At 73.0% G+C, this 55,442-nt stretch carries 54 protein-coding genes and 3 pseudogenes; 31 read left to right on the top strand and 26 right to left on the bottom strand.

Annotation, left to right across the window (positions count from 1 at the left end):
- Nucleotides 1-41 precede the first annotated feature (41 nt).
- A complete protein-coding gene (locus tag E6R18_RS25630; protein ID WP_240799851.1) occupies nt 42-1,133 on the top strand; it encodes a hypothetical protein in 1,092 nt (363 codons plus the stop codon).
- 12 nt (nt 1,134-1,145) lie between these two features.
- Here the strand turns inward: E6R18_RS25630 and E6R18_RS25625 are convergent, their stop codons facing one another.
- Nucleotides 1,146-3,272, bottom strand: a complete 2,127-nt coding sequence (locus E6R18_RS25625; RefSeq protein WP_168712432.1) for a prolyl oligopeptidase family serine peptidase — start codon at nt 3,270-3,272, stop codon at nt 1,146-1,148.
- Nucleotides 3,273-3,435: 163 nt separating this feature from the next.
- Here E6R18_RS25625 and E6R18_RS25620 point away from each other — a divergent pair, with 163 nt between their 5' ends.
- The 8 genes from E6R18_RS25620 to E6R18_RS25585 all read left to right on the top strand — a co-directional run bounded on the left by E6R18_RS25620 (nt 3,436) and on the right by E6R18_RS25585 (nt 11,000).
- Nucleotides 3,436-3,630, top strand: coding sequence for a hypothetical protein (locus E6R18_RS25620; protein ID WP_018100847.1), 195 nt, complete (start codon nt 3,436-3,438; stop codon nt 3,628-3,630).
- Nucleotides 3,631-3,693: 63 nt separating this feature from the next.
- Nucleotides 3,694-4,599, top strand: a complete 906-nt coding sequence (gene mshB / locus E6R18_RS25615; RefSeq protein ID WP_136319270.1) for an N-acetyl-1-D-myo-inositol-2-amino-2-deoxy-alpha-D-glucopyranoside deacetylase — start codon at nt 3,694-3,696, stop codon at nt 4,597-4,599.
- A complete protein-coding gene (locus E6R18_RS25610) occupies nt 4,596-5,015 on the top strand; it encodes a DUF6113 family protein (RefSeq protein WP_136319269.1) in 420 nt (139 codons plus the stop codon). Before mshB ends, E6R18_RS25610 begins: the two co-directional genes overlap by 4 nt.
- A gap of 437 nt (nt 5,016-5,452) precedes the next feature.
- A complete protein-coding gene (locus E6R18_RS25605) occupies nt 5,453-7,339 on the top strand; it encodes a hypothetical protein (RefSeq protein WP_136319268.1) in 1,887 nt (628 codons plus the stop codon).
- Nucleotides 7,340-7,529: 190 nt separating this feature from the next.
- Complete coding sequence (locus E6R18_RS25600; RefSeq protein ID WP_136319267.1) at nt 7,530-8,468, top strand: ABC transporter ATP-binding protein; 939 nt, start codon at nt 7,530-7,532, stop codon at nt 8,466-8,468.
- Nucleotides 8,462-9,217, top strand: coding sequence for an ABC transporter permease (locus tag E6R18_RS25595; protein ID WP_136319266.1), 756 nt, complete (start codon nt 8,462-8,464; stop codon nt 9,215-9,217). Before E6R18_RS25600 ends, E6R18_RS25595 begins: the two co-directional genes overlap by 7 nt.
- On the top strand, nt 9,214-10,392 hold the full coding sequence (locus tag E6R18_RS25590; RefSeq protein WP_136319265.1) for a histidine kinase: 1,179 nt from the start codon (nt 9,214-9,216) through the stop codon (nt 10,390-10,392). Before E6R18_RS25595 ends, E6R18_RS25590 begins: the two co-directional genes overlap by 4 nt.
- Nucleotides 10,389-11,000 (top strand): response regulator transcription factor, encoded by a 612-nt coding sequence (locus E6R18_RS25585; RefSeq protein ID WP_136319264.1) that lies wholly within the window; start codon nt 10,389-10,391, stop codon nt 10,998-11,000. Before E6R18_RS25590 ends, E6R18_RS25585 begins: the two co-directional genes overlap by 4 nt.
- A 24-nt stretch (nt 11,001-11,024) precedes the next feature.
- Here the strand turns inward: E6R18_RS25585 and E6R18_RS25580 are convergent, their stop codons facing one another.
- Nucleotides 11,025-11,714 (bottom strand): response regulator transcription factor, encoded by a 690-nt coding sequence (locus tag E6R18_RS25580; protein WP_136319263.1) that lies wholly within the window; start codon nt 11,712-11,714, stop codon nt 11,025-11,027.
- The gene (locus tag E6R18_RS25575) at nt 11,711-12,928 is read right to left on the bottom strand and encodes a sensor histidine kinase (protein WP_136319262.1); all 1,218 of its coding nucleotides are present in this window, start codon (nt 12,926-12,928) and stop codon (nt 11,711-11,713) included. The genes E6R18_RS25580 and E6R18_RS25575 overlap by 4 nt, the downstream gene beginning before the upstream one ends.
- A gap of 133 nt (nt 12,929-13,061) precedes the next feature.
- Here E6R18_RS25575 and E6R18_RS25570 point away from each other — a divergent pair, with 133 nt between their 5' ends.
- From E6R18_RS25570 to E6R18_RS25560, 3 genes are all read left to right on the top strand, one after another.
- Complete coding sequence (locus E6R18_RS25570; protein WP_136319261.1) at nt 13,062-13,970, top strand: ATP-binding cassette domain-containing protein; 909 nt, start codon at nt 13,062-13,064, stop codon at nt 13,968-13,970.
- Nucleotides 13,967-14,827: an ABC transporter permease gene (locus tag E6R18_RS25565; protein ID WP_136319260.1), complete on the top strand. Its 861-nt coding sequence runs from the start codon at nt 13,967-13,969 to the stop codon at nt 14,825-14,827. The genes E6R18_RS25570 and E6R18_RS25565 overlap by 4 nt, the downstream gene beginning before the upstream one ends.
- Nucleotides 14,828-15,031: 204 nt before the next feature.
- On the top strand, nt 15,032-16,408 hold the full coding sequence (locus tag E6R18_RS25560) for an alpha-amylase family protein (protein WP_136319259.1): 1,377 nt from the start codon (nt 15,032-15,034) through the stop codon (nt 16,406-16,408).
- A gap of 50 nt (nt 16,409-16,458) precedes the next feature.
- On the opposite strand, the pseudogene E6R18_RS25555 reads toward E6R18_RS25560, so the two are convergent.
- The 4 genes and pseudogenes from E6R18_RS25555 to E6R18_RS25535 all read right to left on the bottom strand — a co-directional run.
- Nucleotides 16,459-16,949, bottom strand: a pseudogene (locus tag E6R18_RS25555) (3-beta hydroxysteroid dehydrogenase); the annotation flags it as partial.
- Nucleotides 16,950-17,165: 216 nt separating this feature from the next.
- Nucleotides 17,166-18,977 (bottom strand): coagulation factor 5/8 type domain-containing protein, encoded by a 1,812-nt coding sequence (locus E6R18_RS25545; protein WP_136319258.1) that lies wholly within the window; start codon nt 18,975-18,977, stop codon nt 17,166-17,168.
- A gap of 384 nt (nt 18,978-19,361) precedes the next feature.
- Nucleotides 19,362-19,904 (bottom strand): TetR family transcriptional regulator, encoded by a 543-nt coding sequence (locus tag E6R18_RS25540; protein ID WP_136319257.1) that lies wholly within the window; start codon nt 19,902-19,904, stop codon nt 19,362-19,364.
- Nucleotides 19,905-19,927: 23 nt separating this feature from the next.
- Nucleotides 19,928-20,506, bottom strand: a complete 579-nt coding sequence (locus E6R18_RS25535) for a sugar O-acetyltransferase (protein WP_136319256.1) — start codon at nt 20,504-20,506, stop codon at nt 19,928-19,930.
- An 84-nt stretch (nt 20,507-20,590) separates the two neighbouring features.
- Here E6R18_RS25535 and E6R18_RS25530 point away from each other — a divergent pair, with 84 nt between their 5' ends.
- The gene (locus tag E6R18_RS25530) at nt 20,591-21,802 is read left to right on the top strand and encodes an MFS transporter (RefSeq protein ID WP_136319255.1); all 1,212 of its coding nucleotides are present in this window, start codon (nt 20,591-20,593) and stop codon (nt 21,800-21,802) included.
- On the opposite strand, the gene thrS is transcribed toward E6R18_RS25530, so the two are convergent.
- The 5 genes from thrS to E6R18_RS25505 form a co-directional block, all read right to left on the bottom strand.
- Entirely contained in the window at nt 21,792-23,075 is a 1,284-nt protein-coding gene (thrS, locus tag E6R18_RS25525) for a threonine--tRNA ligase (RefSeq protein WP_276607269.1), read from the bottom strand. The two genes, E6R18_RS25530 and thrS, sit on opposite strands and share 11 nt — an antisense overlap.
- A 168-nt stretch (nt 23,076-23,243) precedes the next feature.
- Nucleotides 23,244-23,951 (bottom strand): class F sortase, encoded by a 708-nt coding sequence (locus E6R18_RS25520; protein ID WP_136319253.1) that lies wholly within the window; start codon nt 23,949-23,951, stop codon nt 23,244-23,246.
- Nucleotides 23,952-24,075: 124 nt separating this feature from the next.
- Nucleotides 24,076-24,705 carry a hypothetical protein gene (locus tag E6R18_RS25515; protein ID WP_136319252.1) on the bottom strand — a complete coding sequence of 210 codons (630 nt, stop codon included), beginning with the start codon at nt 24,703-24,705 and terminating at the stop codon, nt 24,076-24,078.
- 237 nt (nt 24,706-24,942) lie between these two features.
- The gene (locus tag E6R18_RS25510) at nt 24,943-25,782 is read right to left on the bottom strand and encodes a transglutaminase-like domain-containing protein (protein ID WP_136319251.1); all 840 of its coding nucleotides are present in this window, start codon (nt 25,780-25,782) and stop codon (nt 24,943-24,945) included.
- Nucleotides 25,783-25,785: 3 nt separating this feature from the next.
- Complete coding sequence (locus E6R18_RS25505) at nt 25,786-26,787, bottom strand: GNAT family N-acetyltransferase (RefSeq protein ID WP_136319250.1); 1,002 nt, start codon at nt 26,785-26,787, stop codon at nt 25,786-25,788.
- A 117-nt stretch (nt 26,788-26,904) separates the two neighbouring features.
- Between E6R18_RS25505 and fdxA the strand changes: the two genes are divergently transcribed.
- Both fdxA and dapC read left to right on the top strand, forming a co-directional pair.
- Nucleotides 26,905-27,225 (top strand): ferredoxin, encoded by a 321-nt coding sequence (gene fdxA / locus E6R18_RS25500; protein WP_136319249.1) that lies wholly within the window; start codon nt 26,905-26,907, stop codon nt 27,223-27,225.
- Between the two features lie 121 nt (nt 27,226-27,346).
- Nucleotides 27,347-28,441: a succinyldiaminopimelate transaminase gene (gene dapC, locus E6R18_RS25495; protein WP_136319248.1), complete on the top strand. Its 1,095-nt coding sequence runs from the start codon at nt 27,347-27,349 to the stop codon at nt 28,439-28,441.
- A gap of 81 nt (nt 28,442-28,522) precedes the next feature.
- Here the strand turns inward: dapC and E6R18_RS25490 are convergent, their stop codons facing one another.
- Together E6R18_RS25490 and E6R18_RS25485 are read right to left on the bottom strand one after the other, a co-directional pair.
- On the bottom strand, nt 28,523-28,933 hold the full coding sequence (locus E6R18_RS25490) for an ATP-binding protein (protein WP_136319247.1): 411 nt from the start codon (nt 28,931-28,933) through the stop codon (nt 28,523-28,525).
- 334 nt (nt 28,934-29,267) lie between these two features.
- Complete coding sequence (locus E6R18_RS25485) at nt 29,268-30,140, bottom strand: hypothetical protein (protein WP_276607270.1); 873 nt, start codon at nt 30,138-30,140, stop codon at nt 29,268-29,270.
- Between the two features lie 86 nt (nt 30,141-30,226).
- Here E6R18_RS25485 and dapE point away from each other — a divergent pair, with 86 nt between their 5' ends.
- Together dapE and E6R18_RS25475 are read left to right on the top strand one after the other, a co-directional pair.
- A complete protein-coding gene (dapE, locus tag E6R18_RS25480; RefSeq protein ID WP_136319246.1) occupies nt 30,227-31,306 on the top strand; it encodes a succinyl-diaminopimelate desuccinylase in 1,080 nt (359 codons plus the stop codon).
- A 109-nt stretch (nt 31,307-31,415) separates the two neighbouring features.
- The gene (locus E6R18_RS25475; protein WP_136319245.1) at nt 31,416-32,201 is read left to right on the top strand and encodes a TIGR00730 family Rossman fold protein; all 786 of its coding nucleotides are present in this window, start codon (nt 31,416-31,418) and stop codon (nt 32,199-32,201) included.
- 404 nt (nt 32,202-32,605) lie between these two features.
- Here E6R18_RS25475 and folP read toward each other — a convergent pair whose 3' ends face one another.
- The gene (gene folP / locus E6R18_RS25465) at nt 32,606-33,478 is read right to left on the bottom strand and encodes a dihydropteroate synthase (RefSeq protein WP_136319243.1); all 873 of its coding nucleotides are present in this window, start codon (nt 33,476-33,478) and stop codon (nt 32,606-32,608) included.
- Nucleotides 33,479-33,599: 121 nt separating this feature from the next.
- Here folP and E6R18_RS25460 point away from each other — a divergent pair.
- Together E6R18_RS25460 and E6R18_RS25450 are read left to right on the top strand one after the other, a co-directional pair.
- A pseudogene (locus E6R18_RS25460) lies at nt 33,600-33,902 on the top strand (DivIVA domain-containing protein); the annotation flags it as partial.
- 272 nt (nt 33,903-34,174) lie between these two features.
- Nucleotides 34,175-34,762, top strand: coding sequence for a DNA-3-methyladenine glycosylase I (locus E6R18_RS25450; protein ID WP_136319242.1), 588 nt, complete (start codon nt 34,175-34,177; stop codon nt 34,760-34,762).
- A gap of 21 nt (nt 34,763-34,783) precedes the next feature.
- Here E6R18_RS25450 and E6R18_RS25445 read toward each other — a convergent pair whose 3' ends face one another.
- Nucleotides 34,784-35,596 (bottom strand): enoyl-CoA hydratase-related protein, encoded by an 813-nt coding sequence (locus E6R18_RS25445; protein ID WP_136319241.1) that lies wholly within the window; start codon nt 35,594-35,596, stop codon nt 34,784-34,786.
- Nucleotides 35,597-35,909: 313 nt separating this feature from the next.
- Between E6R18_RS25445 and E6R18_RS25440 the strand changes: the two genes are divergently transcribed.
- Nucleotides 35,910-36,077, top strand: coding sequence for a DUF3117 domain-containing protein (locus E6R18_RS25440; protein ID WP_003966491.1), 168 nt, complete (start codon nt 35,910-35,912; stop codon nt 36,075-36,077).
- Between the two features lie 98 nt (nt 36,078-36,175).
- Here the strand turns inward: E6R18_RS25440 and E6R18_RS25435 are convergent, their stop codons facing one another.
- Nucleotides 36,176-36,841 carry an O-methyltransferase gene (locus E6R18_RS25435; protein ID WP_136206802.1) on the bottom strand — a complete coding sequence of 222 codons (666 nt, stop codon included), beginning with the start codon at nt 36,839-36,841 and terminating at the stop codon, nt 36,176-36,178.
- Nucleotides 36,842-37,018: 177 nt separating this feature from the next.
- On the opposite strand from E6R18_RS25435, the gene sigE reads away from it, so the two are divergent.
- The 5 genes from sigE to E6R18_RS25410 all read left to right on the top strand — a co-directional run bounded on the left by sigE (nt 37,019) and on the right by E6R18_RS25410 (nt 42,122).
- Nucleotides 37,019-37,780, top strand: a complete 762-nt coding sequence (sigE, locus tag E6R18_RS25430) for an RNA polymerase sigma factor SigE (RefSeq protein ID WP_202453307.1) — start codon at nt 37,019-37,021, stop codon at nt 37,778-37,780.
- A complete protein-coding gene (locus tag E6R18_RS25425) occupies nt 37,777-38,781 on the top strand; it encodes a zf-HC2 domain-containing protein (RefSeq protein ID WP_136319240.1) in 1,005 nt (334 codons plus the stop codon). The genes sigE and E6R18_RS25425 overlap by 4 nt, the downstream gene beginning before the upstream one ends.
- A 122-nt stretch (nt 38,782-38,903) precedes the next feature.
- Nucleotides 38,904-40,769 carry a trypsin-like peptidase domain-containing protein gene (locus tag E6R18_RS25420; RefSeq protein ID WP_206308426.1) on the top strand — a complete coding sequence of 622 codons (1,866 nt, stop codon included), beginning with the start codon at nt 38,904-38,906 and terminating at the stop codon, nt 40,767-40,769.
- A gap of 98 nt (nt 40,770-40,867) precedes the next feature.
- Entirely contained in the window at nt 40,868-41,344 is a 477-nt protein-coding gene (locus E6R18_RS25415; RefSeq protein WP_136319239.1) for a sec-independent translocase, read from the top strand.
- A gap of 118 nt (nt 41,345-41,462) precedes the next feature.
- Complete coding sequence (locus tag E6R18_RS25410; RefSeq protein WP_136319238.1) at nt 41,463-42,122, top strand: hypothetical protein; 660 nt, start codon at nt 41,463-41,465, stop codon at nt 42,120-42,122.
- A 64-nt stretch (nt 42,123-42,186) separates the two neighbouring features.
- Here the strand turns inward: E6R18_RS25410 and E6R18_RS25405 are convergent, their stop codons facing one another.
- The 3 genes from E6R18_RS25405 to E6R18_RS25395 form a co-directional block, all read right to left on the bottom strand.
- A complete protein-coding gene (locus E6R18_RS25405; protein ID WP_168712431.1) occupies nt 42,187-43,320 on the bottom strand; it encodes an Mrp/NBP35 family ATP-binding protein in 1,134 nt (377 codons plus the stop codon).
- A 97-nt stretch (nt 43,321-43,417) separates the two neighbouring features.
- The gene (locus E6R18_RS25400; protein ID WP_136319237.1) at nt 43,418-43,972 is read right to left on the bottom strand and encodes a DUF1003 domain-containing protein; all 555 of its coding nucleotides are present in this window, start codon (nt 43,970-43,972) and stop codon (nt 43,418-43,420) included.
- Nucleotides 43,962-45,236 carry a CBS domain-containing protein gene (locus E6R18_RS25395; protein ID WP_136319236.1) on the bottom strand — a complete coding sequence of 425 codons (1,275 nt, stop codon included), beginning with the start codon at nt 45,234-45,236 and terminating at the stop codon, nt 43,962-43,964. Before E6R18_RS25395 ends, E6R18_RS25400 begins: the two co-directional genes overlap by 11 nt.
- Before the next feature lie 206 nt (nt 45,237-45,442).
- Here E6R18_RS25395 and E6R18_RS25390 point away from each other — a divergent pair, with 206 nt between their 5' ends.
- Nucleotides 45,443-46,207, top strand: coding sequence for a hypothetical protein (locus E6R18_RS25390; protein WP_136319235.1), 765 nt, complete (start codon nt 45,443-45,445; stop codon nt 46,205-46,207).
- 10 nt (nt 46,208-46,217) lie between these two features.
- On the opposite strand, the gene E6R18_RS25385 is transcribed toward E6R18_RS25390, so the two are convergent.
- Nucleotides 46,218-46,733, bottom strand: coding sequence for a hypothetical protein (locus E6R18_RS25385; protein WP_136319234.1), 516 nt, complete (start codon nt 46,731-46,733; stop codon nt 46,218-46,220).
- A 36-nt stretch (nt 46,734-46,769) separates the two neighbouring features.
- Entirely contained in the window at nt 46,770-47,891 is a 1,122-nt protein-coding gene (locus E6R18_RS25380) for a magnesium and cobalt transport protein CorA (RefSeq protein ID WP_136319233.1), read from the bottom strand.
- 408 nt (nt 47,892-48,299) lie between these two features.
- Between E6R18_RS25380 and E6R18_RS25375 the strand changes: the two genes are divergently transcribed.
- Nucleotides 48,300-48,884 (top strand): suppressor of fused domain protein, encoded by a 585-nt coding sequence (locus tag E6R18_RS25375; RefSeq protein WP_136319232.1) that lies wholly within the window; start codon nt 48,300-48,302, stop codon nt 48,882-48,884.
- A 123-nt stretch (nt 48,885-49,007) separates the two neighbouring features.
- On the opposite strand, the gene E6R18_RS25370 is transcribed toward E6R18_RS25375, so the two are convergent.
- Nucleotides 49,008-50,255 (bottom strand): MFS transporter, encoded by a 1,248-nt coding sequence (locus E6R18_RS25370; RefSeq protein WP_136319231.1) that lies wholly within the window; start codon nt 50,253-50,255, stop codon nt 49,008-49,010.
- Nucleotides 50,256-50,419: 164 nt separating this feature from the next.
- Between E6R18_RS25370 and E6R18_RS25365 the strand changes: the two genes are divergently transcribed.
- The 3 genes from E6R18_RS25365 to E6R18_RS25355 all read left to right on the top strand — a co-directional run bounded on the left by E6R18_RS25365 (nt 50,420) and on the right by E6R18_RS25355 (nt 52,760).
- Nucleotides 50,420-51,064 (top strand): DUF6758 family protein, encoded by a 645-nt coding sequence (locus E6R18_RS25365; protein ID WP_136319230.1) that lies wholly within the window; start codon nt 50,420-50,422, stop codon nt 51,062-51,064.
- Between the two features lie 76 nt (nt 51,065-51,140).
- Nucleotides 51,141-52,007, top strand: coding sequence for a PHP domain-containing protein (locus E6R18_RS25360; RefSeq protein WP_136319229.1), 867 nt, complete (start codon nt 51,141-51,143; stop codon nt 52,005-52,007).
- A 147-nt stretch (nt 52,008-52,154) separates the two neighbouring features.
- Complete coding sequence (locus E6R18_RS25355; protein ID WP_136319228.1) at nt 52,155-52,760, top strand: MarC family protein; 606 nt, start codon at nt 52,155-52,157, stop codon at nt 52,758-52,760.
- Between the two features lie 100 nt (nt 52,761-52,860).
- On the opposite strand, the gene E6R18_RS34160 is transcribed toward E6R18_RS25355, so the two are convergent.
- Nucleotides 52,861-53,013 carry a hypothetical protein gene (locus E6R18_RS34160; RefSeq protein ID WP_168712430.1) on the bottom strand — a complete coding sequence of 51 codons (153 nt, stop codon included), beginning with the start codon at nt 53,011-53,013 and terminating at the stop codon, nt 52,861-52,863.
- 218 nt (nt 53,014-53,231) lie between these two features.
- Between E6R18_RS34160 and E6R18_RS25350 the strand changes: the two genes are divergently transcribed.
- A complete protein-coding gene (locus E6R18_RS25350) occupies nt 53,232-54,119 on the top strand; it encodes an NYN domain-containing protein (protein WP_136319227.1) in 888 nt (295 codons plus the stop codon).
- 33 nt (nt 54,120-54,152) lie between these two features.
- On the opposite strand, the gene E6R18_RS25345 is transcribed toward E6R18_RS25350, so the two are convergent.
- Together E6R18_RS25345 and E6R18_RS25340 are read right to left on the bottom strand one after the other, a co-directional pair.
- Nucleotides 54,153-54,998: an alpha/beta hydrolase gene (locus tag E6R18_RS25345; protein ID WP_136319226.1), complete on the bottom strand. Its 846-nt coding sequence runs from the start codon at nt 54,996-54,998 to the stop codon at nt 54,153-54,155.
- Between the two features lie 90 nt (nt 54,999-55,088).
- A pseudogene (locus E6R18_RS25340) lies at nt 55,089-55,442 on the bottom strand (ATP-dependent helicase); the annotation flags it as partial.

Here is a 55,442-nt window from a genome sequence, read left to right as displayed (position 1 = left end):
CCCTCTTGTCCGGAGGCCGGACGCACGGGAGTATCGCTCAGGTGATACTCACCCGCGGAGCAAGAGTCACCGGTGCCGTTCTCTGCGGCGTGCTCGCGGTGATCGTCGCGAGCTGGCTGGTACGGGACGCCAGGGCGGCGGAATTCGGCCAACTGTGGCGGTACTGGGCGGGGTTCTACGACGCCCGCCCGCAGGTGATGCCCGCCACCTCGGCCATGGACGTCGTCCTGTTCGTGGTCTACGTGGCCGTCGCCATGGCCGCCCTGCGCTCCCCGGTCGGCGCCCCCGCGCTCGTCGTCGCCGGGGTGGTCACGCTCGGCGTCCGGCTCCCGGGGCTCTGGAGCATCGACGACCGCCGGATGGACCGCCTGTTCGCCGAGGACCTGCGCTCGCGGGCGCTGGTCTGCGCCTTCGTGGCCCTCGCGGCGGGCGCCGCGCTGGTCATCACCGCCGCGGCCGGCCGCAGGCCCCCGGCCGACAGCTACGAGCGGACGCCGACGAGGACCGGGCCGGGCGCGGCGGTCCCGGCGTTCCTGCTGCTGTGCGCGGCGGGCGCGGTGCTGATCGCCTGGGAGATCCGCCAGGGCGTGCGGTACCCGGACCTCTACCCCGAGTGGTACGTGGGCGGTGACCGGATCGCGCAGGGGCTGACCAGCCCGCCGCCGGGCTGGGGCACCGTGCTGCTGGCCCTGCTCTGCGTGTTCGCCGGGGTGAGCGCCGTGGCCCGGGCCACGTTCGCCCGGCCGTTCGGCCTGGTGGCCGCCGCGCTGCTGCTGCCCGGCGGGGCGCTGGGCGTGGCCCGGATCGTCCACTACGACCTGCTGGACGACTTCGGCTCGCTGCCGGTCGAGGACCGGCTCATGCTGGTCAGCTGGCTCTTCCAGGCGTTCGCCGCCGCGGCCGTGCTGATCGCGCTCGCCCCGCGGGGCCTGGCCGACGTGCCGGGGCCGCACGGACCGGGCCAGGACCCCTGGCACGGCTCGCCGGGCTACGGCCCCGCGCCGCAGCCGGGACCGGCCGCGCCCCCGTACCCGGGGCAGCAGCCGCCGGCCCCCGGATACGGCTACCCGCAGGGCGGCAGCGGCGGCTTCGGCCCGCCCCCGCCGCCCTCGCAGCCACCGCCCGGCTGGTAGGACGCGCGCCGCTCAGAGCCCCAGCGACCGCTTCAGGAAGTCCACCTGGAGCAGCAGCAGGTTCTCGGCGACCTTCTCCTGCGGGGTCATGTGGGTCACCCCGCTCAGCGGCAGCACCTCGTGCGGCCGGCCGGCGGCGAGCAGCGCCGAGGACAGCCGCAGGGTGTGGGCGACCACCACGTTGTCGTCCGCCAGACCGTGGATGATCATCATCGGCCGCACCTGCTCGGCCGCGTGCGACAGGCCCTCGTCGGTGAGCAGCGAGTTGTACGCGTACACCTCCGGCTGCCCGGCCGGGTCGCCGAGGTAGCGCTCGGTGTAGTGCGTGTCGTAGAGCCGCAGGTCGGTCACCGGGGCGCCGACGACCGCCGCGTGGAAGACGTCGGGGCGCCGCAGCACGGCCATCGCGGCCAGGAAGCCGCCGTACGACCAGCCCCGGATGCCCACCCGGTCCAGGTCCAGCGGGAAGCGCTCCGCGAGCGCCTGGAGGGCCTCCACCTGGTCGCCCAGGGTGAGCGCCAGGTTGTCCTTGACCGCCTTCTCCCAGGCCGGTGAACGACCCGGCGTGCCCCGCCCGTCCGCGACGACCACCGCGAAGCCCTGGTCCGCGAACCACTGCGAGGTGAGGTGCGGATTGTGGGCGGCGAGGACCCGGCGGCCGTGCGGCCCGCCGTACGGGTCCATCAGGACCGGAAGCGGACCGTCCGATTCCGAGTACCCGGTGGGGAGCAGCACGGCGCACGGAATCCGCCGTGCGCCCCCTTCGGTGAGCACCGGCCGGGCGGACAGGACCGGGCGCTGCGCGTGGCTCCCGACCGTCGCGATCTCCTTGCCGTCGCGCAGCACCCGCGCCGTCGTCCCCGGCCGCTCGGGCGACGCCGAGACCAGCACCGTCACCCGGCCGGAGCGGACCGCCGTGTGCACGCCCACGCCCTCCGAGACCCGCTCGACGCCCAGCTCGTTGACCCGGTACACATGGCTCTCGCCGGTCTCCGGCGCGGCGGCCTCCTCGCCCGCCGACGCCGCCACCAGGACGTCGGAGCCCCCGATGTCCAGCACCGACTGGATGTGCAACTGCGCCCCGGTCAACGGCCGGTCGCCGACCGCCAGGACCCGCGCCCCGCCCTCGTCCGCGATCCGCACCAGCCGCCCGTCCGGCGCCCAGGCGGGCACCCCGGGGAAGAGCTCCAGCCACACCGGGTCCTCGTCCGCGTGCACCGTCCGGGTCGCCCCGGTCTCCGGGTCCACCGCGAGGCACAGCTGACTGAGCTGGTCCCGGGCCTGCACGAGCAGCAGCGGCGCCCCGTGCGACGACCAGTGCACCCGCGCCAGGTACGGGAACCGGGCCCGGTCCCACACCACTTCGACGCGCTTGCCGTCCAGGCCCACCACCTGGAGCCCCACCACGGCGTTGGGCGTGCCGGCCGCCGGGTACGCGACCTCGGCCGGCCTGCGGTCCGGGTGCGCGGGGTCCGCGATCCACCACCGCCTCACCGGGCTGTCGTCCACCCGGGCGACGAGCAGCCGGTCCGACTCGGGCGACCACCAGAAGCCCCTTGAGCGGCCCATCTCCTCGGCCGCGATGAACTCCGCGAGTCCGTACGCGGCATGGGCGTCCTCGGGCTCCGCGAGCGCCCTGTCGTCCTCGCCGGCGGCGCCCACGACGCGCAGCGCGCCCTTGGACACATAGGCGACGTGCCGCCCGTCCGGGGAGGGGCGCGGGTCGATCACCGGCCCCGGTACGGGCAGCGCACGCGCCGTACCGGAGAGCAGATCCGCGACGTACACCTTCCCCGAGAGCGCGAACGCCGCCAACTTTGCCGCCGCGTCCACCGCGTAGCCCACGATCCCCGACGACCCCTCGCGGCTGCGCTCCCGGCGGGCGCGCTCCTGCGCCGACAGACGCTCCTGCGAACCGCCCAGCAGCGCCGAGGGATCGGCCACCAGCCGCTCGCGCGGGGCGGCGCCCTCGGCCACGTCCAGCACCCAGAGCCGGCCCGAACGGTCGGTGCCGGAGCCCGAACGCAGATAGACCACGCGTCCACCGTCGGGTGAAACCGTGAACGCGCGAGGCGCCCCGAGGGTGAATCTCATCGTCCGGGCGAACTGGAGCGGAAAGGTGATCTCTGACGAAGTCATGGGCCGAACCTATCGGCCGCCCCCGTCCGTGCGCCCCTCGTGCTGCTGTGCCCCGATCAATGCCTTGCCACGGATAGTTATGATCCGTAGCGCTCGGTGGGTATGAACCTGCTGGCTCCATGCGTGCTGCCCGTCCCGACCGTACAGATGGAGGTGAACCGCCGTGGCGCTCTCGATTTCGGCGGTGGTGCTGCTGGCGATCATCGTCTTCCTGCTGATCCGGAAATCCGGACTGAAGGGGGGACATGCGGTCGTCTGCGCGCTGCTCGGTTTCTATCTCGCCAGTTCGTCCATCGCGCCCACCATCTCCGAGCTGACCACGAATGTGGCCGGCATGATCGGGGGCATCAAGTTCTGACGCCACTGCCTCACCCCCGGCCGTCGTCGGTGCGCGGAGCCGCCGGCTCGTAGGGTGGTCCCCATGACGGACCTCCCCGCCCGGCGGCTGCTCCTGGTGCACGCGCACCCGGACGACGAGTCGATCAACAACGGCGCCACCATGGCCAGGTACGCGGCCGAAGGCGCCCTGGTCACGCTGGTGACCTGCACGCTCGGCGAGGAGGGCGAGGTCATCCCGCCCGCGCTCGCCCATCTCGCCGCGGACCGGGACGACACCCTGGGCCCGTACCGCCGCGGCGAACTCGCGGCGGCCATGGAGGCGCTGGGCGTCACCGACCACCGCTTCCTCGGCGGCCCGGGCCGCTACCGGGACTCCGGGATGATGGGCGCCGAGCAGAACAGCCGTCCCGGCGCCTTCTGGTCGGCCGACGTGGACGAGGCCGCCGGACACCTCGTGGACGTGATCCGCGAGGTGCGCCCCCAGGTCCTGGTGACGTACGACCCCGAGGGGGGCTACGGGCACCCCGACCACATCCAGGCGCACCGGGTCGCCACCCGTGCCGCGGAACTGGCCGCCGACGCCGCGTACCGCCCCGGCTCCGCCCCGCACACCGTCGCCAAGGTCTACTGGAACCGGGTGCCGCGCTCGGTCGCCGAGAAGGCGTTCGCCGGTCTGCGCGCGGAAGCCCCCGACGCGTTCCCGGGGATCGCCGCGATCGAGGACGTCCCGGGTGTGGCGGACGACACCCTCGTCACCACCCTGATCGACGGCACGGGGCACGCGGAGGCGAAGGCCGCGGCGATGCGGGCGCACGCCACCCAGATCGCCGTCCAGGAGCCCTACTTCGCCCTCTCGAACGACCTCGGCCAGCCCCTTTTCACCGTCGAGTACTACGAGTTGGTCACGGGCACCCCGGGCCCATCGGGCGCTCCGAAGGCAGAGCTCGAACACGATCTCTTCGCGGGCCTGACGGAGGCCGGACGGTGAGCGGCAGCAGCAGGGCGCGGGCCGGCCGGACGGAAGCGCCGAAGCAGGACATTCCGGCCACCGGTATGGCCTCGCCGCTCAACCCCGGCGCAATCGCCGCCCTGTTCGGCCTGCTGGTCCTCGGCGCCCTCGTCGGGATCGCCGGGGCGCTGGTCCAGCCCGCCTGGTTCCCCGGCGGACTGATCCTCGCCCTGGCCGCGTTGGCCGGCCTCTTCTACGGCGGCCGCACCCTGACGGGCACCCAGGCGGGGGCCCTGGCGCCCGCGGCGGGGTGGCTGATTTCGGTCATTCTTTTGCTCAACGGGCGGCCCGAAGGGGACTACGTCTTCGGTGACGCGCTGGGCCTCGCGCTCTACATGCTGGGCGGGATGGCCATCGCTGTGATCTGTGCCACCTTGTCGCGCTCGCCCCGGTAGACGGGCCGACAGCGGCCGACCTGCCAAGTAATGTGCCACGTCCGATCCCGTAATGCCCCCTGTCCGTCCGGGGGTGCGCCGTCGTTTCCCCCGGTCGCGGGGTGTCTGTCCGCACCGCCCAGTAAGGTGGTTCGCGCGCCCGGGCTGCGGCACGGGGGAAGCACGGGCGGCGGAGCCAATCGGGAGAACCTGCTTTGAGTCGTGAAACTGACAGTTCGTCCTCCGGGCCCCAGGGTCGCGGAGGAGCCGCGTACCCCTCGGGTACGCCGCCGTACGGATCCCGCCAGTATCCGTCGCAGGACGCCTCGGGGGAGACCCCGGAATCCGACGGTCCCGGACGGTCCGAAGAGCCGAAGACCGAGACGACCCTGACGACGCGTATCCGGATCAACATCCCGGGCTCGCGTCCCATCCCGCCGGTTGTCATGCGTACGCCGATGAGCGACGCCGAGGGCGGCAGCGAGCGGACCGCCGAGACCCCGCGCCCGGGCACCCCGGCGCAGGGCGGCGCGCGGCAGACGCCCCCGGCACCGGCGGCGGAGTCCGGCGAGGAGGCCGCCCCGGCGGCCGAACCCGCCCCGGAGAAGCCGGCCAGGGAGAAGAGCGGCAGCGACTGGTTCGCTCCGCGCAAGCCCCCGGCGGCCGCCAAGCCCCCGGCGGACGGGCAGTCCGGCGGCGGCACGGACGGCGCGGGCTTCCCCGCCACCGGCCCGGGCGCTCCCGGCGCCCCGGCGGGCCAGGGCGTTCCGGGCGGCCCCGGCGCTCCCACCGGTCCGGGCGGACCCGGTGCCCTTCCCGGCGGCCAGGCCCCCGGCCGCGTGAACCGGCCCTCGGGGCCGCGCACCGACCTGCCGTACTTCTCGGACGGCCCGCAGCGCGACCTCCCCGAGGGCCCGGACGTCCCCGGCGACGGCCCGCGCTCCACGCCGAACCCCGGGGTCCGCACCCCCGGCCCGTCAGGTCCCACCACGGGCCCGGCCGCCGGCAGCTCGGCGCTCACCCCGAACCTCGACGGCCCCGGCCCCTTCCCGCCGGGCATGGGCCCCGGCGGCCAGGCGGGCCCCGGGGCGCAGCGGCCCGGCGGCCCCGGCGGGGTGCCGCCGCGGATGTCCGACGACACCGCGGTGCTGACCCCGCAGTTCCCGCAGCCCGGCGGCCCCGGCGACAACGTCTCGGGTGACACGCTGAACAGCGGCATCCCCGTCGTGCCCGGCGACCGGCGCGACCGGTCCGCGTCCCCGTTCCCGGGCGGCGACGGCCCCGGCCGCGCCCCGGCCGACCCGATGGGCACCGGACCCGCCGGGCAGGACGGCTTCGCCCCGCAGCCGCCGGCCCCGGCCGCCCGTACCGCCCCGAAGCCGGGCGCCCCCGCCAAGAAGGGCCGCTCCAAGCTGGTGCTGCTCGGCGTCGCGGCCGTCTGCCTGCTGGGTGTCGCGTACGGTGCCGGGCTGCTGATGAACCACTCGGACGTGCCCAAGGGCACCACCGTGCTCGGCGTCGACATCGGCGGCGGCACGAAGGAGCAGGGCGTCGAGAAGCTGGACGCCGCGCTCGCCAAGCGCGCCGCGGCCCCGCTCCAGCTGAGCGTCGACGGCAAGAAGACGCAGCTGGCGCCGGACAAGGCCGGGCTCTCCCTGGACAGCCAGGCGACCGTGCGCTCCGCGGCGGGCAGCGACTACAACCCGGTCTCCGTCATCGGTTCGCTCTTCGGCGGTGAGCGGACCGTCGAGCCGGTGTTCCCGGTGGACCGGGAGAAGCTCGCCGTCGCGCTGCAGGACCTGGCCGGTGTCTCGGGCACCGCGAAGGACGGGACGATCAAGTTCGAGCCGGGCAAGGCCGTCGCCGTACCCGGCACGGCCGGCAAGGCGCTCGACGTGAACAAGTCGGTCGTCTCCGTCCGGGACGCCTACCGCGCCCAGGTCGAGACCGGCCGTACGAACACCGTCCAGCTGCCCGTCGTCACCAGGGAGCCCACCATCACCCAGGCCGAACTGGACCGGGCGATGAAGGAGTTCGCCGAGCCCGCGATGTCCGGCCTGGTCGTCATCAAGGCGGGCGGGAGGCAGATCCCGTTCGGCCCGGCCAAGTCGCTGCCGCAGATCCTGTCGATGAAGGCGGTCGACGGCAAGCTCGTCGACTCCTACGACAAGAAGGCCATCGAACAGCTCTGCGGGGGCGTCTTCGACGGCGTCATGATCACCAAGAGCGACGGCAACAAGCGCCAGCTCAGCGCGGACGACGTGGCCCTCGCCATGAAGGGCGCGCTGCTCGGCAGGACCGAGGCCGAGCGGACCGTCACGATCGACCTCGACGGCAACGGCTGACCGCGCCCGCACCGCGTGCCACCGCCCGCACCGCGTGCCACCGCCCCCGGCCGGACCTCCGGCCGGGGGCGGCGGCGTTCCCGGACCGGGTCCGTGCCCGCCCGTCATCCTCGGGGGATGACATCTGTCATCCCGTATCCACGACCCGTGACCCTGCCGCGCGCACCACCCGGTCGGCCAGGCTGGACGCATGACAACGACAGCCACCGAAGCGACCGCGGCGAGGACCGCGGTGGTCAGCTTCGACCAGGTCACCAAGGCATACGGAGACGTACGCGCCGTCGACGGGCTCACCCTCGACCTGCACCCCGGCGAGACCGTGGCGCTGCTCGGCCCCAACGGCGCCGGGAAGTCCTCCACCCTCGACCTCCTCCTCGGCCTGCGCCCCGCCGACTCCGGCAGCGTCCGCCTCTTCGGCACGTCCCCGCAGGAGGCCATCGCGGCCGGCCGGGTCGGCGCCATGCTGCAGAGCGGCGGCCTGATGGAGGACGTCACCGTCGAGGAACTGGTCCGCCTGGTCTGCGGCCTGCACCCCCGCCCCCACCCGGTGAGCGAGGTGCTGGCCCGGGCGGGCGTCGCGTCGATCGCCGGCCGGATGGTCAACAAGCTCTCCGGCGGCCAGGAGCAGCGCGTACGGTTCGCCCTCGCCACCGCGGGCGCCAACGACCTGATCGTGCTGGACGAACCGACCACCGGTATGGACGTGACCGCCCGCCAGGCATTCTGGGCCACCATGCGCGAGCAGGCCGAGCAGGGCCGTACCGTCCTGTTCGCCACCCACTACCTCGAAGAGGCCGACGCGATCGCCGACCGCGTCCTGGTCCTGCACAAGGGCCGCCTCCTCGCCGACGGCACCGCCGCCGAGATCAAGGCCAAGGCGGGGGCCCGCCGGATCTCCTTCGAACTGGAGGGGCCCGTCGACGAGGCGGCCCTGCGCGGGCTGCCGTTCCTCTCCACGCTCGACGTCAGCGGCCGGCGGGTGCGCATCCAGTCGCACAACGCGGACGCGACCGTGCACGCCGTCTACGGCCTCGGCCTCTACCCGCGCGAACTGGAAGTCGCCGGTCTCGGCCTGGAACAGGCATTCGTCGCCATCACCGAGGCCGAGGAGGCCAAGGCTTCATGCTGAATCTCATCTCGTGGGCCCTCATCAGGCTCGAAGTGACCCGCACCCTGCGGAACAAGAAGTTCATGTTCTTCTCGGTCATCTACCCCTCGGTGATCTACCTGCTGATCTCCGGCACCCAGAACACCACCGACACGGTGGCGGGCACCGATCTGACCCTCCAGTCCTTCTTCATGGTCTCCATGGCCTCCTTCGGCGCGCTGACCGCCGTCCTGATGGGCAACAGCGAACGCATCGCCAAGGAGCGCGAGAAGGGCTGGGTGCGCCAGCTGAGGCTGACCGCGCTGCCCGGCCGCGGCTACGTCCTGGCCAAGATCGCCGGCGCCGCCATCGTCACCCTGCCCTGCATCGTCGTCGTCTTCCTCGTCGCCGCCGCGGTCAAAGGCGTCCGCTTCGACCTGTGGCAGTGGTGCGCGCTGACCGGCGTCATCTGGGCCGGCTCGCTCGTCTTCGCCGCGCTCGGCGTCGCCATCGGCTACCTCGCCAGCGGTGACGCGGTCCGCCCGGTCACGATGATCATCTACTTCGGGCTCTCCATCCTCGGCGGCCTGTGGATGCCGAGCGCCACCTTCCCGCAGTGGCTCCAGAACATTTCCGAGTGGCTTCCCACACATGCGTACGCTGCACTCGGCCAGGCCGTCGAGATGGGCGGCGCGCCGCACGCCGAGGATGTCGCCGTCCTCTGCGCCTACTTCCTGCTCTTCGCGGGCGGTGCGGCCTGGCTCTACCGGAAGGACACCTTGAAGGCGTGAACGAGGACGAGACGTCGGTGGGCGTCGGCAGCCCACCGGAGCGGCGCAAGCAGATGAGGCTCAAGGCCCTGTGGATCGGGATCTGGCTCGCCTTCATGAGCGCCCCGGTGAAGGACCTCGTGGACGCCCGCCACACCGCGTGGGCGACGGCACTGGGGACGCTCGGCCTGCTGGTGTTCGTCGGCAGCTACCTGCTCCTGGTCTACCGCCACACCTCGAAGGCGCTCGCCCCGGTCCGGGTACGCTCCGCGCTCGCCTTCCTGGGGGTCCTGGCCGTCGTGCTGTCCCTGACGCTGGGCACCCCGTGGCTGGTGCTGTTCGTCTACGTCTCGGTCTCCGTCGGGGCCACCCTGCCCCTGTCGACCGCCCGCTGGCTGATCCCGCTCGTGACCGCCGTCCTGATCGGCATCGGCGCGGCCCGCGGACACCCCAGGGAGGTCATCAGCGCGCTGGCCTTCCCGGCCCTGCTCGGCGGCTTCGCGATGACCGGCATCCGGCAGATGATCCGCACCACGATCCAGCTCCGGGAGGCCCGCGCCACCGTCGCCCAGCTCGCCGCCAACGAGGAACGCCTCCGCCTCGCCCGCGACCTGCACGACCTGCTCGGCCACTCCCTCTCCCTGATCACCCTCAAGAGCGAGCTGGCCGGGCGGATGCTCCCCGACCAGCCCGAGCGGGCCGCCGCCCAGGTCGCCGACATCGAACAGGTCAGCCGCCAGGCGCTGGTGGACGTGCGCAGCGCCGTCACCGGCTACCGCAGGCCGACCCTCCCCGGCGAACTGGCGGGAGCCCGGACCGCGCTGGCCGCCGCCGGAGTCACCGCAGAGGTCACCGCCGAGGTCCCCGACGGCCTGCCCGAGGAGCCGGAGGAGGTACTCGCCTGGGGGCTGCGGGAGGCCGTCACCAACGTCGTGCGCCACAGTGGCGCGCACCGCTGCACGGTCACCCTGGCCCCGCGCCAGACGCTCGACGGGCGCGTCCTCGAACTCGCCGTCGCCGACGACGGGCGCGGCGCCACCGGCACCCGGCCGGGCAACGGCCTCACCGGCCTCACCGAACGGCTCGCCACCGTCGGCGGCACCCTCACCACCCGGGCCACCCACCCCCGCTCCGGCAAAGGCTTCACCATGGTCCTCAGCGTTCCGTTCGAATCCGGCCTAGGATCCGCGGAATGAGCATGATCAGACTCCTCCTCGCGGAGGACCAGTCCATGGTGCGCGAGGCCCTGGCGGCGCTCCTGGGTCTGGAACCCGACATCGAGGTGGTCGCCCAGGTCGCCCGGGGCGACGAGGTCCTGGCGGCGGCCCGGGAACACGGCATCGACGTGGCCCTCCTGGACATCGAGATGCCCGGCATGACCGGCATCGACGCGACGGCCCAGCTGCGCGACGCCCTTCCGGACGTCAAGGTCGTCGTCGTCACCACCTTCGGCCGGCCCGGCTATCTGCGCCGCGCGATGGAGTCGGGCGCGGACGCCTTCCTGGTGAAGGACGCCCCCGCCTCCCAACTCGCCGAAGCGGTACGCAAGGTGCTCGCCGGCGAACGCGTCATCGACCCCACCCTGGCCGCCGCCGCCCTCGCCGACGGGGCGAGCCCGCTGACCGAGCGGGAGCGCGAGGTGCTGCGCACCGCGGCGGACGGCTCGACCAACGCGGAGATCGCCGCCACGCTCCACCTCTCCCAGGGCACGGTCCGCAACTACCTCTCGATGGCGATCCAGAAGATGGCCGCCCGCAACCGCGCCGAGGCCGTCCGCATGGCCCGGGAGAAGGGCTGGCTGTAGCGGCGGCCACGGCCTCCGGCGCCTTCACCGGCCGGGGGAGACCAGCCCCGCCTCGTACGCGATGATGACCAGCTGCACCCGGTCCCGCGCGCCGAGCTTGGCGAGCAGCCGGGTCAGATACGTCTTCGCCGTGGCGACGCTGATGACCAGGCGCTCGGCGATCTCCGCGTTGGAGAGCCCGCCGCCGACCAGCACCAGCACCTCGCGCTCCCGGTCGGTGATCGCGGTGAGCGGCGGCCGGGCGGACGGGGAGGCGGGACGGTTCGCGAACTCCTCGATCAGCCGCCGGGTGACGCTCGGCGCGATGAGGGCGTCCCCCGCCGCCACCACACGGACCGCCGCCAGGATGTCGTCCAGCGCCATGTCCTTGACCAGGAAGCCGGCCGCCCCGGCGCGCAGCGCCCCGTACACGTAATCGTCGTCGTCGAACGTCGTCAGGACCACCACACGCGGATCGCCGCCCGCCGCGGCGATCCGCTCGGTCGCCTCGATCCCGTCCATGCCGGGCATCCGGATGTCCATCACGACGACATCGGGCGCCAGCCGCGCGGCCAGCCGGACCGCCTCGTCGCCCGTGCCCGCCTCGCCGACCACCTCGATGTCGGGGGTGTCGGCCATGACCATGCGCAGCGCGGTCCGCACCAGCGGCTGATCGTCCGCGAGCACCACCCGGACCGGGACCGCGGGCGCCGCCGCGGCCGTGTCCTGGCTCATATCGCCTCCCGCGCGGGCACCGGCAGCCGGGCCATCACCCGGAAACCTCCGCCCGGGTCCGGGGCGGCGGCGAACTCGCCGTGCAGCAGGGCCACCCGCTCCCGCATCCCGACCAGGCCGAACCCGGTGGACGCGCCCCGGCCGGCGCCCCGGCCCCGGTCCGCGACCTCGATGGCCACCTCGTCCGCGCCGTACTCGACCAGGACCCGGCACGCGTCGGTGGCGGCATGGCGGACGACATTGGTCACCGACTCCTGGATGATCCGGAACGCCGACAGGTCGATGTCCGGCGGCAGCGCCCGCCGTTCGCCCCGCCACCGCACGTCGACCCGGACCCCCGCGGCGGTCGTGGCCCGCGCCAGCCGGTCCACATCGGCCAGGCCCTCGGCCGGGCGCAGCGGCGCGCTCCCGGCCGCTGCCCCGTCCTGCCCCGGCCCGGTCTCGCGCAGCGCGCCCAGCATCCTGCGCAGCCCCGACAGCGTCTCCCGGCCGGCCCTCTCCACCGCGCTCATCGCCTCCCGGGCGGCGTCCGGCTGGGTGTGCACCACCCTGGCCGCCGCGCCCGCCTGGAGGGCGATGATGCCGACGCTGTGCGCCACCATGTCGTGCATCTCGCGGGCGATGCGCAGCCGTTCGGCCACGAGCGCCCGGTCGGTCGCCCGGGCCGTCAGGTCCGCTTCGTGCCTGCGGCTCTCGTACACCGAGCGGCCCACCAGCCAGGCGACGGCCGCCGTCAGCGCGACGGCCAGCTCCGACGACGTGCCCGCGACCCAGCCGGCGAGGGCCCGGCTGCTCACGAAGGCGACGAGCACGGCGAGCGACATGAGCAGGGCGACGACGCCCGTGCGCATCGGCCGGGTGGCGGCGACGAAGTACAGGGCCACGTCGACCGCCAGGAACTGGGCGAGCGGTATCTCGGCCACGCTGAGCGGCATGGTGGCGAGCGCGGCGGCGCCCAGCAGCATCGCCATGGCCGGCAGCGGACGCCGGGTGAGCCGCAGGCAGCCGGCCATCAGCAGCGCCGTGGACAGCAGTTGCGTCAGCAGGCCGTCCCACCGGTAGTAGAGGACCCCGGGCCGGACGGACGCCTCGTACTCGCCGGGCAGCCTGACCCGCATGAGGAAGGTGAGCACCACGCCCGCGTACCAGGCAGCCGCCACCCACGCGCCGGGTGGGACGCGCTTGAGCAGCGGCAGAAGGGGCGAAGGAGCCATGGTGCCGATCGTAATGAGCGCCCAACCGGCCCGCATCGGCCCACGGTTGTACACCCACGGGTGGCCCTCGGCCCGGCAGGTGTCAGCGGCGGTCCGACGACGGGGCCCGGTGGCGGCCACCAGAGTGGATCTCGTGATCGAAGTCAACGGACTGACCAAGCGATACGGCGACTCCACCGCCGTCGACGACCTCACCTTCACCGTGCGGCCGGGCGAGGTGACCGGCTTCCTCGGACCCAACGGGGCCGGCAAGACCACGACCCTGCGCATGCTCCTCGGCCTGGTCGAACCGACCGCCGGAACGGCCACCCTCCGGGGCCGGCCGTTCCGCGACCACCCGCGCGGGCTGCGGCACGTCGGCGCCCTCCTCGACGCGGGCGACGTCCACGGCGGCCGCACCGCCCACGCCCACCTCGCCGTGCTGGCCCGCAGCAACGGCATCCCGGCCGCCCGGGCCGGTGAAGTCCTGGCGGAAGTGGGCCTCGCGGGAGCGGCCCGCCGCCGCATCGGCGGCTTCTCGCTCGGGATGCGCCAGCGCCTCGGCATCGCCACCGCCCTGCTCGGCGATCCGCCCGTCCTGCTCTTCGACGAGCCGCTCAACGGCCTCGACCCGGAAGGCGTGCTGTGGGTGCGCGGGCTGCTGCGCGGGCTCGCCGCCGAGGGCCGCACCGTGTTCGTCTCCAGCCACCTGATGACCGAGATGGAGAACACCGCCGACCGGCTCGTCGTCATCGGCCGGGGCGCACTCATCGCCGCCGAGTCCCTGACCGCGTTCGCCGCCCGCTCCACGCGGCTGAGCGTGACCGTGCGCACCCCCGACAGCGCCGCGCTGACCCCGCTGCTGACCGGCGAGGGTGCCTCGGTCACGGGGGAGGGCGACCGGCTCACCGTGACCGGTCTGCCCGCCGAGCGCATCGGCGAACTCGCCCTGCGCCACCGGGTCCTGCTGCACGAACTGACCACCCTCGGCGCCTCGCTGGAGGAGGCGTTCATGGAACTCACCGCGGACAGCGCCGAATACCTCGCAGGAGACCACCGATGACCACGGCGACGACCACCGCACCCGCCGGCCGCACGACGCACGACGAGCCCCGCGCCCGCTTCACCGACCTGCTCGCCGCCGAGTGGCTGAAGATGTGGTCGCTGCGCTCGACGCCCTGGCTGTACGCGCTCAGCGCCCTGGCCGTCGTCGCGTTCAACGCCGGCACCGCCTACGACCACTACAAGTACTGGTACCAGCACGACGTGCGGAGCCAGGAGTTCTTCGTCTCCCACGGCCTGGCGCTCGCCGACGCCTTCACCGAGAACTCCGCCCTGGTGCTGGTCCTCGCCCTCGCCGCGATCGGCGCCGTCTCGGTCACCGGCGAGTACGGGAGCGGGCTCATCCGCACCACGTTCACCGCGGTCCCGGCCCGCCGCGCGGTGATGGCCGCCAAGGTTCTCGTCCTCGCCGCCGTCAGCACGGTCTTCGGCGTGCTCGTCGCCGCCGCCTCGTTCGCCTCGACGCAGGCCATCCTGTCCGGCCGCGGCGCGTCCGTCTCCCTCGGCCACCCCGGAGCGCTCCAGGTCCTCATCGCCTCCGCGCTGCTGGCCCCGGTCGCCGCGCTCGCCGGACTGGCGATCGGCACGGTGATCCGGCACACGGGGACCTCGGTCGTGGCGTGCGTGGTGGTGCTGCTCCTGCTCCCGGTCATCCTCAGCGACCGGCGGCACCTGACGGCGGTGCTGCGGCACGCGCTGCCGCTCAGCGGGTGGGAGCGGCTGACGGACGTGGTGTTCCCGCAGACCGCGCCCACGCTCTACCCGTGGTCGGAGACGGGTGCCTGGACCGGCTACGTCCTGTGGGCGCTGGCGGCGGGGGTGGTGACGGTGCTCGCGGTGCACCGCCGTGACCAGTGACGACGCGGGGCCCACTGCTCCCGTATCGCCGACTCGCCTGCCCGGCAAAACATTTCAGAAACCCGCTGGAATTTCTTGCGTGATCTCTTGACGTGCTCACCGCCACAGCGGCAGGCTCCGAACTCCCCCCACGGTGGCCAGGCGCGTGGCCGCCCCCGCAGGGTACGGACCCCATTTCCGTACCCGCGACCGAAGGAGCCGCAATTGAGTTCCCGCGCCCTCCGCGTGACGCTGGCCGGGCTGCTCGCAGCCGCCGGCGTCACCGCGCTCACCCCCTGGACCTCCCAGGCCACCCCGCCGGGCGAGAAGACCGTCACGGCCACCCTGTTCGAGTGGAAGTACGACGCGGTGGCCCAGGCGTGTACGGACTCGCTGGGCCCGGCCGGCTACGGGTACGTGGAGGTCTCGCCCGCCTCCGAGCACATCCAGGGCGACCAGTGGTGGACCTCGTACCAGCCGGTCAGCTACCGGATCGCCGGGCGCCTCGGCGACCGTGAGGCGTTCGCCTCGATGGTGGAGAGCTGCCACGCGGCCGGGGTGAAGGTCGTCGCCGACGCGGTCATCAACCACATGTCGTCCGGTTCCGGCACCGGGACCGGCGGCACCGCGTACACGAAGTACGACTACCCCGGGTACTTCCAGGACCAGGACTTCCACGGCTGCCGCAAGGACATCAGCGACTACGGCGACCGCGACGACGTCCAGACCTGCGAACTGGTGGGCCTCGCCGACCTGGACACCGGCAGCGACGCCGTCCGTACGACGATCGCCGCCTACCTCTCCGACCTGCGGGGCCTCGGCGTCGACGGCTTCCGCATCGACGCCGCCAAGCACATGGCCGCCGACGACATCGCCGCGATCAAGGGCAAGACGGCCGACCCGGGCTACTGGGTCGGCGAGGTCATCCACGGCGGCGGCGAGGCGGTCCAGCCCGAGGAGTACACGGGCGTGGGCGACGTGGACGAGTTCCGCTACGGCGGCCACCTCAAGAGCGCCTTCCAGGGCGGCGGCATCAGCGGGCTGCGAGGCGTGGCCGACGGCAAGCTGGCGAGCGGGAGCGCCCGTACGTTCGTCGACAACTGGGACACCGAGCGCAACGGCTCCACGCTGACCTACAAGGACGGCGCGGCCTACACCCTGGCCAACGTCTTCATGCTGGCCTCGCCCTACGGTTCGCCGAACGTCTTCTCCGGCTACGAGTGGTCGGACAAGGACGCCGGCCCGCCGAACGGCGGCGCGGCGGCCTGCGGGGACGACGGCTGGACCTGCACGCACGCGCGGACCGCGATCACCGGCATGGTCGGCTTCCACAACGCGACCGAGGGCGCGGAGCTGACCGACTGGTGGGACAACGGCTCGTCGGCGATCGCCTTCGGCCGGGGCGACAAGGGGTTCGTGGCCCTCAACAACGGGGAGGGCGAGCTGACCGAGACGTTCTCCACCTCGCTCCCGGCGGGCACGTACTGCAACGTGGCGCAGGCTTCCCCGGACGCCTGCGACGGAAACACGGTGCAGGTCGGCGACGGCGGCACGCTGACGGCGACCGTCCCGGCGAAGGGCGCGCTGGCCCTGCACGGCTGAGCACCACCGGCCGCAGGCACCTTGCCCCAGGTGCCTGCGGCCTTGTGCTGTCAGGCGAAGTAGTGGTCCTGGTCGAGGTCTTCGAGCAGCCCCGGACAGGCCGGCCGCCAGCCGAGCGCCTCACGGGTCAGCGCGGCGGAGGACGAGCCGTCGACCCCCACGAGGCCGCCCAGCCAGGCGAAGTGACCGGCCGCGTCCTCGGGGGAGACGGAGGCCGTGGGGACGCCGAGGTGGCGCCCGATGACCTCGGCGACGGCCCGCAGCGGGACGCCCTCCACGCCCACCGCGTGCAGCGTGGAGCCGGCGGGGGCGTCCTCCAGGGCCGGCCGGAACAGGCGGGCGGCGTCCGAGCGGTGCACGGCCGGCCAGCGGTTGGAGCCGTCGCCGACATAGCCGGCCACGCCCTTCTCGCGGGCGATGCCGATCAGCGCCGCCATGAAGCCGTGGTCCCCGTCGCCGTGGACCGTCGGGGCAGCCGGACGACGGAGGAGCGGACGTCGCGGGAGGTGAGGGCGAGCGTCGCCCGGGCGTTGTCCTGCCGGCCGCCGGGGCCCGAGGCCGGCGCGTCCGGAGGCGGGCGTCGCCGTCTTCAAGGTCGCGTTCGAGCGCTGGATCGGAGGCGACGGCTCCCGGGGCCCGGCGTACTTCCTGCGCGAGGCCCTGGACGGCCTCAGAGCGGTGACCGGGGGCGGATAGCCGAAGGGCCCGGACCGCACGGAGGCGGCCCGGGCCCGGGGTGGTGCGGATGCGGTCGTCCCTACGGGAAGGACACCACCTGCGACGGAATGGTGTCCGTCCCCGAGGTGGCCGAACCCGTGTCGTTGATGACGTGGTTGTACTGGCCCTGGCCGCCGAGGGAGACGACGAGCAGGTCGTGGAACTTCACGCCGGGCTTGACCGGGGCCTCGAAGCCGTGGTCCTGGCGGATGGTGGGGTCGGCGGTGAAGTTGCAGTAGCTGCCGAGCCCCCAGCCCTCGTGCGTGGTGACGGAGTCGTCCACCTTGTAGGCGGCGAAGCCCTTGACGTCACCGTTCTGGACGGCGTCCTGGTTGGGGACGTCGTACGCCTTCTCGTTCTGGTAGAAGATCGTCTTGCCGTTCTCGCCGGACCAGCGCACGTCGTACTTGTTGAAGTGCTCCACGAACAGGCCGGTGGCCAGGACGTTGTCGCCGTTGACCTGGAGGCCGTAGTCGGACCGGTTGGTCTCCCAGCCGACGCCCTCGCCGTGGTCGGCGCGCCACAGCCAGGTGTGGTCGATGATCGTGTCGTTGCTGTTGATCACCATGCCCGTGGTGGCCTTGCCCGCGCCCGCGCCGCCGACCCGGACGAAGACGTCCTGGAGGGAGGTGGGGTTGTCGGCGTGGCTCGCGGACGCGCCCTCGGGGCCGACCTCGATCAGCGACTCGGAGTTGGTGGCACCCGCGTCGACCAGCAGCCCGGCGAGCTTCACGCCGTCCACGTCACCGACCTTGAGGGCGGTGACACCGTTGTCCGGGATGATCGTGGCGAGGCCGAGCCCGAGCACGACGGTGTCGGCGCGGTCGATGTCGATCGTCTGGTCCACGTGGTAGACACCGGGCGTGAACAGCAGGTGCAGGCCCTGCTGCACGGCCGCGTTGATGGTCTCCGCGCTCGCGCCGGGCTTGACCACGTAGAACCGGTCCAGCGGGATCGACTCGCCCTGCGGGGTGCCGTTCCCCCACGACGTGCCGCGCGCGTTGGTGCGCTTGGCCGGGACGAAGACCTTGTAGTCGTCGCCGTCCAGGTAGAGGAAGGGCTTCTCGCGCGAGACCGGGGTGTTGTCGAGCGTGGTGTACGGCGGCTCGGGGAAGCTCTGCGCGGGCGCGCCCTCGACGCCGGAGAACGTCATGTTCCAGACGCCGTTGCCCCAGCTGCCGATGGAGCTGTCGCGGGTGTACCACTGCTGCTGCGAGTACGGTCCTACCTGGCCGTCGATCTTGCTGTCGGCGATGTACCCGCCGCTCGCCCAGCCGTAGCCGTTCGGGGCAAGGTTGAGGCCGCCCTTGACGTGCATCCGGCGGAAGGGCGCCGCCTGCGAGACGGCCCAGCGGTCGGTGCCGCTGACCGGGTTGAGCGCCAGGTTCTCCGCCGAACGCCAGAAGTTCTGCGTGGCGTTGCCGTCGAACCAGCCCGCGTCGACGGTCACGTCACCGTTGAACGTGGTGTCGTCCGGGTTCAGCCCGAGACCGGCGATCGAGGTGTAGAAGCCGATCTGCGCGTTGATGTCGTCGTACGTGCCCGGCTTGAACATCAGCGCGTAGCGGCCGGTGCCGAACTGCGCCGACTCCTGCTGCTTGAAGACCTCGTCGACCTTGGCCTGGATGTCCGGCATCGACGGGTCGAACACCAGGACGTTGGGCCCGAGGTCGCCGCCGCCCTCGACGGCCTGCGCGTCCTGGCCGAACGCGGTCTGCGCGGTGGGCACGGCGAGGAGCAGCGACACGGCGAACGCGGCGAACCCGAAGGCCCGCCCGCGACGCCTGCGGCCGGGTGTTCCGGCGGTGTGGGTGGGGGGAGTTGTGGGGGCTTCCGTGGGGGGAAGGTGCATGGACGTACGTCTCCTGAGTCGTGGTGCGAGTGACACGACGAGCTGTCCGGAGAGCGCTCTGAGAGCGCTCTCCGGTGGGTGTTGATGGTTCCGTCGTCACTGGGGAAACGTCAAGAGGTGTGCAACAGAAGCCTCACCCGAACCGGCTGGGCGCAACAATCAACGGCAGGCGAACGGCAATTGACCCGTTCTGCGCTCAGTTCGGGGCGGCCTTGGTTTCAGGAGATGATGGTGCGTCGTGCGTGCGGACGGGCGCTGGGCTCGCACGGACGGCCGAACTCGCCGTAGATGGCCGCAGGTCGGCCCGCCGGCGCGCGCGGCTCAGTGACGACCTGGCCGGCACCTTGGTCAGGTGGGGTGCCGGCCAGGGGCTGGGGGCGCGCGTCAGGCGCGCGTGATGCGGGCGATGGCTTCGACGGTCAGGGCCCGGTCGTGCGGTTCGGTCTCCAGGGCGCGGTGGATGGACAGGCCCTCGATCAACGCGTCCAGCTGACGGGCCGTCGCCGGGTCGAAGTGCCATTCCAGGGCGACCCGGCTGCGGCGCATCCACTCGCGGGTCAGCTCGCGGTAGGCGGGCTTGCGGGCGGCCAGGGTGTACAGCTCGTGGGTGAGGACCAGTTCGCGCTGGTTGCCGCCGGACAGGTGGTGGACCAGGTCGGCGACCGCCTCCCGGGCCTCGTCCCGCGTGGTGGCGGCGCCGAGGCGCTCCTCGAAGACGGCGACGACGCCGCTGGAGAAACGGGTGAACGCCTCCCGCAGCAGCTCGTCCATGCCCGCGAAGTGGTACGTCATCGAGCCGAGCGGCACCCCGGCGCGGGCGGCGACCTTGCGGTGCGAGGTCCCGGCGACCCCCTCCTGCGCGATCAGGTCGAGCGCGGCGGTGATGATGCGCTCCCGCCGCTCGGGGTCGTTCTGTCCGGTCGCCACCTGTGTCCCTCGTCGTCCCTCGTCTAGATCGAACGGATCACCCGGGCCGGATTGCCCACGGCGACCACGTCGGCGGGGATGTCCTTGGTGACGACGGCTCCCGCGCCGATGACGCTGTTGTCCCCGATGGTCACCCCGGCGAGCACGATCGCCCCGCCGCCGAGCCAGACATTGTCGCCGATCGTGATGGGCCGCGCCGCCTCCAGCTTGTCCCGGCGGGGCTCCGGCTCCACCGGGTGGGTGGGCGTGAGCAGCTGGACGTTCGGCCCGATCTGGCAGTCGCGGCCGATGGTGATGGGGGCGACGTCCAGGGCGGTGAGGTTGTAGTTGACGAACGTGTCCTCGCCGACCGTGATGTACGTGCCGTAGTCGACGTACAGCGGCGGCCGGATGTGCGCGCCCGCGCCGAGGCCGCCGAGGAGTTCGGCGACCACCGGCTGCGCCGCGTCCGGGTCCTCGGTGTAGGCGGCGAGGTAGCGGGCGGCCAGCCGCACGGCGCGCCGCTGGGCCTCGACGATCTTCGGGTCGTCGGCGATGTAGAGGTCCCCGGCGAGCATCCGCTCCTGGTTCGTACGCGGGTCTCCCGCGAAGTGGTCCGTCATGGGTACGATCGTACACTCAAGGCGTACGATCGTACGCTCGTGGCGCTCGCCACCTTTCCGACCCGTCTGCCGAGGCCCCGCTGTATGGATGCCGCCACACGCCGCTGGCGTGCCGCACTGTTCCTCTTCATGCTCGCCGCCGGTACCGGCATGGCCTCCTGGGTGGCGCGCACCCCGGCCGTCCGGGACGGGCTCGACGTGTCCACCGGGGCGATGGGTCTGGTGCTGTTCGGTCTCTCCACCGGTTCGATGGCCGGCGTCACGGCCTCCGGCCCGCTCGTACGCCGTTACGGGGGCCGGGCCACGATCCTCGGCGGGGCCTCGCTGATCGTCGCGGGCCTGCTCGTCGTCGCCCTCGGCACCGCCCTGCCGCTGGCGGCCGTGGTCTTCGGCGGACTGGCCCTGTTCGGCGGCGGGATGGGGATGAGCGAGGTGGCGTTCAACATCGAGGGCGCCGCCGTCGAGAGCGCCATCGGCCGGCCCGTCCTGCCGGTGCTGCACGGCTGCTTCAGCCTGGGCACCGTCGTCGGGGCGCTCCTCGGCATGGCGCTGACGGCGGCCGCGTTCCCCGTCGGATGGCATCTGACACTCGTCGCGGTACTGATAGCGGCGGCCGGTACGCGGGCGGTCCTCGCCATCCCGCACGGCACCGGAAAGGAGACCGGACCGGCCGCCGGATCCGGGCAGGGCGGCCTGCGGGGGCAGCTGCACGTGTGGCGGGACCGGCAGCTCGTCCTCATCGGGGTGATCGTGCTCGCCATGGCGTTCGCGGAGGGCGCCGCGAACGACTGGCTGCCGCTGCTCATGGTGGACGGGTACGAGGTGAGCGCCACCGCGGGCTCGCTGACCTTCCTGCTCTTCGCCGCCTCGATGACGCTCGGCCGTTTCGCCGGCGGCCCCCTCCTGGCGCGGTTCGGCCGGGTGCGGGTCGTGCGGATCAGCGGCGTGACGGCCGCGCTGGGCCTGGCGGTGGTGATCGTCGCCCCGAGCCCGGCGATGGCGGGCGCCGCCACGGTGCTGTGGGGGCTCGGCGCCTCGCTCGGCTTCCCGGTCACCGTGTCCGCGGCGGGCGACCACCCGCACGACGCGGCGGCCCGGGTCGCGGCCGTCTCCACGGCGGGCTACGGCGCCTTCCTGGTCGGCCCGCCCGCGCTCGGCTTCCTCGCCGACCACATCGGACTACGGCTCGCGATGACCGTCGTCCTCGCCCTGGTGGCCGTCGCCGCGACGCTGGCCGGTGCGCTCGGCCCCGACCGCACCGCGACCGACCCGCAGACCGCGCCGGTCACCCCCTGACCGGCTCCGCCTCCTCGTCGTCCCACAGCGCCGTGCTGTGCGCGGCGGTCAGCGCCCCGATCCGGGCCAGCGCCTCCCCGGCCGGCACCGGGGCCGGCCGGCGGCCGTCGCGCAGCCGCAGGGCGACGAGCCCGTCCGCCGCCTCCGCCGCGCCGATCACCGCCTGGTACGGCACCAGCCGGGCCCGGCGGACCCTGGCGCCCAGGCTGCCGTGCTCCCGGCCGCTGACCTCCGCGCGCAGCCCGAGCCCGGCGCACCGCGCGGCCAGCGCGTCGGCGGCCGGGAGTTCGGCGTCCGAGACCGGCAGGATCACCAGTTGGACCGGGGCGAGCCAGCCGGGGAACGCACCGCCGTACTGCTCGACGAGATGGGCGACGGCCCGCTCCACGCTGCCGATGATGCTGCGGTGCACCATGACCGGCCGGTGTTTCGCCCCGTCGGCACCGATGTAGCGCAGATCGAACCGCTCCGGCTGGTGGAAGTCGGCCTGCACGGTCGACAGGGTGAACTCGCGGCCCGCCGCGTCCACGACCTGGACGTCGATCTTCGGCCCGTAGAACGCGGCCTCGTCCTCGGCCGCCTCGTACGGCAGCCCGGACGCGTCCAGCACCTCGGTCAGCAGCGCGGTCGAGCGCCGCCACATCTCCGGGGCGGCGACGTACTTCCCGCCCGGGCCGGGCAGCGAGAGCCGGAAGCGGGCCGGGCGGATGCCCAGCGCCTCGTACGCCCGCCGGATCATGCCGAGCGCGCCCCGCGCCTCGTCGGCGACCTGGTCCAGGGTGCAGAAGATGTGCGCGTCGTTCAGCTGGATGGCCCGCACCCGGGTCAGCCCGCCGAGCACCCCGGACAGCTCCGCGCGGTACATCCCGCCCAGCTCCGCCATCCGCAGCGGCAGTTCGCGGTAGCTGTGCGCACGGGAGCGGTAGATCACCGCGTGGTGCGGGCACAGGCTCGGCCGCAGCACGACCTGCTCGGTGCCCAGGTCCATCGGCGGGTACATGTCGTCGCTGTAGTGCGACCAGTGCCCCGAGATCTCGTACAGCTCCCGTTTGCCGAGCACCGGCGAGTACACGTGGCGGTAGCCGGCCCGGCGCTCGGCGGTGCGGACGTACTCCTCCAGGGTGTGCCGCAGCGCCGCTCCGGCCGGCAGCCAGTAGGGCAGGCCCGCGCCGATCAGCGGGTCGGTGTCGAACAGCTCCAGCTCACGGCCGAGCCTGCGGTGGTCGTGCACGGCGGTCTCCTCGCGTACGGAGGGCGAGCGACCCCGTGCCAAAGCCCCGGGGCACTCGCCCCGGGGCTTGTCGGCTGGTCATCAGTCAGCGCGCCGGGACACTCTCCGGCGTCGTCGTCATGGCGGCACGCTTCATGGATGGGACGCTAACAGGCGTCCCGAACCGTGCGCGCGGGGTTTTTCCGCCCGTACGCGGGGGAAGGGCGCCGCTCACGCCTTCTTGACCGAGTCGAGGTGGGCGAAGACCACGACGTTGTCCTCGTAGTCCCTGGCCTTCCGGTCGTAGTTGCCGCCGCAGGTGATCAGGCGCAGCTGGGCGTCCGGGGTGTCCGCGTACACCTTCTTGTCGGGGAAGTCCGCCTTGCTGAACGTCTCCACGGTGTCGACCGAGAACGAGGCCACCGTGCCGTCGGCGCGGGTGATGTCGACGCTCGCGCCGGGCCGCAGGAAACGCAGCTGGAGGAAGACCGCCGGGCCGGTCGTCGTGTCGACGTGGCCCGCGACGATCGACGCCCCGCGCTCGCCCGGCGTCGCCCCGTCCTTGAACCAGCCGACGAGGTTCTTGTCGTTCGGCGGCGGCGCGTCGAGCCGCCCCGACGCCCCGATCGACAGCGGGGTGAACGGCGCGTCCACCGCGATGGCCGGGATGCGCAGCCGCGTCGGCACCGAGCGCGGCAGCGCGGGCGACGCGCTCGGGGCGGCCGTCCCGGTGGCGGAGGACGAAGGGGAGGGGGCGGCGGGCGCGGCTGCCGCCGGCGGGGCCGGCGGCTTGTCGTCGACGGGGGAGCCGATGGAGTGGTAGACGAGGAGCGCGCCGAGACCGGCCGCCGCGACGGGCCCGAACAGGGCCCGGCCGAGCGTGCCGGTGCCGGACGCGGCCCCGGTGGGGGAGGAGTCGGAAGGCTGCGGGGCGGCCATGGGAACGTGCCTTTCGTCCGTGCGGTGCGGTACGAGCGAGCGCGGGCCCGGGAAACGCAGGCGCCGCGGCCACCGCCCCGAGGGACGGCGACCGCGACGGACCAGGGCCCGCTGAGCGGCCTGATCAGGCCATCGCACCGCCGGACGCCTGGCGGCGGCGGAGCCGGTACGCGGCGACGCCGGCGCCGCCGAGCAGCAGCAGCGAACCGGCGGCCAGACCGCTGCCGGTCATCGCCATCGCGCCGCCACCGGTGTGCATGCCACCGCTGGGCTTGTCCTGGTCCTTGTACTTGCCGCCCTCGTCGTCGTTGCCGGGCTGCCACTCCTTGGCGACGGTGTTCGCGAGCGCGCCGCCGCCGGTGTGGACGCCGCCGCTGGGCTTGCCCTCGTCCTTGTACTTGCCGCCCTCGTCGCCGGGCTGCCAGCCCTCGGCGACCGACTTGGCGAGGGCGCCGCCGCCGGTGTGGACGCCGCCGTGGGGCTTGTCCTGGTCCTTGTACTTGCCGCCCTCGTCGCCGGGCTGCCACTCCTTGGCGACCGTCATCGACAGCGCGCCGCCACCGGTGTGGACGCCGCCGTGCGGCTTGTCCTTCGTCCAGCCGTCGTCGTCGGACGTGCCGTGCTCGTGGCTGACGGAGGAGGAGCCACCGTCGTGCTGGTCGCCGGCCACGGTCAGGGCGTAGGCCGAGGGAGCGGTGATCGTGAGGACCGCCGTGACGGCGGCCGAAGCGAACAGTGTGCGGGCAGAGCGCATCTGAACACATTTCCTTTCGTCGCCCCTGCGAGGAGTGACGGTGTATCGACTCCCGGTGACGCAGCGGCTACGTGATCCACCGTCAGCCGGAACGCGGGAGCGCGCCATCGGAGAGCCCCGCATTGGAGCTACGGCATGGGCTCATCGAGTGGCGAAGAACGGATAATCACCCGTTGGACGGCATGGCGCGCCCCGCGAGGTTTGGGCGCCGCCCACCCCGCACCACATCCCGCCCCGTCAGTTCAGGAGCGCCCGCGCCGCCCGCGCGCTGTGCCGCACCGACTCCGCCACGGCCGGCTCGATGTCCTCGACCACCCGCGCGTACTCCTCCATCTCCTCCGCCCCGCGCAGGAACTCCCCGGCGCGCACCAGGAGCTGCGCGTGCTCGTAGCGCAGCCTCGCCGGGTGCGACGGCAGCAGCAGCGACAGCTCGACCGCCGAGAGCGCCACGGCCGTGTGCTCGGGGCGGGCCGCCGCCCAGGCCCGGATGTTGTTCAGGATGCGCAGCACGACCTCCAGCGGCCGGGCCGGCTCCACGGACGACGGCTCCCACCGCTCCCCGGTCGCGCTCGTCACCAGCAGCTCCGCGTCCTGGTCCGTCAGCGGCCGCCCGCCGGCGAACGGATCGGCGAGCACCCGCTCGGCCGGATCGCCGAAACCGACCACGAAGTGGCCCGGCAGAGCCACCCCGTACACCGGGGCGCCCGCCCGCCGCGCGACCTCGATCCACACCACCGACAGCAGGATCGGCAGCCCGCGCCGCCGCCGAAGCACCTCGTGCAGCAGGGACGACTCCAGGCGCTGGTAGTCCGCCGACGCGCCCTCGAAGCCGTACCGCTCACCGAGCAGTTCGGCCAGCGCGGACGCCCAGGCGTGGCCGCCGCGCAGCCCGTACGGGAGCAGTCCGGCGAGCCGGTCCAGTTCGATCTGGGCCGCGTCGACGCCGTGCGCGTCCAGCGCGGGGTCCGCCTCGGCCGCCACCAGCAGGCACAGCAGCGCCAGGTCGGGCCGCTCGGCCCTGGCCTCCTCGGCGAACCGGCGGCGCGGCTCCTCGCGGTCGTGCCTCTCGCGGGCCATCGGTCACACCGGCCGGAAGTGGTGGTAGAGGTGGTGGGCCGCGAAGCCCATCCCGTCGTACAGCGCGCGGGCGCCCTCGTTGTCCTGCTCGACCTGGAGCCAGGCCGCCGATGCGCCCTCGTCCATCGCCTGCCGGGCCAGCGCGGTCATCACCGCGGTGGCGAGCCCCCGCCGGCGGTGCTCGGGGGCCACCTCGACGGCCATGAACCCGGCCCACCGCCCGTCCACCACGCACCGCCCGATCGCGGCGGGCGCCTCATCGCCGGCCTCGCCGGGCACGGTCGCGAACCACACCGAGGGGCCGCCGTTCAGCACGGCGGTCACCTCCGGGCGCGGGGTGCCGACCCGCTGGTAGCGGGCGAGCCACGCCTCGTCGGCCGTCCGGCCCAGCCGTACCCGGGACACCTCGGCCGGCAGGTCAGCGACCGGGGCCAGGGCCGCGATCCGTACGGCCGCCGTCACCTCGCGCCGCCAGCCGTGCTCCTCCAGCGCCGCGCACAGCTCCTCCTGCGTGCCCTCGGCGCCGGTCGCGGCCTGCACGTACGCGGGCAGGCCCCGGTCCGCGTACCACTGCGACACGCGCCCGAGCGCCACGCCGAGGGGCACGCCCGGGTCGCCGAGCGGAAGGACCGAATTGGCGCGCCGGGTGAAGCCGCCGGAGGCGCGCAGCAGCCACTCGCCCAGCGGCTCGCTCTCCACGGGCGGCCAGGCGCGCGTGGCGACCCGGGCCAGTTCGTCGAAGGAGGCGGCCGGTCCGCGCCGGCGGGCCGGGGCGGACGGCACGACCTTGCCCGCGACCAGGGAGGACTCCGCGATGCGAACGGACTCGCCGCTCTTGGGTGTGACGGACAGCACACCGTCGTCCCATGATGTGAGAACACCGACCGTGTCGGTGAATTTCGGCTCCTGTGGGCCGTCTTCGGTCACACGCCGGACTGATACCCGTTTGCCCACGTCAGCCGGTGCAATTCGGACCTCCAGCCGTCCGCCGATGGTGAATTCCACAGCTCTGTCCGCCCCTCCTGTTCGGATCGTGCCCGCGAACGGAGATACTAGGGGCGGGCATCGACGACGCCGCGCTCCCGCGCGAGAGCCAACGCCCTACCGAGGAGGAACGACAGCGTGACCTACGTCATCGCGCAGCCTTGTGTCGACGTAAAGGACAAGGCCTGCATCGAAGAGTGCCCCGTCGACTGCATCTACGAGGGCCGGCGGTCCTTGTACATCCACCCGGACGAGTGTGTCGACTGCGGAGCCTGCGAGCCGGTCTGCCCGGTGGAAGCGATCTTCTACGAGGACGACACTCCGGACGAGTGGAAGGACTACTACAAGGCGAATGTCGAGTTCTTCGACGACCTCGGGTCGCCGGGTGGTGCCTCCAAGCTGGGCCTGATCGAGCGCGACCACGCGTTCATCGCCGCGCTGCCGCCGCAGAACCAGTAACAGCGCCCCGGCACGTGCGCCACCCCGGTCCCGTACGGCTCGTCGCCGTGCGGGACCGAGGTGTTTCCCGCGGCCCCTCCAGGGCCGCCCGCGTGAACCCCGTATGAGAAAGCAGAGAGCCGTGTCCGCAGTCTCCTCCCGCCTCCCGGTCTTCCCCTGGGACAAGCTGGCGCCCTACAAGTCGACGGCCGAGGCCCACCCGGACGGCATCGTGGACCTGTCCGTCGGCACGCCCGTCGATCCGGTGCCCGAGCTGATCCGGCAGGCGCTCGTCGCGGCCGCGGACAGCCCCGGCTATCCGACGGTGTGGGGGACGGCCGCGCTGCGCGACGCGCTCACCGGCTGGGTGGAGCGGCGGCTCGGCGCGGTCTCGGTCGCCCACGAGAACGTACTGCCCGTCGTCGGCTCCAAGGAACTGGTGGCCTGGCTGCCGACGCAGCTCGGCCTCGGCGCCGGCGACAAGGTCGCCTACCCCCGGCTCGCCTACCCGACGTACGAGGTCGGCGCCCGGCTCTGCGGCGCCGAGCCCGTCGCGTACGACGACCCGACCGAGCTGGACCCGGCCGGCCTGAAGCTGCTCTGGCTCAACTCCCCGTCCAACCCGACCGGCCGGGTCCTCGCCAAGGACGAGCTGGTCCGGATCGTCGCCTGGGCGCGCGAGCACGGGGTGCTCGTCTTCAGCGACGAGTGCTACCTGGAGCTGGGCTGGGAGGCCGAACCGGTTTCCGTGCTCCACCCGGACGTCTGCGGCGGTACGTACGAGGGCGTCGTCGCCGTCCACTCGCTCTCCAAGCGGTCCAACCTCGCCGGCTACCGCGCCGCGTTCATCGCGGGCGACGCGGCCGTGCTGAGCGAGCTGCTGCTGATCCGCAAGCACGGCGGGATGATGACGCCCGCGCCCGTCCAGGCCGCGACCGTCGCCGCGCTCGGCGACGACACGCACGTCGCCGAGCAGCGCACCCGGTACGCCGACCGGCGCGCCGCCCTGCGTGCCGCCCTGGAGGCGCACGGCTTCCGGATCGAGCACAGCGAGGCGAGCCTCTACCTGTGGGCGACCCGCGACGAACCGTGCTGGGACACCGTGGCCCACCTGGCGGAGCTGGGCATCCTGGTGGCGCCCGGCGACTTCTACGGGCCGGCCGGCGACCGCTTCGTACGCGTGGCGTTCACGGCCACCGACGAGCGCGTGGCGGCCGCGGTCAAGCGGCTGGGCTGAGCCCTTCCGGAACGACGCGCGAGGGCTCCGGGAGTGCGCACTCCCGGAGCCCTCGCGCGTACCTGCGAACGGGGCCGCGTGTCAGCCGATCGGCAGGCCCTTGGTGAGGCCGTCGGCGGACAGGCCGCCCTTGGCGGCCTTGGACACGGTGGAGACGGCGTCGCCCTTGGCCGCGCCCTTGGCGGTCTTGGAGACGTTCTTCGCGGCGGGGGCGGCCTTGCCGCCGACGTCCCCGAGGGTCTTGCTCGCCACCGGCAGCGTGGTGCCGACGACCTTGCCGCCGGCCTTGCCCGCGGTGTCGGAGGCCGGCTTGGCGGCGCCTTCGACCGCCTTGCCGAGACCGGAACCCTCGACGCTGGTGAGACCGCCGAGGTCCGGGGCCTGCGGGAGCTCCGCGGCACCCGCGGCGCCGGCCGCACCGACCACGGGGGCCGCACCCGCCGCGATCAGCAGCGCGGTACGGGCGATCCGACGGGTCAGGGGGAGGGACATGATGCTCCTTCGACGGGAGGGAATTCGGGCTGTCCGTGGGTCGGACGCCATGACAACCGCCGTGGGGGCGGGTGAGGTTGCGGTGCGGCAACGTAAAGACTGGGCAATGCGTCGGATAATCCGCAGCGGAGGAACCCGGGCAAACGCTGCATTCCGCGATCACCCGCCGAACCGTCACTTCCCGTGCGGCACAAGGGAATCGGGAGAGCGGGAAAGCGTTCCGAGCGCCCCAGCGCCGGGGGCGCCCGCGCGGACGACGGTCCGCCCGCACGGATGAAGCCTCGCACGGACGCACGAGGCGGCTAGGGCGCGAGGTGGCTAGCGCACGAGGTGGCTAGCGCACGAGGCGCATCCGGACCCCGCCGGTGTCCGCGGCCGTGCGCTCGGACGCCCCGCGCTCGGTGCGCCAGCCCGATCCGGCGGCCCACACCCGGCCCCCGTACGCCACCTCGTCGATGCCCAGCGCCTCGGACTGCGCCACCGCCCAGTGCGCCAGCTCCCAGCCGCGCTGCGGCGCGCCGTCCCGGTCGGCGCGGCGGTCCGCCCGCACCGGCACCGTGAGCGCGCCCGGGACCGCCGCGCCCGCCGTGGGGGCGGGCCCCGGCAGCACGTCCTTGCCGAAGGCGCGCACCAGGGCGGCCCGCACCTTCGACGCGTCACCCGTCCCGGCCGTGGACCGCGGCGGCTCGCAGTCCAGCGCGCCCGGCGTGCGCCCGGTCAGCGCGGCGGCCAGTAGCGCCGCGTCCGGCTCGTGCTTCGCGTACGCCTGCGGGAAGCCGCTGCGCTGGACGCGCTGCGCGGCCTCGGTCAGCGGCAGCCGCGAATAGCCGGGGATCTCGTCCAGGTGCGCGTAGAACTTCCCGGCCGCGTGCACCGGATCCATGATCTGCTTCTCGGTGCCCCAGCCCTGCGAGGGGCGCTGCTGGAACAGGCCCAGCGAATCCCGGTCGCCGTAGTCGATGTTGCGCAGCCCGGACTCCTGCAACGCCGTCGCCAGCGCGATCGTCACCGCGCGCTCCGGCATCCCGCGCGTGGTGCCGACCGCGGAGATCGTCGCCGCGTTCGCCGCCTGCTCGGGCGTCAGCCGGTACGAACCGTCCGCCGACCGCACCGTGCACTGGTCGGACCCCCGGCCGCCCGAAACGTACTGAACGGTCAGATACCCGCCCACCGCGACCAGTACGCCGAAGGCTGCCGCGATCCGCAGCCGACGGCTGCGGCCGGGACGTGGGCGGGCAGCGGGAACAGTCCTGGGCACGGGGCCACCGTACGCGAGGTACTAGGGTCGTAGCCATGGCCGAAAGCACGCTTGACCTCACCCTGGACGGGCCCGCCCTCACCGCCGCGCTCGTCGACTTCCCCTCGGTCAGCGGGGAGGAGAAGGACCTGGCGGACGCCATCGAGTCGGCGCTGCGAGCCCTGCCGCACCTGACCGTCGACCGGCACGGGAACAACGTCGTGGCCAGGACGAATCTCGGCCGCTCCGAACGCGTCATCCTGGCCGGCCACATCGACACCGTGCCGATCGCCGGCAACGTGCCCTCCCGGCTCGACGCCGACGGCCTGCTCTGGGGCTGCGGCACCACCGACATGAAGTCCGGCGTCGCCGTCCAACTGCGCATCGCCGCCACCGTGCCCGAGCCCAACCGCGACCTCACCTTCGTCTTCTACGACAACGAAGAGGTCGCCGCACACCTCAACGGCCTCGGCCACATCGCCGACGCCCACCCCGACTGGCTGGAGGGCGACTTCGCCGTCCTCCTGGAGGGCTCCGACGGCGAGGTCGAGGGCGGCTGCCAGGGCACCCTGCGCGTCTTCCTCCACCTGAACGGCGAGCGGGCGCACTCCGCGCGCAGCTGGATGGGGTCGAACGCCATCCACGCCGCCGCCCCGGTCCTCGCCCGCCTCGCCGCGTACGAGCCGCGCCGGCCGGTGATCGACGGCCTGGAGTACCACGAGGGTCTCAACGCCGTACGCATCGAGGGCGGCGTCGCCAACAACGTCATCCCCGACGCCTGCACGGTCGTCGTCAACTACCGCTACGCCCCCGACCTCGGCCAGGAAGAGGCGCTGGCCCACGTCCGCGAGGTCTTCGACGGCTGCGGCGTCGCCGAGTTCACCGTCGACGACCACTCCGGCGCGGCCATGCCCGGCCTCTCCCACCCGGCGGCCAAGGCGTTCATGGACGCGGTCGGCGGCACCGCCCGGCCCAAGTTCGGCTGGACGGACGTGGCCCGCTTCGGCTCCCTCGGCGTCCCCGCCGTGAACTACGGCCCCGGCGACCCGATCCTCGCCCACAAGCGCGACGAGCACGTGAAGGTCGAGCGCATCACCCACTGCGAGGACCGCCTGCGCTCCTGGCTCACCGCCTGACCCACGACCTGACCTCGCGCATTCCCCTTTCCGTAACCCGCGGCGATCTACGCTGGCGTGAGACGGAGGCGTCGCAGGACGCCTCCGACGTCGGCGGAGGGAGCAGGTCATGGGCAACCCCGAGGATGCGCGCATTCCCGAAGGTGCGGAGGTCCCCGAGGGCGCGGTACGGCCCGAGGAGCAGCGCCTCGGCCCGGTGCTGCGCCGCAGGGACCAGGTACAGCCCGGCACGACCGATCAGCGGCTGCTGGACTCCGAGGACGACTCCGAGTGGGTGCACACCGACCCGTGGCGGGTCATGCGCATCCAGTCGGAGTTCGTCGAGGGCTTCGGCGCGCTCGCCGAACTGCCGAGCGCCATCAGCGTCTTCGGCTCGGCCCGCACCCCGGCCGGAGCGCCGGAGTACGAGGCGGGCGTACGGATCGGTCGGGCGCTGGTCGACGCGGGCTTCGCGGTGATCACCGGGGGCGGCCCGGGAGCTATGGAGGCGGCGAACAAGGGCGCTCGCGAGGCGAAGGGCGTCTCGGTCGGCCTCGGCATCGAGCTGCCCTTCGAGTCGGGCCTCAACCCGCACGTCGACATCGGCGTCAACTTCCGCTACTTCTTCGTCCGCAAGACGATGTTCGTGAAGTACGCCCAGGGCTTCGTCGTCCTGCCCGGCGGCCTCGGCACCCTGGACGAACTCTTCGAGGCGCTGACCCTCGTCCAGACCGGCAAGGTCACCCGCTTCCCGATCGTCCTCTTCGGCACGGCCTACTGGGGCGGCCTGGTGGACTGGCTGCGGGACACGGTGGTGGCCCAGGGCAAGGCATCGGCGAAGGACCTCCTGCTGTTCCACGTGACGGACGACGTGGACGAGGCGGTGGCCCTGGTCACGAAGGAGGTCGGCCGCTGAGCCCGGGAGCCCGGGCCCGGGCTCCGAAGGCCGCAGCCGCTCCGCCGCTTGAGGCGCGGGGCCCGGGGCGGCCCCCGAAGACCCCAGCCCCGTCGGCGTTCGAGGCGCGGGGTCCGGGGCGGCGCTCCGAAAACCCCAGCCCCTCCGGCGCTTGAGGAGCGGGGTCCGGGGCGGAGCCCCACCACCCAGCCGCTCCGGCGCTTGAGGCGCGGAGCCCGGGGCGGCGCTCCGAAAACCCCAGCCCCTCCGGCGCTTGAGGAGCGGGGTCCGGGGCGGCGCCCCGGTTTCGGGAAGGGGCGGGTAGGGGAACAGGCCCGCCGCAGGCGCCCCCACCCGCAGGCGCCCCCACCCGCAGGGGCCCCCACCCGCAGGCGCCCCCCGCCGCAGGCGCGACGCCCGCCCCCCTACGCCAGCCCCCTCCGCGCAGCCGCCGGCCCCCGCCACCCCGCGATGGACGCCACCATGTCCAGCACATCCCGCGTCTCGCCCACCTCATGCACCCGGTACACCCGCGCCCCCAACCACGCGGACACCGCGGTCGTCGCCAGCGTCCCGAGCAGCCGCTCCTTCACCGGCCGGTCCAGCGTCTCGCCCACGAAGTCCTTGTTGGAGAGCGAGACCAGCACCGGCCACCCCGTCTCCGCCATCTCGCCGAGCCGGCGCGTGGCCTCCAGCGAGTGGCGGGTGTTCTTACCGAAGTCGTGGCCGGGGTCGATCATGATCCCGTCCGGCCGGACGCCGAGCTCCACGGCCCGCTCGGCCAGCCCCACGGTGACCCGCAGGATGTCGGCCATCACGTCCTCGTACCCCACCCGGTGCGGCCGGGTCCGCGGCTCCGCGCCGCCGGCGTGCGTGCAGACGAGCCCCGCCCCGTACCGCGCGGCGACCTCCGCCAGCTTCGGGTCCACCCCGCCCCAGGCGTCGTTCAGCAGATCCGCCCCGGCCTCGCAGACCGCCTCGCCGACGTCGTGGCGCCAGGTGTCGACGCTGATCACCACGTCCCGGTGACGGCGGCGCACCTCGGCGACGAAGCCCACCGTGCGGCGGGCCTCCTCCTCGGCGGTGACCTCCTCGCCGGGTCCGGCCTTGACCCCGCCGATGTCGATGATCGCCGCGCCGTCGGCCACGGCCTGCTCGACCCGGGCGAGCGCGGGCTCGTCCTGGAAGGTGGCGCCCCGGTCGTAGAAGGAGTCCGGGGTGCGGTTCACGATCGCCATGATCACCGGCTCGTGCGCACCGAATTCGCGCCGCCCCAGCCGGAGCGCACCGCTTGCCATCCGTGTCCCTCTCTGTGAATCCGCCCGGCAGATGACCTGCCGAGGCCAACTGCCGACCCTAACTGTCAGTGGCTCATGGCACGATCGGACCCGGACGAATTCCGCTCCCGGGGAGATACGCGTGTTCTGGTTCTTGCTGCTGGCGATGGTGGTGGTGGTTGCCGCGGTCACCCTCGCGGTGGTCGGTGGAGGCAGGGGCGCCATCCTGCAGGACGTGGCGCCCGAGCAGCTGACGGACCCGCTGCCCGCCGCGCGCCCGGTCGGCCGGGCGGACGTCGAGGCGCTGCGGCTGCCCGTGGCCGCCCGGGGCTACCGGATGGCCGACGTGGACGACGCGCTGGGCCGGCTCGGCGCCGAGCTCGCCGAGCGGGACGCGCGGATCGCGGAGCTGGAGGCGGCGCTCGCCGGCGCGCAGGCCACCCGGCCCGGCCGCCCCGACCTGCTCAAAGAGGCGCAGGACGGGCCGGACCGGACCCGACAGACCCCCGAGGAGACCGCCTGGCAGACCCCGGCGGAGACCACCTGGCAGTCCCCGGCGGAAACGGCCCGACCGGACCCGGCGGAGACCACCTGGCAGTCCCCGGCGGAAACGGCCCGACCGGACCCGGCGGAGACCACCTGGCAGTCCCCGGCGGAAACCGCCCAGCAGCCCCCGGCGGAGGACGGCACCGCCCGCCCCGACGAGGAGACCGGCCGATGACCGGCGGCGCCGTCGCGGCGGCGGACGGCGGACTGCGCTGCCCCTGGGGCCTGTCCACCGAGGACTACCTCTGGTACCACGACACCGAGTGGGGCCGCCCGGTCCGCGGCGACGACGCCCTGTTCGAGCGGCTGTGCCTGGAAGCCTTCCAGTCCGGGCTCTCCTGGCTGACGATCCTGCGCCGCAGGCAGGGCTTCCGCACCGCGTTCGCCGGGTTCAGCATCCCCGCGGTGGCGGCGTTCACGGACGCGGACCGGGAGCGGCTGCTGGCCGACGAGGGCATCATCCGCAACCGCGCGAAGATCGACGCGACCATGGCCAACGCCCGGACGCTGGCCGGGTGGCGGGCCGGTGAGCTGGACGGGCTGATCTGGTCGTACGCCCCCGACCCGGTGGGCCGGCCGGCCCCGAAGACCATCGGGGACGTGCCGGCGGTCACCTCCGAGTCCACGGCGCTGGCGAAGGAGCTGAAGAAGCGGGGGCTGCGGTTCGTCGGGCCGACCACGGCCTATGCCCTGATGCAGGCGTGCGGCCTGGTCGACGACCACCTCGCCGACTGCGTCTCCCGCCCCACCCCCGCGTAGCAGGGGGGACGGGTCCGCCGCCTACCGCCCGAGGTACTTCGGCTTCTCCTTGGCGAGGAAGGCCCGCACCGCGATGGCGTGGTCCTCGGAGGCGCCCGCCTTCGTCTGGAGCTCGTCCTCCTTCTCCAGCGCCTGGAGCAGGGTGTGCCCGGCCCCGAAGGCGAGCGACGCCTTGAGCGCCGCGTACGCCACGGTCGGCCCGTCGGCCAGGGCGCGGGCCACGGCGGCCGCCTCGGCGGCGAGATCGGCTGCGGGCACCACCTTGTTGACGATGCCGAGCTCGTGGGCGTCCTGCGCCGAGATGGAGCGCGGGAAGAGCAGCAGGTCGGCGGCGCGGCTGTGGCCGATGAGCCGGGGCAGCGTCCAGGAGACGCCCGAGTCGGCGGTCAGGGCCACCCCGGCGAACGAGGTGTTGAACGAGGCGGTGTCGGCGGCCACCCGGTAGTCGCAGGCGAGCGCGAAGCCGAAGCCCGCGCCCGCGGCGGCGCCGTTGATCCCGGCCACGACCGGCTTCGGCATCTCGGTCAGGGCCCGCACGATCGGGTTGTAGTGCTCCTGCACCGTGCTGAGCGCGTTGCCGCCGCCCGACGCCTGGGCCTCGGCGAGCTTGGTCAGGTGCTCCTTGAGGTCCTGGCCGACGCAGAATGCCCGCCCGCCTGCCGCGGTGAGCAGCACGGCCCGTACGCCGGTGTCGGCGGCGGCCGACCGCAGGGCGTCGCGCAGCGCGACCTTGGCCGCGGTGTTCATGGCGTTCATCGCATCGGGGCGGTTGATCGTGATCGTCGCGAGCCCGTCACTGATGTCGTAGAGCACCGCGTCGTCGTGATCGGCCATGGGTGGTCCCCTTTGCGTGTCGTTCACCAGCCTGTCCCCGCAAGCATGGCCGACTTCGCTCGGTGCGCACATGTGACCTGCGTCAAATAATTCGGTGCCGGAGAGGGGGTGCGGGGGCCGGAGTATCGCAGTCGGATCGCCGAATTGGGTGGTTTTGAGTGAGCGCGTTGCGCAAGCGATGCAGAGCGACGTTGGTCATCGGGGTCGGTGATGCGGGATAATGACCTGGAAGCACTGTGTTCGATGCCGGTGAGGCAGCGCCTGTCATGGGGCCGCCGGTTGCGATGAGCTGGTTTCAGGAAGGGGAACGAGCATGGCGGCCATGAAGCCGCGGACGGGCGACGGCCCGCTCGAGGTGACAAAGGAGGGGCGGGGCATCGTCATGCGCGTTCCGCTCGAAGGCGGCGGTCGGCTTGTCGTGGAGCTGACTCCGGACGAGGCCGATGCCCTCGGCGACGCCCTCAAGAAGGTCGTCGGCTGAGCAGAGGCGCCCACACTTCACACTGCCCCGGCATGGTTCCCGTGCCGGGGCAGTAGTGCGTCCGGGGGCCGGCCGCCGCCGGAAGGCGCGCGTACGGCTCAGCCGCGGCGGACCGCGCAGAGCAGGCCGTCGCCCACCGGCAGCAGGGTCGCCATCAGCTCCTGGCTCTCGCGGACCGCGCGCAGCAGCTCGCGCAGCCGCAGCACCTCCGCGGGCTGGGCGGCGGAGTCGACCGTGCGGCCGTCCGCGAAGACGCCCTCGAAGCAGACCAGGCCCCCAGGTCGCAGCAGGCGCAACGATTCAGCGAGGCAGTCCAGGCTCTCCATCCGGTCGCCGTCGCAGAACACGAGGTCGTAGCCGCCGTCCGCGAGACGGGGGAGTACGTCGAGCGCCCGGCCGGGGATGAAGCGGGACCGGTTGGCCGCGAAGCCCGCCGCCCGGAATGCCTCACGGGCGAACTGCTGGCGCTCGGGCTCCGGGTCGACGGTGGTCAGCACCCCGTCCGGCCGCATCCCGTGCAGCAGATAGATGCCGGACACGCCGGTGCCGGTGCCGATTTCCGCCACGGCCTTGGCGTCGGTCGTGGCAGCGAGCAGGCGCAGCGCTGCGCCGGTGCCTGGCGACACCGAGCGGAGCCCTGCCTCGCGGGCCCGGTCCCGGGCCCAGCGCAGTGCTTCGTCCTCGGCGACAAAGGCGTCGGCGAACGCCCAGCTCGTCTGCCGGTTGGCGGTAATGACCCTCTCCTGTCCCCTTAGTTGGCGCAACGGTGACTGTATCCGCTGGACCCGGGAACCCGCAGATGGGACCGGGCGTTGTGTAAGCGCGGGGGAAAGCCCGTGGATCAGGCCCGCCGATCGGGTCCGGTGCGCGGGCGTGGTTCCGGGGAGATCCCCGGCCCCAGCTGGAAAAAGGCTTATCCGGAGCTAACGGGCGAGGTGGCTATGGTAGGGGCTCCACTGGACACCACCAGAGCCGACAGGGGAGGTGCGGCTGCGCCTGTGGATCGGGGAGGAGTGCTGCGGCGCTTTCTCAGGTCGGCGGGTGAGCCGAAATCCGTGACCGACATCGCTGACCGTTCTTCCAACGACTCCGCACCGACCGCGACCTTCGCCTCAGATGCGGAATCCCAGGCGTGGACCCCGCCCACATGGGAAGAGATCGTCAGCACGCACAGCGGTCGCGTCTACCGCCTTGCCTACCGACTGACGGGAAACCAGCACGACGCCGAGGACCTCACGCAGGAGGTCTTCGTCCGTGTCTTCCGTTCGCTGTCGACGTACACGCCCGGCACCTTCGAGGGCTGGCTGCACCGCATCACGACCAACCTCTTCCTGGACATGGTCCGCCGCAAGCAGCGCATCCGCTTCGACTCCCTCGGGGACGACGCGGCCGAGCGCCTGCCCAGCCGCGAGCCCTCCCCCCAGCAGGTGTTCAACGACACCCACTTCGACGCGGACGTCCAGCAGGCGCTGGACACCCTCGCGCCCGAGTTCCGGGCCGCCGTCGTGCTCTGTGACATCGAGGGACTGTCGTACGAGGAGATCGCCGCGACGCTCGGCGTGAAGCTCGGTACGGTGCGCAGCCGCATCCACCGCGGGCGTTCGCACCTGCGCAAGGCGCTGCGGCACCGTTCGCCCGAGGCACGCGCCGAGCAGCGTTCGCTGGCGGGTGCCCTCCTGGCGGGGGAGGGCGGCACGGCGTGAGTGGCACAGATCCGACCCCCGCGGAACAACACCTGGGGGACCGCCTCGCCGCGCTCGTCGACGGCGAGCTCAAACACGACGCCCGCGACCGGGTGCTCGCCCACCTCGCGACCTGTCCCCGGTGCAAGGCCGAGGCGGCCGCCCAGCGCCGCCTGAAGGACGTCTTCGCGCAGGCGGCCCCTCCCTCGCCCTCCGAAGGGTTCCTGGCCCGCCTCCAGGGCCTCCCGGGCGGCCCACCGGGTGGTGACGACGACCGCCAGGGAAGACCCATGGGCGGTTCCGGGCGATTCGGTGACGGACCGGCGCCCGGAAGGCGCCCCGCGAACGGCCGCGCCGACCTCACCCCGGGCGGCGGCCCCCTGGACGGCTTCGGCTACCTCCCGACCGTGCACGGCTCAGGCGCCGCGCTCCCCGCGGGGCCGGCCGGCTCCGTCTTCCGCATCCACGAGGTGGGCCGCGAGGCCGACCGCTCGCCCTGGCGGGGCCGCAGGTTCGCCTTCGCCGCCGCGAGTGCCGTCTCGCTGGCCGCCATCGCGCTCGGCGGCGCCCTGCCGACGAGTTCCGGCTCCGATGCCCCCACCCGCGCCGGGGGTTCCGGCAACACCGTGACCCCGATCGACACCGGCGCCCGCGCCGGGACCGGTGCCGCGGCCGGCCGCCGGGGCGGCTCGGGGCAGGGCACGCTCGCCTCGGCGGGCCAGGGCGACCGCCCGGTCTCCCCCGCGGTGAACACGGCGCCCCCCGCTTTCACCTCGGCCCCCTCGCTTCTCGCCACCGGTCGGCTGACGGGGAGCTCGTTCGGGCTCTCCCTCCACTCCGACGTGTCAGCGCCCGCGCTGATACGCCCCGGTGGGGCCGGTTCCCTGTTCGCCCGCGCGCTGGGCAGCGGGCTCGACCCGGCCTCACCCGTCCGCTCCGCGAAGTCCTCCCCGCCGCCCACGTCGGCCGCCGCGAAACCGGCCCCCGCCGGCCACGGGCTGCCGCTCTCCGCCCGTCGCTGACCCACCACCCGGAGCGGGCTGCGCAGGTCCGGCTCAAACCTGGTTGAATTCCGCCAGGATTTCGGGTGGGACGCCTCCTGCGGGGGCGTGCGGAGGCCGGTTGCGGCAGTTGCGGGGAGAACATGGACGACGGTAGGCCGACCGGGCCCAAGGCGAAGTGGTGGAGCCGGCCCACGCAGGGGCGCGGCACGCCCGCCGCGCCCGAAGAGCCGTCGCCCGTCGAGGACGCGGTGCCCGCGCCGGCGGACCCCGCAGCCCCGGACCACGCTCAGGCCGCGCCGCAGGACACGGTGAAGGCCGACGCCCCGGCGGCACCCGAAGCTGCTGCGGCTCCCGAGGCCCCGGAAACCACGGCGGCACCCGAGGTCCCGGTGGCACCCGGGGCCCCGGAAACCACGGCGGCACCCGAGGTCCCGGTGGCACCCGAGGCTGCTGCGGCTCCCAGGGCCTCGCTGGCGCCCGAGGCCCCGGAACCCACGGCGTCACCCGACGCCCCGGCGGCCTCCGACGCCCCCGTGGCACCCGACGCCCCCGCCCTGCGCCCCACCCAGCCCCTGCACGAACCGGACCCGTACAGCACCCCGCCCTACGGCGGCCCGGGGCCGTGGGCGCCCGCGCCTCCCGTGCAGCGGCCGACCCCCGCGCACGGCACGCCCGTACCCCCGCCGTACGCGGGGACGAACGGCGCGGGCATGCCCGGCGCGCCCGCCGAGCCGGCGCCCGCCTTCCCGCCCCCGATGGCGCCGCAGCAGCCGCAGGAGGCCGCGCACGCGACCGCCGCGCACCCGCCGGCGCCGCAGTGGCAGAGCTACGACCCCTGGGGTGCGCCCCGGCAGCCCCTCGTCACCCAGCCCGGCCCCCCGCTCCCCGACGGCCGGCGGAAGAACCGGCGCGGCACGGTGCTGGTCGGCGCGCTCCTCCTCGCCCTGGTCGCCGGCGGCATCGGCGGCGGGATAGGCGCCTACATAGAGCGCAACGGCGGCCTCACCAGCATCGAGCTGCCCCAGGACGAGCGGGACGGCGGCGGCCGGGCCCCGGACAGCGTGGCCGGCATCGCGGCCAGCGCCCTGCCCAGCGTGGTGACCCTGCACGTGAGCGGCACCACCGAGTCCGGCACCGGCACCGGCTTCGTCCTCGACGACCGGGGCCACATCCTCACCAACAACCACGTGGTCGCCCCGGCCGGTTCCTCCGGCGAGATCACCGTGACGTTCAGCGGCGGCGAGACGGCCAGCGCCGAGGTGGTCGGCAAGGACAGCGGCTACGACCTGGCCGTGGTCAAGGTCAGCGGTGTCTCCGGGCTGAAGCCGCTGCCCCTGGGCAACTCCGACAACGTGCAGGTCGGCGACCCGGTGGTGGCCATCGGCGCCCCGTTCGACCTGTCCAACACCGTCACCTCCGGCATCATCAGCGCCAAGGACCGGCCGATCACCGCGGGCGGCGAGAAGGGCGACGGCAGCGACGTCAGCTACGTCAACGCCCTGCAGACCGACGCCCCGATCAACCCGGGCAACTCCGGCGGCCCGCTGGTGGACACCGACGCCCACGTCATCGGGATCAACAGCGCGATCCGGGCCGCCGACAGCGGTTCCGCCGCCGAGGGCGGGCAGGCCGGCTCCATCGGCCTCGGCTTCGCCATCCCGATCAACCAGGGCAAGCTGGTCGCCGAGGAGCTGATCAACACGGGCAAGGCCACGCACCCCGTGATCGGTGTCACCCTCGACATGAAGTACACCGGGGACGGCGCCAGGGTCGGGTCCAGCGCCCAGGGCACCTCGCCCGTCACCCCGGGCGGTCCGGCGGACAAGGCCGGGATCAAGCCGGAGGACGTCATCACCGAGGTGGACGGCAAGCGGGTGCACAGCGGCGAGGAGCTGATAGTCAAGATCCGCTCGCACCGGCCGGGCGACCGCCTCGATCTCACCCTGACCCGTGGTGGTAAAGACCTGTCCATAACTTTGACACTGGGGTCGGCAACCGGCACGTGACGGCCACGGGAAGCTACCGTCCGGACAGTTTCGCCGGGTACCGTGGGCCGTGTCCGGACCTCATCCGAGCTGGTCGCGGAGAAACGAGGAGCCGCAAGGTGTTCAACGACATAGGTGCACTCGAGCTGCTGACGCTCGCGATTCTCGGCGTGCTCGTCTTCGGCCCGGACAAGCTGCCCAAGGTCATCCAGGACGCCTCCCGCTTCATCCGCAAGATCCGTGAGTTCTCGGAGAGCGCCAAGGAGGACATCCGCACGGAGCTCGGCCCGGAGTTCAAGGACTTCGAGTTCGAGGACCTCAACCCCAAGACGTTCGTCCGCAAGCAGCTCATGGACGGCAACGACGACCTGGGGCTGAAGGAGATCCGCGAGAGCTTCGACCTGCGCAAGGAAGTCACCGAGATCACCGACGCGGTGAACGGGCGGGGCACGGCGTCCATTGAGGCGAAGTCCGGCGTGTCGGGCGGTGCGTCGGTCACCGCGGCGAACGGCTCGAAGAGCGGCCCCGACCTGCTCAAGAAGGGCGGGCAGCCCCCGAAGGACACCCCGCCGCCGTTCGACGCGGACGCCACCTGAGGGCTGCCAATCCCGGGTCGTCCGGACGGTATGGCTATTCTCCATCTGTCCGGTTGTGAGGACGCCCGCGGGGGGCGGGCCGCTCCGGACCCTATGGATCGAGGAGGCGGCCGGGCTGATGGAGACAACGAGTCGGGTGGGCGCACAGGACGCGCCGGACACGGTCACGGCGGAGGCGGTCCCGGCGGCCCGGCTCACGCTCGACGGCTATCTGCGCTCCCCTTTCCCCTGGTACGCGCTGGACGAGGCGTTCACCGGCCCGCGCCGGCTGATGCCGCTCGGCACCGCCGCGGACGGCTCGGTGCAGCACGGCTCCATCGGCCACGGTGACGAGCCCGTGGTGCGGGGCGACTCCGGCGCGGACAAGCAGCGGTTCGCGGTCGTGGTCACCGTCGGCAGCAGCCCCGTACGGCGCAGCGGCGACGGCACCGGGGTCCTGGAGGCCACGACGGTCTCCTCCGCGGCCTGGCTGGCGGGCTCCGGCCTGCTGGCCTGCACCTGGCCGCCGCAGCTGGACCACACCCTGCGCGACGACTGGCTGGACCAGCAGACGGAGACGGCGTTCGAACTCGCCGACGACCTGGAGGGGCCCGCCTGGTCGGCGCTGTCCCTGCCGGTCGACGGCGTGCCGGTGCCCTTCCACTACCGCGAGTCCGAGTTCGGCTGGGTGCTGGCCGGATCGGCGCCCGGCGGGGTGCACATCGGCGCCTACGGGCGCGGCATGAGCGCGTACGGCCTGGGCTTCTCGGAGATCAAGGACATCGAGTCGTACGCGTAACCGGGCACGGAACGGGGAAGGCCGGGGCCCTCGGGCCCCGGCCTTCCCCGCGTGTGTCCAGGTGTCAGAACTTGTTGCGCGGGGTGATGCCCAGCGACATGCCCGACAGGCCGCGCTGACGGCCGCTCAGCTTGCCCGCGATGCTGCGCAGCGCCTTGCCGGCGGGGGAGTCGGGGTCGGACAGCACGACGGGCTTGCCCTCGTCGCCGCCCTCGCGCAGCCGTACGTCGATCGGGATGGAGCCCAGCACCGGCACCTCGGCGCCGACCGTCTTGGTCAGCCCCTCGGCGACCCGGGCGCCGCCGCCGGAGCCGAACACGTCGACCATCTCGTCGCAGTGCGGGCACGGCATGCCGGACATGTTCTCGACGACGCCGACGATCTTCTGGTGGGTCTGGACGGCGATCGAGCCGGCCCGCTCGGCCACCTCGGCCGCGGCCTGCTGCGGGGTGGTGACGACCAGGATCTCCGCGTTCGGCACGAGCTGGGCGACCGAGATCGCGATGTCACCGGTGCCCGGCGGCAGGTCGAGCAGCAGGACGTCCAGGTCGCCCCAGTACACATCGGCGAGGAACTGCTGGAGCGCGCGGTGCAGCATCGGGCCGCGCCAGACCACGGGGGCGTTGCCCGGGGTGAACATGCCGATGGAGATGACCTTCACGCCGTGCGAGGACGGCGGCATGATCATGTTCTCGACCTGGGTCGGCCGGCCGTCCGCACCGAGCATCCGGGGCACGCTGTGCCCGTAGATGTCCGCGTCCACGACACCGACCTTGAGCCCGTCCGCCGCCATCGCCGCGGCCAGGTTCACCGTCACCGAGGACTTGCCGACGCCGCCCTTGCCGGAGGCGACCGCGTACACCCGGGTCAGCGAGCCGGGCTTCGCGAAGGGCACCTCGCGCTCCGCCGTACCGCCGCGCAGCGACGCCGCGAGGTCCTTGCGCTGCTCGTCGCTCATGACGTCGAGGGTGACCTCGACCCGCGAGACGCCCTCGACACGGGCCACCGCGTCGGTCACGTTCCTGGTGATCGTCTCGCGCATCGGACAGCCGGAGACGGTGAGGTACACCGTGACAGCGACCACACCGTCAGGATCGATGTCGACCGATTTCACCATGCCCAGCTCGGTGATCGGGCGGTGGATCTCCGGGTCGTTCACTGTCGCCAGTGCCTCAAGCACCGCGTCTTCCGTAGCCATACATCGATAGTACGGGTGCGCGCAGCGCTCCCTGCAAGGGTGGTGCTGGGCGACGGGAGGGCGTTACGGCGCCCGTGGCTACGCGTGGGTAGCCCTGTCAGCGGTCTTCGTCACTCTCGGCGGACGCCAGCGCGCGCCGGTCGTCCAGGTCCTTCACCAGGTCCTCCAGTTCGGAGCGGATCCAGTCCCGGGTGGCGACCTCGCCCAGGCCCATCCGCAGCGCCGCGATCTCCCTGGTCAGGTACTCGGTGTCGGCGATGGAGCGCTCGTTCTGCTTGCGGTCCTGCTCGTGCGTGACCCGGTCGCGGTCGTCCTGCCGGTTCTGCGCGAGCAGGATCAGCGGAGCCGCGTACGAAGCCTGGAGCGAGAGCATCAGGGTCAGGAAGATGAACGGGTACTGGTCGAACCGCACGTTCTCCGGCGCGAAGATGTTCCACGCCACCCACACGATGATGATCAGCGTCATCCAGACGATGAACCGGCCCGTGCCCAGGAAGCGCGCGATGCGCTCCGAGAACCGGCCGAACGCCTCGGGGTCGTACTCCGGCAGCAGCCTGCGGCGCGGCGCCCTCGGCTGGTCGAGCCGGGCCCTGGGCGTACGGGTCAGCGCCGTCGCGCCGTTCGACGCCCTGGCGCGGTCCTCAGCGGCCACGGAGCACCCCCTCCTGACCGTGGAAGTCGGTCTCCCGCCAGTCGTCGGGCAGCAGGTGGTCCAGGACGTCGTCCACGGTCACCGCGCCGAGGAGCGAGCCGCTCTCGTCCACCACCGGCACCGACACCAGGTTGTACGCCGCCAGATAGCTGGTCACCACCGACAGCGGGGTGTCCGGCGGCAGCGGCACCAGGTCGCTGTCGAGCAGCGAGCTGACCAGGGTGAACGGCGGGTCGCGCAGCAGCCGCTGGAAGTGCACGGTGCCCAGGTACTTCCCCGTCGGCGTCTCGTCCGGAGACCGGCACACGTACACCTGCGCGGCCAGCGCCGGCGACAGGTCGGACTGGCGGACCCGGGCCAGCGCGTCGGCGACCGTGGCGTCCGGGCGCAGGATGACCGGCTCGGTCGTCATGAGCCCGCCGGCCGTGCGCTCCTCGTACGACATCAGGCGCCGCACGTCCGCCGCGTCGCCCGGCCGCATCAGCGTCAGCAGCCGCTCCTTGTCCTCCTCCGGCAGCTCGGAGAGCAGGTCGGCCGCGTCGTCCGGGTCCATCGCCTCCAGGACGTCCGCCGCGCGCTCCTCCTGGAGCTTGCCGATGATCTCCACCTGGTCGTCCTCGGGCAGCTCCTCCAGGACGTCGGCTAGCCGGTCGTCGTCCAGCGCGGCCGCGACCTCCGCCCGGCGCTTCGGGGTGAGGTGGTGCAGGGCGTTGGCGACGTCGGCGGGGCGCAGCCGCTCGAAGGTGGCCACCAGCGACTCGGCGCCCTGCCCGTGCTCCTCCAGCGAGAAGCCCTTCACCGCCGACCACTCGACGGTCAGCGTCTCGCCCTTGCGGCGCAGCGCCCCGCCCCGGCCCTTGCGGACGAAGTACTTGTCGATCTCCCAGTCCCGGCGGGCCGGCAGCTGCTGGATCGCCACGTCCAGGATGGTGACCTCCTCGTCCGTCTCCACCAGGCGCACCCGGCGGTCGAGGAACTCGCCGAGCACCAGGCGTTCGGTGGGCCGCTGTTCGAAGCGCCGCATGTTGACCACGCCCGTGGTGATCACCTGCCCCGACTCGACACCCGTCACCCGGGTCATCGGCAGGAAGATCCGGCGCCGGCTCACCACCTCGACCACCATGCCGAGCAGCCGGGGCGGGCGGCCGCCGACCCGGAGCATCGCGACCAGGTCGCGGACGCGGCCCACCTGGTCGCCGTTGGGATCGAAGACCGGCACACCGGACAGGTGCGAGACGAAGACCCGGGGCGTGACCGGTGTCATGCCTGTGCCTCCTCGCTCGCCTGCGGGCCGCTCCGGAGCCGCCCGCTTCCGACAGTTATTGCACTGTTATGACGTGATCAGGCTAGCCCGTACCCCCGCGGACCGCTCCGGCGGACCGTCCGCACGGCTCTGGGCCCAATGGCGTAGGCCACCCGGGTACGCTGCCGTCTGCCACCCCCGCCATGAAGCTGAGAGGCAGTGCGCCTGTGACCTCTTTCGTGCCGTCCGTCCGGGCCCGCCACCGGACCGCATCGCTCGCCGTCGTGCTCTGCGCGGGGCTGACCGCGGCCCTGACCGCGTGCGGGGGCGAGGACCCGGACGAGGGGACCAACGGCATCGGCAAGCTCTCCGCGCCGGAGATCGAGAAGAAGGCACAGGCGGCGGCTGACTCGGCCGACGCGGTGCGCCTCGCCGGGACGCTGGTCAGCAAGGGCGGCACGTACAAGATCGACATGCGGCTCAAGAACAAGGGCGGCGCGGGCTCCGTCACCGCGAAGAACAGCACCTTCGCGCTGCTGCGGATCGGCGACGAGCTCTACCTCAAGGCCGACGCCGGCTTCTGGAGCCACGACGAGAAGGGCGGGGCGGACGGCGCGTCGGCAGCGGACAAGTTGCAGGACAAATACGTCAAGGTCCCCCAGGACGACCCCACGTACAAGCAGCTGAGCGGCTTCACCGACAAGAAGGTGCTGCTCGACGGGCTCCTCACGCTGCACGGCAAGCTCACCAAGGGCGACCGCGACAAGGTCGCCGGGGTGCGCACCGTACAGATCATGGGCGGCGAGGGCGAGGGCGGCGCGCTCGACGTGTCCCTGGAGGGCAAGCCGTATCCGCTGCGCTTCGCCCGGGGCGGCGGCGGGGGCGTCGTCACGCTCGCCGACTGGGGCAAGGACTTCGCGCTCAAGGCCCCCGCCGAGGACGAGACGGTCGACTACGGCAAGCAGCTGCCGAAGACGTCGCCCTCCTCGTAGCGCGCTCCCCCTACTTGCGCAGCGAGCGCTTCAGGAGGCGGGGCAGGCCCGCCGGCACGGGGAGCCGGGTGGTCGCCGGGGTGGGCAGCGGCGCGGCAGCCCCGGAGGTGTCCGGCAGCTCGGTGCGCGCGTCGCGGGGCGTGAGCCGCACGATCCGGCACTCGCGCGCCCACCGCTCGGTCATCCGCTCCGCGTCTGGGGCGTTCAGCCGCTTGCCCTTGAGCTCGGCGACGGCGGCCTCCCACTCCTCGGAGTGCGCGGGGAGCTCGGTCACCGAGGCCGACCAGGCGACGAGACGGCCGCCCTTGTCCTTGCTGCGCACGGTCACCTCCGCGGTGGCGCCCTCGGTGAGGCCGGCCGGGAGCGGCTGCTCGCCGGGGCCGTCACCGACCAGATGCGCCGCCCCCTCGTGCCACACGTGCCACAGGGCTCGCGCGGGACCCGTGCCGCGCACCCAGATGAGGCCCGACTTCTTCGTGGCCTCCTCGACGAGGGCCTGCCCGAGGAGCGTGTCAGCAGCAGTCATGGGCAGAGCTTAGAGCGTCCCGCCCTGGGGAAGAGGTCAGAGCCAGCCGTTGCGCTTGAGCATGCGGTGGATGGAGAAGCAGACCACGCCGATGAAGCCCAGCACCATCGGGTAGCCGTAGGTCCAGCGCAGCTCCGGCATGTAGTCGAAGTTCATGCCGTAGACGCCGCAGATCATCGTCGGTACGGCGACGATGGCCGCCCAGGAGGTGATCTTGCGCATGTCCTCGTTCTGCGCGACGGTCGCCTGCGCCAGATTGGCCTGGAGGATCGAGTTCAGCAGCTCGTCGAAGCCGATGACCTCTTCCTGGACGCGCACCAGGTGGTCGGCGACGTCCCGGAAGTACTTCTGGATGTCGGGGTCGATCAGCCGCATCGGGCGCTCGCTGAGCAGCTGCATCGGGCGCAGCAGGGGTGAGACGGCCCGCTTGAACTCCAGCACCTCGCGCTTGAGCTGGTAGATCCGGCCCGCGTCCGAGCCGCGCGAACTGCCCTTGTCCGGAGTGGAGAAGACCTCGATCTCCACCTCGTCGATGTCGTCCTGCACCGCGCCCACCACCGCGATGTACCCGTCCACGACGTGGTCGGCGATCGAGTGCAGCACCGCGGAGGGGCCCTTGGCGAGCAGCTCGGGGTCCTCCTCCAGACGGTGGCGCAGCGCCCGCAGCGAGCCGTGGCCGCCGTGCCGCACGGTGATGACGAAGTCCCGGCCGGTGAAGCACATGACCTCGCCGGTCTCCACGACCTCGCTGGTCGCGGTCAGCTCGGTGTGCTCGACGTAGTGGATGGTCTTGAAGACGGTGAACAGGGTGTCGTCGTACCGCTCCAGCTTCGGCCGCTGGTGGGCGTGGACGGCGTCCTCCACGGCCAGTGGGTGCAGCCCGAACTCCCGGGCGATGCCCGCGAATTCCTCCTCGGTCGGCTCGTGCAGGCCGATCCAGGCGAAGCCGCCCTCCTCCCGCACCCGGAGCATCGCCTCGCGCGGCGTGCGGCAGGTGCCGTCCACCTCGGCGAGGCGGCGGCCGTCGCGGTAGACCGCGCAGTCGACGACCGCGCTGGAGGCGGACGGGTCGCGGGTGGTGTCGTAGCTGTTGTGCAGGGTGGTGCTCTTGCGCAGGGACGGGCGCACGACGGCGCGCAGGTCACGGATCATCGACATGGCTGGCTCCTTCACGGAGGGCCGTCGGCGAGGGCGTGGAACAGCCCGGAATGGGGACGTGGGCTCACATCCGCAAAGCGGGCGGCACCGCGGCGGCGCGATGACGGCGTTCGCTACAGACAGGCAAAAAGGGCGTGCTCTTCCGTCGTGCGAAATGCCATGGCCTTGACCGAGGAGGCGTCAGTTCACGCGGAAAGGTGTCGAGCGGAAGAGCGGTTGGTACTGCACGGTCGACTTGGATCCACCGCAGCCCCACCTCCTCCGGTCGGTCCCCCTTGGGGGATGACGTTGCGCCGGGACTTGAGAGCGACGCTTCTGCGTGCTGTCCCGGCCGGCACCCCAGGCTAGCAGCCGGTACAGGGCCAATCCCTTACTTTGCCCGTTCCATACGCGTCCTATGCTCGCCGCATGGCAGAAATTCTTGCGCTGGTCGAGGCGCGTCTGCGGACGGCCCTGGGTGAACCGGACGCACGCGCAGCAGTGACGTTTCTCGGGACGGACCGGATCGAGGTACTCCGATTCATCGACGGCGACATCGTGCGGTACGCCACGCTCGGCATGTCCGCCCAGCCGATGTCCGACCCGACCGCCGCTCTCGCCGACCCGGTGAAGGGCCCGCGCGCCGAGCTGGTGCTGTCGGTACGGGGCGGGCTCGCCGACACCGACCAGGTGCTGCGCAAGCTCGCGGTGCTGGCGGCCTCGCCCCAGGTGGAGGGCCTGATCGTGGCCCCCGGCGCCTCGCTGGACGTCGGCGAACCGCTGTGGCCCGGGGCCCCGTTCACCTCGGTGCTGGTCGCGGAGGGCGGGGGGCTGGTGGAGGACCTGGAATTGGACGCGCCGCTGGAGCCGGTGCGGTTCCTGCCGCTGCTGCCGATGACGCACAACGAGGCCGCCTGGAAGCGGGTGCGCGGTGCGCAGGAGCTCCAGGAGCGGTGGCTGTCGCAGGGGACGGATCTGCGTGACCCGCTGCGCGCCTCGGCCGCCCTGGACTGACGCGGGGGCGTACGCGAAGGCCCCGTACGCGAAGGCCCCGTACGCGAGAGACCTGTACGCGAAAGCCCCGCCGCGCGGTCAGGAGGGGTGCCGTGGGCGGGGCGGTACGGGGTCTCGCAGCGGTCAGTCGGCGAAGACGGTGACGCCGTCCTCGATGGCGTGCTTCGGCTCCAACTCCTCCGCCTCGTGGCTCAGCGCCGAGCGCCGGACCCAGACCACGATCGCGCCCAGGACCGAGGCGGCCGCGGCGACCACGAACGGGATGTGGATGTTGCTCCACTCCTCGATCTTCGGGGCCAGGTAGGGCGCTGCCGCGGCGGCGAACCAGCGGACGAAGTTGTAGCCGGCGCTGGCCACCGGGCGCGGCGCGTCCGAGACGCCGAGCGCCAGCTCCGTGTAGACGGTGTTGTTCATGCCGATGAGGGCGCCGGAGACGATGGTGCAGACGATGGCCGTCGTGTGGCTGCCGTAGCCGAGGACCACCAGGTCGGCGGCGAACAGCACCAGCGAGGCCCCCAGCACCTTCAGCGAGCCGAAGCGCTTCTGCAGCCGGGGCGCGACGAGCACCGAGAAGACCGCGAGCAGCAGGCCCCAGGCGAAGAAGACGGCGCCGGACTTGTACGGCGTCATGTTCAGCACGAACGGGGTGAACGCCAGGATCGTGAAGAACGCGTAGTTGTAGAAGAACGCGGAGGCCGCCACGGAGGCGAGCCCGCCGTGGCCGAGCGCCTTGACCGGGTCGAGCAGGGACGTCTTGCGGGCGGGCCTGGGCTGTTCCTTCAGGAACGCCGTGATGCAGACGAAGCCGATCGCCATCAGCGCGGCCGTCCCGAAGAACGGGTAGCGCCAGCTGGCGTCACCGAGCAGCGCGCCGAGCAGGGGCCCGCACGCCATGCCGAGGCCGAGCGCCGACTCGTACAGCAGGATCGCCGCCGAGCTGCCGCCGGCCGCCGCGCCGACGATCACGGCGAGCGCGGTCGAGACGAAGAGCGCGTTGCCCAGGCCCCAGCCGGCCCGGAAGCCGACGAGTTCGGCGACGGACGAGGAGGTGCCGGAGAGCGCCGCGAAGACCACCACGAGCGCGAGCCCGGACAGCAGCGTCTTGCGGCCGCCGATGCGGCTGGAGACGAAGCCGGTGACGAGCATCGCGACGGCGGTGATCAGGAAGTACGAGGTGAAGAGCAGCGACACCTGGCTCGGCGTCGCCTCCAGGCCCTTGGCGATGGACGGCAGGATCGGGTCCACCAGGCCGATGCCCATGAACGCGACGACGGACGCGCCCGCCGTCGCCCAGACGGCCTTCGGCTGGCGCAGGATGCTGACCGTCTCCTGATTGAACGGATCCTCTCCCGGTGTGGCCTGACTCCCCATGGGCCCTCTCGCTCTCCACTAGATCGATGCGTTATGCACAGAATAAGTTAGAGGACCTAATGAATGCAAGTTACATCTAAATTGGCCGGTGGAGAGGGAATCCCGCACGGCCGGGGAGTGATCGTCCTTGACGCGGCGACGGCCGGGGAGGACCGTTGGACGGTATGAGGGGCGAACCAAGTTGCCCGAAGTGCGCAGGCCGGGTCCGGGCGCCGGGACTCTTTGCCGACACCTGGCAGTGCGATGTGCACGGCAGCGTGCACCCGCTCCAGCCGGTCATCCCGCCGAGCGTCGAGGCGCTCGGGGTCGTGGTGCACCGGGCCCAGGTGCCCGTCTGGATGCCCTGGCCGCTGCCGGTGGGCTGGCTGTTCACGGGCGTGGCCTGCGCCGGCGACGACCGCAGCGGAGGGCGGGCCACCGCCGTCGCCTGCTCCGGACCCGGGCCGCTCGGCGGCATGGGCGAGCTGCTGCTCGTCGCCGAGGAGCTGGGCGTGGGACTCGGGGCGCGGTACGCCGGGATCGAGGGGCCCGACCCCGGGCCGGGGCTGCGGGTCGACGGGCCCCCGGAGTCCAAGGTCCTTGCCGCCGGCCGCCCGACGCCGCTCTGGCACGTGAAGGACGCTCCCGCCGACCGGGCCGTCTTCGCGGGTGAGGCGTGCGGGCTGTGGCTGTGGGCCATCGTCTGGCCCGAGCAGTCCGGGCTCCTCATGTACGACGAGCTGGTGCTCACCGACCTGCGCGACGCCGGGGGAGAAGTGGACCTGGTGCCCTGCGGCGCGCTCACGCCCCGCCTGCTGACAGGGCCCTGAGCGGGGCCGGAGCGGTCCCGCGCGCCGGTTATCCTTATGTGTCCCCCTTTCGGCTGCGAGCACTGGAGTCCGTGTCGTGCGCATCGACCTGCACACCCACTCCACCGCGTCGGACGGCACGGACACCCCCGCCCAGCTGGTGGGCAACGCCGCCGCCGCGGGCCTCGACGTCGTCGCCCTCACCGACCACGACACGGTGCGCGGGCACGCCGAGGCTATAGCCGCCCTCCCCGACGGGCTCACGCTCGTCACCGGCGCCGAGCTGTCCTGCCGCCTCGACGGCGTGGGCCTGCACATGCTGGCGTACCTCTTCGACCCGGACGAGCCCGCCTTCGCCCGCGAGCGCGAGCTGGTGCGCGACGACCGGGTGCCGCGCGCCCGGACCATGGTGCGCAAGCTCCAGGAGCTGGGCGTGCCGGTCACCTGGGAGCAGGTCGCCCGGATCGCCGGCGACGGTTCGGTGGGCCGGCCCCACGTCGCCTCCGCCCTGGTCGAACTCGGAGTCGTCGAGACCGTGTCCGACGCCTTCGCGCCCGCCTGGCTCGGTGACGGCGGACGCGCGTACGCCGAGAAGCACGAGCTGGACCCGTTCGACGCGATCCGGCTCGTCAAGGCCGCCGGCGGCGTCACCGTCCTCGCCCACCCGGCCGCCGTCAAACGCGGCCGTACGGTCCCCGAGTCCGCCATCGCCGAGCTGGCCGCCGCCGGGCTCGACGGCATCGAGGTCGACCACATGGACCACGACGAGCCGACCCGGACCCGGCTGCGCGCACTCGCCGGCGAGCTGGGGCTGCTGAGCACCGGCTCCAGCGATTACCACGGCAGCCGCAAGACCGTGCGGCTCGGCGCGTACACCACCGACCCCGAGATCTACGGCGAGATCACCCGGCGCGCCACGGGAGCCTTCCCGGTGCCGGGCGCCGGCGGACCCGTCATCCCGTAACGGCGCGCGGGCCCCCGCTCGCACCGCTCACCCCCTCCCGGGCACCGGCCGCCCAGGCCGCCGTCCGGCACGTCCCGGCGGCCCTGTCGCGCGCCCCTTCCCCGCGGCCACCCACCGCGTTCCCGCTCTCTCCTCGCAAGGCTCACCGTGTTCGACGTCGCTGTCTTCGGATCCCTTTTTCTCACCCTTTTCGTGATTATGGATCCGCCGGGGATCACCCCGATCTTCCTCGCCCTCACCGCCGGCCGCCCCGCCAAGATGCAGCGCCGGATGGCCCTCCAGGCCGTCTCGGTCGCCTTCGGCGTGATCGCCGTCTTCGGCGTCCTCGGCCAGCAGATCCTGGACTACCTGCACGTCTCCGTCCCCGCGCTGATGATCGCCGGCGGGCTGCTCCTCCTGCTGATCGCGCTCGACCTGCTGACCGGCAAGACCGACGAGCCCACGCAGACCAAGGACGTCAACGTCGCCCTCGTCCCGCTCGGCATGCCGCTGCTCGCCGGACCCGGCGCGATCGTCTCGGTGATCCTCGCCGTGCAGCACGCCGACAGCGTGGCGAGCCAGGTCTCGGTCTGGACCGCGATCGTCGCCATGCACATCGTGCTCTGGCTGACCATGCGCTACTCGCTGCTGATCATCCGCGTCATCAAGGACGGCGGCGTCGTCCTCGTCACCAGGCTGGCCGGCATGATGCTGTCCGCCATCGCCGTGCAGCAGATCATCAACGGCGTCACCCAGGTCATCCAGGGCACCTGACCGGCCGGTGTCCCGCCCGCACAGCACAGCGCCCCCGCACGGACACTCCGTGCGGGGGCGCTTCGTCTTCGTTACGTCGACCATTCACATCGGCAAGGTGTTATGAAGCCGGACTTTCGGCCGGTCGGATATAGATGCGCGTGCCCGTTGCGGCGGCCTGCTGCACGATCCGATTGACGGAGGCGGCGTCCACGACGGTGCTGTCCACGGCGGTACCGTCGACATCGTCGAGTCGCGTGATCTCGAAGCGCATAGGGCTTCCCTTCGTCTGATCCTCCTGCTGGAGAACTACTGGAGGACGGTCTCCCGTCCGCAAGGATTGAGGAGCGCCAGGCATGCCTGTCGTGCGCCCCACACCGGTTACAACGGCTTGCCCCGTGCAAACATTCCCTACGCTAAGGAAATTTTTCGGATGTCTAAGTACCAGCGAGTAATCACGCGTGCGCACTCGACCGTCACGACGGGAACCGCATGAGCGACGCGGAGATCGGTGAGCGCCTGGACCGCACCAACGCCCTGCTCCAGCGGGTGCTCACCGAGGTATCGAAAACCCCCTCCACGCACGCGATCTTCGTGGACGCGGGCTATGTGTACGCCGCCGCCGGGCTGCTCGTCACCGGCACCGAGGACCGGCGCTCCTTCGACCTCGACGCCGAAGGGCTGATCGACGCCTTCATCGACAAGGCCCGCACCATCTTCGCGGACAGCAGACTGCTGCGCGTGTACTGGTACGACGGGGCCAGGCGCCGCATCCACACCGCCGAGCAGCAGACCATCGCCGAACTCCCCGACGTCAAGGTCAGACTCGGCAACCTCAACGCCAACAACCAGCAGAAGGGCGTCGACTCCCTCATCCGCACCGACCTGGAATCCCTCGCCCGCCACCGCGCCATCAGCGACGCCGCACTCGTCGGCGGCGACGAGGACCTGGTCCCCGCCGTCGAGGCCGCCCAGGGCTACGGCGCCCGGGTCCACCTGTGGGGCATCGAGGCCGGCGAGGGGCGCAACCAGGCGGAGCCGCTGCTCTGGGAGGTGGACAGCCAGCGCACCTTCGACCTGGACTTCTGCCGCCCGTACGTGACCAGGCGCGCCGTCACCACGTACGAGGAGGACGCCCCCGCACCCTCGCGCGAGGACGTCCGCTTCGTCGGCGCCCAGATCGCCGCCGCCTGGCTCGCCGCACGCGGCCGCGAGTCCCTGGCGGACCTGCTGCCCGGCCATCCGTACCTGCCGGGCTCCGTCGACCAGGACCTGCTGAACGAGGCGGAACGCCTGCTCCAGCGCTCACTGCGCGGCTACGCCCCGCTGCGCAGGGCGCTGCGGGACGGCTTCTGGCAGCACCTCCAGGCGCAGTACTGACGCCTGTGGCCCCGGCCCTTACAGGACCGCCCCCTACAGGTCGTCCCAGAAGGAGACGAGCGCTGCGGCCGTGGCGTCCGGCCGGTCCGTGTTGGGGGAGTGCTCGGCGCCCTCGATCCGGGTCCGGCGGGCGCCCAGCCGTACGGCCATCTCGTCCAGCAACGGCACCGGCCAGACGTCGTCCGCCTCGCCGGAGAGCACATGGACCGGCAGCCCGGTGGCGGCTACCTCGGCCACCCGGTCCGGCTCGGTGGCGAGCCGGCGCCCGGTGGCGATCAGCTGGGCCGGGTGGTGGCGCAGCCAGCGCCGCCGCAGCTCCTCGCCGCCCGTGTCCGCCTCGGCCGGCGGGTCGAAGGCGCGCATCGCCGCCCAGACGTCGTCCATGCTCATGGTCGCCAGCGCGTCGCCCAGGATCTTCAGCTTGACCCGCTGCGCCTCGACCACCGCGGCGGGCCCGGACGACATCAGCGTCAGCGAACGGAACGGCGCGGCGTCCAGCAGGACGGCGGCCCGGCCGATCTGCCCGCCGAGCGAGTGCCCCACCAGGTGCACCGGCTCCTCACCGGCCCCGAGCGCGGCCGCCAGCGCGAGCACGTCCCGGGCCAGCTCCTCCTGGGCGTACGCCTCCAGGTTCTCCGTTCCCGGGCTCTCGAACTGCCCGCGCCCGTCCACGGCGACGGCACGGTACCCGGCGTCCGCGAGCGGTTCCAGCAGGGCGATGAAGTCCTCCTTGCTGCCGGTGTACCCGGGCACCAGCAGGGCGGTGCCGCGCGGGGCGGCGGGCGGGGAGGCGTCCAGCACGGCGAAGTCGCCGCGCGCGGTGCGCAGCGCACGGGCCCGGGCGCAGGGGGGCGGGGTGAAGGTGGGTGGCCTGCTCATGGGACGAGGTTAGAACTTCGCCGGGCGGGAACGCCGGACGGCCCCGGGGACAAGTCCCCCGGGCCGTCCGGCAGGCGGTGCCTGCTCCGCTCAGCTCTCGGACTGCGCGGCGGCGGCGCGCGGTGCCCGGCGCCGGCGCGGCTTGGCCTCGCCGGCGGCGGTCGCGGTCTGCGCCACGGCCTCCGCCTTGGGCTTCGAGGCCGCACGGGTACGGCGGCGCGTCGGCTCGGGCTCGGAGATCGGCGCGATCTGGAAGTCGACCTCGTCCTCGGCCGGCTTGATCACCCGGGCGCGGCGGCGCGGCCGGGTGACGGCGGGCGCCTCCGGTTCGGCCGCGGGCGCGGTCTGGAAGTCCGCGTCCTCCGTCACCGGCTTGACCACCCGGGCGCGGCGGCGACGCGGCTTGGCCACCTCGGCCTCCGCCTCGGCGGTCACGGTCTCGGC

The organism is Streptomyces sp. A1277 (assembly GCF_004795015.1).
GTDB lineage: Bacteria > Actinomycetota > Actinomycetes > Streptomycetales > Streptomycetaceae > Streptomyces.
Note: the sequence above shows the minus strand (reverse complement) of the source record. Positions and strands in the feature narration are given on the sequence as shown.

Bases quoted from the DNA above. Each gene is read 5' to 3' on its own strand.
- E6R18_RS25565 (WP_136319260.1), top strand. From the start codon at position 13,967: ATGACCACGGCGACGACCACCGCACCCGCCGGCCGCACGACGCACGAC.
- E6R18_RS25510 (WP_136319251.1), bottom strand. From the start codon at position 25,782: ATGGCCCGCGAGAGGCACGACCGCGAGGAGCCGCGCCGCCGGTTCGCC.
- E6R18_RS25585 (WP_136319264.1), top strand. From the start codon at position 10,389: ATGAGCATGATCAGACTCCTCCTCGCGGAGGACCAGTCCATGGTGCGC.
- E6R18_RS25410 (WP_136319238.1), top strand. From the start codon at position 41,463: ATGGAGACAACGAGTCGGGTGGGCGCACAGGACGCGCCGGACACGGTC.
- folP (WP_136319243.1), bottom strand. From the start codon at position 33,478: ATGGCAAGCGGTGCGCTCCGGCTGGGGCGGCGCGAATTCGGTGCGCAC.
- E6R18_RS25520 (WP_136319253.1), bottom strand. From the start codon at position 23,951: ATGGCCGCCCCGCAGCCTTCCGACTCCTCCCCCACCGGGGCCGCGTCC.
- dapE (WP_136319246.1), top strand. From the start codon at position 30,227: ATGGCCGAAAGCACGCTTGACCTCACCCTGGACGGGCCCGCCCTCACC.
- E6R18_RS25440 (WP_003966491.1), top strand. From the start codon at position 35,910: ATGGCGGCCATGAAGCCGCGGACGGGCGACGGCCCGCTCGAGGTGACA.
- mshB (WP_136319270.1), top strand. From the start codon at position 3,694: ATGACGGACCTCCCCGCCCGGCGGCTGCTCCTGGTGCACGCGCACCCG.
- E6R18_RS25345 (WP_136319226.1), bottom strand. From the start codon at position 54,998: ATGAGCAGGCCACCCACCTTCACCCCGCCCCCCTGCGCCCGGGCCCGT.
- E6R18_RS25380 (WP_136319233.1), bottom strand. From the start codon at position 47,891: ATGTCGATGATCCGTGACCTGCGCGCCGTCGTGCGCCCGTCCCTGCGC.
- E6R18_RS25490 (WP_136319247.1), bottom strand. From the start codon at position 28,933: ATGTCCCTCCCCCTGACCCGTCGGATCGCCCGTACCGCGCTGCTGATC.
- E6R18_RS25350 (WP_136319227.1), top strand. From the start codon at position 53,232: ATGAGCGACGCGGAGATCGGTGAGCGCCTGGACCGCACCAACGCCCTG.
- E6R18_RS25395 (WP_136319236.1), bottom strand. From the start codon at position 45,236: ATGACACCGGTCACGCCCCGGGTCTTCGTCTCGCACCTGTCCGGTGTG.
- E6R18_RS25595 (WP_136319266.1), top strand. From the start codon at position 8,462: ATGCTGAATCTCATCTCGTGGGCCCTCATCAGGCTCGAAGTGACCCGC.
- E6R18_RS25545 (WP_136319258.1), bottom strand. From the start codon at position 18,977: ATGCACCTTCCCCCCACGGAAGCCCCCACAACTCCCCCCACCCACACC.
- E6R18_RS25515 (WP_136319252.1), bottom strand. From the start codon at position 24,705: ATGCGCTCTGCCCGCACACTGTTCGCTTCGGCCGCCGTCACGGCGGTC.
- E6R18_RS25575 (WP_136319262.1), bottom strand. From the start codon at position 12,928: ATGGCTCCTTCGCCCCTTCTGCCGCTGCTCAAGCGCGTCCCACCCGGC.
- E6R18_RS25365 (WP_136319230.1), top strand. From the start codon at position 50,420: ATGAGGGGCGAACCAAGTTGCCCGAAGTGCGCAGGCCGGGTCCGGGCG.
- E6R18_RS25475 (WP_136319245.1), top strand. From the start codon at position 31,416: ATGGGCAACCCCGAGGATGCGCGCATTCCCGAAGGTGCGGAGGTCCCC.
- E6R18_RS25375 (WP_136319232.1), top strand. From the start codon at position 48,300: ATGGCAGAAATTCTTGCGCTGGTCGAGGCGCGTCTGCGGACGGCCCTG.
- E6R18_RS25580 (WP_136319263.1), bottom strand. From the start codon at position 11,714: ATGAGCCAGGACACGGCCGCGGCGGCGCCCGCGGTCCCGGTCCGGGTG.
- E6R18_RS34160 (WP_168712430.1), bottom strand. From the start codon at position 53,013: ATGCGCTTCGAGATCACGCGACTCGACGATGTCGACGGTACCGCCGTG.
- E6R18_RS25405 (WP_168712431.1), bottom strand. From the start codon at position 43,320: ATGGCTACGGAAGACGCGGTGCTTGAGGCACTGGCGACAGTGAACGAC.
- E6R18_RS25625 (WP_168712432.1), bottom strand. From the start codon at position 3,272: ATGACTTCGTCAGAGATCACCTTTCCGCTCCAGTTCGCCCGGACGATG.
- E6R18_RS25600 (WP_136319267.1), top strand. From the start codon at position 7,530: ATGACAACGACAGCCACCGAAGCGACCGCGGCGAGGACCGCGGTGGTC.
- E6R18_RS25385 (WP_136319234.1), bottom strand. From the start codon at position 46,733: ATGACTGCTGCTGACACGCTCCTCGGGCAGGCCCTCGTCGAGGAGGCC.
- E6R18_RS25370 (WP_136319231.1), bottom strand. From the start codon at position 50,255: ATGGGGAGTCAGGCCACACCGGGAGAGGATCCGTTCAATCAGGAGACG.
- E6R18_RS25535 (WP_136319256.1), bottom strand. From the start codon at position 20,506: ATGACGGACCACTTCGCGGGAGACCCGCGTACGAACCAGGAGCGGATG.
- E6R18_RS25605 (WP_136319268.1), top strand. From the start codon at position 5,453: ATGAGCGACGCCGAGGGCGGCAGCGAGCGGACCGCCGAGACCCCGCGC.
- E6R18_RS25420 (WP_206308426.1), top strand. From the start codon at position 38,904: ATGGACGACGGTAGGCCGACCGGGCCCAAGGCGAAGTGGTGGAGCCGG.
- sigE (WP_202453307.1), top strand. From the start codon at position 37,019: ATGGTAGGGGCTCCACTGGACACCACCAGAGCCGACAGGGGAGGTGCG.
- E6R18_RS25530 (WP_136319255.1), top strand. From the start codon at position 20,591: ATGGATGCCGCCACACGCCGCTGGCGTGCCGCACTGTTCCTCTTCATG.
- E6R18_RS25450 (WP_136319242.1), top strand. From the start codon at position 34,175: ATGACCGGCGGCGCCGTCGCGGCGGCGGACGGCGGACTGCGCTGCCCC.
- E6R18_RS25445 (WP_136319241.1), bottom strand. From the start codon at position 35,596: ATGGCCGATCACGACGACGCGGTGCTCTACGACATCAGTGACGGGCTC.